Origin of the sequence: Metallosphaera sedula DSM 5348 (assembly GCF_000016605.1) — an archaeon.
In the GTDB taxonomy this organism is placed as follows: Archaea; Thermoproteota; Thermoprotei_A; order Sulfolobales; family Sulfolobaceae; genus Metallosphaera; species Metallosphaera sedula.
Window position 1 is genome coordinate 509207 of sequence record NC_009440.1, and the last position, 56585, is coordinate 565791.

A 56585-nucleotide genomic window follows, 5' to 3' on the forward strand; every position below is an offset into this window, starting at 1 on the left:
GCAGGAGATCCTGGTGAGCCAGGTAATCAAGGATAACAACGGAGAGAGAATATATCCAGATGACGGTGGAACAAAGCTCTGGAATGCTAGGAAGGGAGCATTCCCAGCAATGGGGGTAGTTGCCCCGGCATACCTAACCCTAGACTGTAACGTTCCCAGGGAGGCCTTACCTGATGTCCTCGCAGGTGTAGCGGAAATAGGGAGGAAAAAAGGTGTTCTAGTTGCAAACGTCTTTCATGCTGGAGACGGAAATCTTCATCCCCTCATTCCCTACTACCCGGATAAGGCTGAAAGCCTGAAGTTAGCCCTAGAAACTAGCGCAGAGATTATGAAACTTGCTCTGAGAATGGGAGGGGTGCCTTCGGGGGAACATGGAATAGGGATTGAGAAATTGAAGTACATGGACATGTATTACACCGAGGAGGAACTCCAGGTTCAAAGGAGAATCAAGAGGACATTTGACCAGGATAACCTCCTGAATCCCTGTAAGCTCCTCGGAGGGTGCAAGCCCAGGAACGAGGTTACGAGGTGGATGTGGGAATGGGACTAGAGGATGCATGCGTGCATTGTGGTTTCTGCCTTGAAGCTTGTCCCACCTACGTGGTTACAAGGTCAGAGATTCACTCACCACGTGGAAGGATAACCTCAGTGAGGTTGGGAATCTCCAGTGAGGGGATAGAGACCTGCATGTTCTGCAGGAGATGCGAACTGGCCTGCCCCAGTGGTGTAGAGTATGGAAAGTTGATACATAACGTGAGGCAGGAGAATGCCGCGAAAAAGGCCCTAAACCTAGTCATGGAGAAACCCTACCTTGCTTATAGACTCTTCAAGTCAAGTAAGGGATTGAATTCTCGCCTAGTCAGGAGGATTCACGAGCTCATACCCAACATGGATGAACCTCTAGAGTACAGAGAGGAGAGTCCAGAGGTTATACTTTTCCCTGGATGTCTCATGTCAGTAGCGTTTAGGAAAACAGTTGATAACGCGCTTCACTTCATTAAGTCTCGAGGATACAGGGTTGAGATCGTGAACGGGTGCTGTGGTCTGTCACATTACAGTGAGGGAGATAAGGCAAGAAGCAATGCCCTGATCCAACAGCTCAATGAGAAGTTCAAGGGAAAGAGAGTGGTTTCCCTATCCTCAAACTGCAGTGCCCATATGCGCGAAATGGGCCTCGAGATTGAGGACTTCTCTGAGTTTGCCCTATCGGAGCTAAGGGATGAGAGGAGGGAACTCATCGTCACAGTTCACGATCCCTGCCACGCCAATCTCCTTGGAATAACCAAGGTTACAAGAAAGGTCGTGGAAAAACTAGGAATAAGGGTGGTGGAGATGGACGAACCATCGTTCGAATGTGGAGCGGGAGGAGGATACTTCATTCATCACCCCGAAATAGCTGACAAGGTCATGGAGGTTAAGGCTGAAAAGGTGAAAAAATCAGGGCAGAAGCTCGTTCTGTCCACAAATCCAGCCTGCTCCCTTGCACTAGCGTTTAAGGGATTTAAGCCCGTGCATCTAGCTGATGTGTTGGAGGGAGTTGAGAACCTCAATCCTAGCTAGGTTGCTCTCCTCCATTAGATCTAAGCCACTTTCCTGAATTGTCTGAATCACTTCGTCGCCCAAGTTTGGTTTCACATATATTCGTGGACAATCCCTGACCTCTGCTAAATCCTCTAGATCCTTACCATTCTCCGAAATCCTTACCGAGATTCCCCAGTCGCAGTTAACGCATATCTGTCTCCTTGTGGGTCTCGGTATCACGTAAAGCTGAACCTCTGGCCTAGCTATGGAACCAGAGGGATGGAACCACTTGATGGCCTCAAGCCCTAGCCTAAGAAAACCTGCCCCTATGTTCTTACCTGCCACAGGGTAAGGAAACCTTTCTGCCAAATACATTCCCGCTATTTCATCGGCATCCAGTCCTCTTCCCATCACGAGCCTGGAAAACCATTGGGCCTCGAAATAGGCCTTCACGAATTCCCGATCCAGTTGAAGCATGTTTATACACTTTAAACAAGGGATATATATACATTATGGTAGTTTAACTTATTTTAATTATTTTAACTATTTAATTGGCCGTATTACTGCCCTTGGTCCCTTTTATAGAGTATTCAGGGAATAGTCTAGACATGATTGTGACAGTAATCAATCAAAAGGGAGGAGTAGGGAAGACAACAACGGCAGTGAATCTAGCGTATGCCCTGTCCAAGGGAAGAAACGTGGGTCTTCTTGACATTGATCCTGAGGGGGGTACTTCTTTCTCCTTTGGCATAAGGAGGGATAAAAAGGAGTTTCCCCTGGGAGGAAAAAGCGTGAATATCTTTAATATCGAGATCTTCCCTGCCCACCTAGGGCTATTGAAACTGGAACTGGGTGGAGAAGTTGAGGAAGTAGTTAAATCGATAAAATCGATTGCAGAAGGTTTTGACGTTTTAGTGATAGATACCCCGCCCAACTTAGGAACACTGGCAGTTGCTTCCATGATAGCTGCGGACAGGGTTATTTCACCCGTGACGCCACAACCCTTGGCCATAGAGGCGGTGAGAAATCTAGACTCCAGGCTCCAGAGTCTAGAGAAAAGGGCCATAGCCTTCGCCAGCATGTCAAAGAAGCCGATGGATATAGAACTTAGGGCTGTGAAGTTTGTCCAGATCTACGTTCCACCGTCAAAGCTCTTCTCTGAATCCTCTAGACTCGGTGTTCCCGCCTCTAGATATGAGGAAGTAAAGCTGAAGAAACCCAAGATAGCCAAGATCTACGAGGAATTGGGAAAGGTGGCTCTGAGTGAGTGAGCTAGATTTTTTGCTGAAGAGAAAGAAGAAGACCGAAGGAGTTCAGGGAGGAGAGAGTGGAGGGCAGAGAGTAGAGAGTAGAGTTCAGGGAGGAGAGAGTGGAGGGCAGAGAGTAGAGAGTAGAGTTCAGGGAGGAGAGAGTGGAGGGCAGAGAGTAGAGAGTAGAGTTCAGGGAGGAGAGAGTGGAGGGCAGAGAGTAGAGAGTAGAGTTCAGGGAGGAGAGAGTGGAGGGCAGAGAGTAGAGAGTAGAGTTCAGGGAGGAGAGAGTGGAGGGCAGAGAGTAGAGAGTAGAGTTCAGGGAGGAGAGAGTGGAGGGCAGAGAGTAGAGAGTAGAGTTCAGGGAGGAGAGAGTGGAGGGCAGAGAGTAGAGAGTAGAGTTCAGGGAGGAGAGAGTGGAGGGCAGAGAGTAGAGAGTAGAGTTCAGGGAGGAGAGAGTGGAGGGCAGAGAGTAGAGAGTAGAGTTCAGGGAGGAGAGAGTGGAGGGCAGAGAGTAGAGTCCATACAGATCTCTCCAGAGACTGATAGTCATCAGAACGGAAATACGGAGCAAACCACACAGACAGTTACCCAAACTTCAGTAGATCAGACCAGTCTTGAACAACTAATGGAATCACTCCTGGATAAGGATCCTAAAATAGGAGTTTGGAGCTATCCGGGCTACGCGGTACTACAGTACCTGTATCATACAAAGCCTGGGTTTAGAATGAGTAAGGTAGCCAAAGACGCACTAGAATTAGGATTAAAACAGCTTTATCCAGATCTCTACTCTAAAGCCGAGTCCTTAGCTAGACAGAAGGGACTAATCAAATGAGATATTTTGAAACGATAAACCAAAGCGGATAATTTCCGCTGAATAGGTTTACTTCCCTGTTTCTCTTCAGTCTAGAACCTAGACTGGAGATACGTATTACATCCCTTGCCATTTCACCTATAGAATAAAACCCGTGGTCAATTACTTTCTAAACTGGAGATCGCCTAATCACGGAAATGTCCCCTTCAATGAAGTCCAATACAGGTGGGTGAATGCTTTCTTCATTTCGTAAAATAATGAAGACGCTCCATAAATTGAACTTTTCTCAAAGTTCATCCTGACCAGATATCCTTTCTTTGAACTTGCGTAGACAGCACAGATTGCGCTTCCATCATATACCTTTCTGCTACCTGCCTGTGTCATGGAAATGATGTTATCCGACACAACTTTAGCCTCATAATGCGCCTTGGAGCCTGTCTTGGGCGGTGTCATTATATTATTGGCGTCACCTATCACGAACACGTTATCGTAATTCTTGTACCTTAGGCTGGTTCTATCCACTGGAATGAAACCGCTTTGATCCGTCATCTCCTTGAACTCGTTACCCACAGTGACTGGAGGATCAATCAATGCCAGGTCGTACTGGACTTTCTCTCCGCTTTCAGATTCTATCACTTTCTGCTTCTCATCTACCTTGGCTATCCTGAAGCCTCTCTTGATCTCGATCCCTAGTTCCTTGGCCCTCCTTCCAAAAGCCTCTGACATGGGCCTCTGGATCTCTGGCGGATTGGAGACAGGGTTAAGCAGAGTCACCTTGGCCTTAGGGAACTTCTCCTTGAGAAGGAAGGCAAACTCAAAGGGGGCAGCAGGACACTTAATAACACCCGAATACCCCACAACTATGGAGTTCCCCGTGAACGCGTTCACCAATTCCCTGAGCTTCTTTCCCTCCTCTAGGGTATGCCAACCCATGGTTCCCTCAATCTTCTTGCTCACTGCACCGGGAGACAGTACTAGGTAATCGTAGTCCAATCTCTTGTCCCCAACCATGACGTAATGATCCTCAACCACTACCTTAGTAGCTCTTCCCTTCACCCACTTAACCGGTAACAGAGAGTCTAGACTCTTCACTATGGACTCTTCCCTTTCATGTCCCAGGACATAATCCACAATACCTGGTTGATAGAGGTGGGTATCAGAAGGCTCAACGACAGTCACGTCCAGTCCCTTCCCGTGAAGCCTATTGGCCACCACGAGCCCGCCATTGCCTCCTCCTACAATGACTACTTTACTCATAGTTAACATCGTTTATCTTGCAGAAAGAATATTTAAGATAATCCCTAATTATTCAATTGATTCAAGTGAGGCTTGAGAGCGCAGTGATTATGGCTGGGGGTAAGGGAACCAGGCTCTCCCCGCTGAAGCCCGTGATGGAAGTATGCGGGAAGCCCATGATCCAGTGGGTAGCGGAACTGGCCATGAGATATGCGTCACAGGTTTACATTGCAACGGTGAAGGGACATCCAGCAGAGGAGAAACTAAGGAAGATACATAGGGTACTATATACCTCGGGCCTTGGTTACGAGAATGACGTTGTAGAGGCCGTTTCCTCGGTGAAGCTACCGGCACTTGTTCTTCCGAGCGATGTACCCTTCCTGGATGGGGATACCATTGAAATCTTGATCAGGGAGTGCAACTCCTCCATATGTACCCTCCTAAGTCAAGGGAAATTCGTCGGTGTTAGCCTTTGGAGGGCTCTCGATTTGGAGGACTATCAGTCGATTGACTACCCCAGAAAGATCGTTAATGTGAATACATGGAATGACCTTACGGAAATAAATAAATTATGTTAAGGAATAAATTCCTTGATATACTTGCAACGAATTCTCATAGTATCCCCAGTTAGGGGAGTAATATTCCCCATATACCTCATCCTTAGCCTTCTTCTCCTCGTCATATCAATTAGTTACTTCAAGGACCTTCTAGTCTACGCTGGGTTTCCCCCTGGTTTAGGCTACGCGCTGGCTGTGGAGATCTCATTTCTCAGCCTAGCCCTCAGTCCAGTCAACGTGGTGGTAAAGGAATTTAAGACTCCTGCTATCGTGCCGGAATACGATGTTGTTTACATTTTTGGTTTTCCCGTGTATCTACCAAAGCTGGAGAGGACTTACCTTACGACCTTGCTGGCATTTAACTTGGGAGGAGCTGTAATTCCCCTGCTCCTTTCTCTCACGCTCCTTTACCTTTCCCCTGGCAAATTACTCATTCTCCTGGACGTCGTTGTCATTATCGTTGTATCGAAGCTGTTCTCAAGAGTTGTAAATGGAGTTGGAGTGGTGATGAATCCGCTTATAGCGCCAATCTTCTCTGTCCTGGTAAGCTACATCTTGTTCTTTCACCAGCCGATCCTTATCCCTCTCTCCGCATACGTGAGCAGTGTTATTGGAACTCTCGTGGGGGCAGATCTTCTGAACATAAGGAAGATTCTAGAGGCTAGACCACAGGTCATCAGTGTAGGCGGTATGGGCACGTTTGATGGTATATTCATTTCTGGATTACTATCGATCTTTCTAGGCCAGTTATTAATATCGCTATGAGCACATTAACACCGGTGTGATAAGGCGTCGTTTCTTAGGAGTTTGCTTATCAATACGACTTATATGTTAATAATTAAAAAAGGAATTTTTATGTAAAATTTACGAAAAGTTTTTATGTAGAAAACGCCATGATAATATATAGATTTAAAATGAACAAATCGATTACTATTAATACATCACATGATCGGCAGTCTCTACTCATTATTCTATCTGACCCAAAATTCGTACTTCCTAAACTATTTCCGCCCATCAAGGAGGTTGAGGTTGAGAATGATTCATTCAATGCTCACGGTAGGTTTATGGCTATGTCATTTAATATGCATGGGAACGTTCTTCGTGGAGCCGATTTAGTATATGCATTTTATCTCTCTGCTGGAGGAGGAATGGGACAAGGAAAACTGACTATGAGAATTAAGGAGAGAGAAATTAATTTAGAATTCGAATATGATGGTTGGATGGAGAGAATGTCTGGTATATTTTTCATGGATAGGTGGTTCTCCGGTTTTGCCCGAAGACTTGATGAGGATGTAAGAATGGAAAGAATAAAAAGAAAGATCTAATATATTTATCATGTATCGAGTAAAATGATTAATTGAGATGAGATTTACCCAACTAGGGATATGCAGATTCATGTGGAATACTTCAACCTCAAGATGTGATCCATTACATCGATACAAAGGTAAGTAAATTTTTTAAGAAGACATCTTCAATCGATTTTGAAATGGAAAGATCTATCACAATAACTACAACTTATGATAAAAGATCATTAATTTCTATACTCTCCGACCCTACCTTTGTTCTTCCAAGGCTCTTCCCACCTATAAAGAGTGTAAGTAGAGGAGAGAACTCCTTTGATGGAGAAGGAAGGTTTATGACCACAAAATTCCACATGCACGGAACAGTAATCGTGAGGGACGATATTGTATACGGCTTCTATCTTTCAGCAGGAGGGAGCCAAGGGAACGGTAGGCTCATATTCACGTTTAACAATAACGAGATCAACCTTAAGCTAGAGTATCAGGGAAAAATGGAGAAATTATCGGGACTATTCTTCATAGACAGGTGGTTCTCTGATTTCGCATCGAAATTGAACGAGGAAATAAAAGCTGAGGTAATTAAACGAAGGCTTTAGCGTAAAGGAGGCCTTGATTACTTTCCTCTCCTTGCTCTTATTTTATTTCCCTTAACGAGAGCCAGCCCAATTTTCCCATCGTGTTTTATCACGACTCTTCCCCTTTCGAAACGGCCGTACAAAAACGTGTACTTGCCCTCATGAATTTTGTCATAATAGTTTAATCTACCTAGGTTAAACTTCTCTGCAACTTGCTCTAACATGGTTATGTCTCTCCTCTCATCCTCTCCTGAAGGCAAAGAAAAGACATGAAGCGCCTTCATTAATCATTATTTATGATCTCAGAAGTTATATAATTAATCATGGACGAGGAAAGAAAGTCAATCTTGGATGAATTAGACAGAGCAGTTAAGGAATTTGTTTCCCATGAGCTGACATACCTCTTGATACCGGAGGTGAGGACCAACGTGGGTTACGCGATTAGAAACGCCAAGGATGCAAGTGACGTGGCGGCCATCCCAGGGAGAATAACCACAGCTTTCCAAAGGGCAATCTACTGCCTTCCGCCAGCCTTCGGTGCGTCTGATCACATAGCGAGAGTTATCCTCACCGCGATGAAATATAATCCTGAAACGAGAAGCGCCATTAATCTCGCGTATTACCCACAATTCCTAAAGTTAAACCCCTACATTTTTGACCGTTCTCAGGAACCGCCAGGACAGAAACCAGTGGAGAGAAAGACCATGAACTTCATGATAGAGAAGGCTGTACAAGACACGGGAAGAGTACCTGAATTCATTGTGGATAAGGGAGATTTTGGCAAGGAACCTGGACTGTTCATTCTAGGAGGAACTCCCACTGAGGTGATCAGCAAAGCGATTCATCTACTCTCGTTACTTTGAGACTCCAAGATCCTCTCAATCTTAGCACGACACTCTAAAAGGGCTGAGCTTACCTGGTTGTATACCTTTTCATCAAACATTTTGTCCCTGTAACTGTAAAGAACCAGACTGATATCAAAGAGCATGCTTACCAGCTTCTTGTAATCCACAGGGGTTGAAAGTATGGAATTTATGTTAGCTTTAGCCTCAGTCCATTTCTTGAGACCTTCGTCAGTTAGACTGTATACTTTCTTACCGTCACGTTCTTCCACCTTAACTAGCCCCTCCCTGATCAAGTTTTTGAGTACAGGATAAAGGGAACCAGGACTTGGCTTATAGACTCCATTGAACTTACCCTCTATGGTCTTCATGATCTCATATGCGTGCATAGGTTTGTGATGAAGTGCGTCCATTATGAGAAACTTTAACGCCCCCCGCCTCAGCCTCTCTAAATTCATCTTCATGAGAACAGTGTATTTGATTGGAGTAAAATAATTCTATGTGTAGTTGAGCTAGTCCAGGCGTGAGCCCAGAGGTAAATTTGAGATTAAGATCATGTTATTTCTCTCTCCTTTTATTTTGTTTTTGAAATATTAATTAGCTAGAGAGTTGGAAAGTTGACACGGTATTGAATCCTCCTGGATCCTGGATACAGAGTCCTACGCATGACGTGCCCTAACTTAAGGTCTAGCAACTCATAACCTTAAAATTACGCACCCTATACATCAACCATGGATGTTATCCTTGAAAAGAGAAAGGGATATCTACTCCTCACATTTAACACAGGTGGCAGATACAACGTTTTCACAACTAGGTTCATGATAGAAATGATAGATACTCTGTCTGAGGTAGAGAAGATTAGAGATCCTCACTATTTGGTTATTAAAGGAGAGAATGGAAATTTCGGGGCTGGCGCTGACGTCAAGGAGCTTCTGAAGGCCAACGGCGATAAGGAATATGCAAAAGTCTATTTCGGACACATGAAGGACCTGTTTGTGAAAATGTTATCCCTCAACAAGGTCACAATAGGACTTATTGAGGGGGTTGCGTATGGCGCGTCCATGGAACTACTCCTTGCTCTTGATATAGTAATTGCGAAGAGAGGGACAAAGTTTGCCGCCCCAGGAGGAAAGTTAGGGGTTTTCCCACCAGTTCTAGTCTCCATAGGGCCCTATCTTCTAGGACATAGGACATCAAGGAAGTTGGCTATGTTGGGAGAGGAGCTGGATACTCAAGGAGCCATAAACGCAGGTCTCATAGACTACGAGGTAGACGACCTAGAAAAGGGTCTTCTGGAACTACTGAACAGGCTGAAGGTCATGTCGCCATCAGCTCAGGTGAGAATGAGAAAACTGATACTTCAAAGCCTTATACCACATCTCGAGAAGGCGTTCGATGAACTGGCTACACAGGTCACCTCTGACGAGGCTAGGGAGGGGATAAGTTCCTTCTTCTCGAAAACCTCTCCCTCATGGTCCTCAGTCGGTTTCTCGTAATCTCATTAGCCTTCCTCCCACATATACTAAACCCACTGTGAGAACTGCAATGTAACCTATGTCAAACAGGGGAGGTAGAACGTTATATACGACAAGATCCCTAATGACGTCATTTATTATGGAAAGGGGTTGATAGGCTACTATGGGCTTGAGGAGAGGTGGAAATGCACTGAGGCTGAAGAAGGCATTACTTAGAAACATTAGGGGAAAAACTAGGACGTTAGCCGCGGTCTGAGCCACAAACAGCTTGTCCTTTGGGCTTAGGCCAAATATAACTGCACCCAGACCGGCAAACATTAGCGTAGAGATGGCTAGGAATGCCACGAACGATACACTGATAAGGGGTAGAAATCCAAAGGCGAGGCCCAGGAGAAGGATGGGAACGGTGGAAATTAAGGTTATTACGATCTCGTAAATTATGAGACCCATAACCCACTCGTAGCTCTTGAGAGGAGACGCAGCTATCCTATCAACCAGTTTATCCCTATAATATCCTGCGGCTACTCCCGTGACCCCAAATACCCCATTTGAAAGGGAAATAACTCCTATCATGCCGGAGATCACGTAATCGTAATAGGTAAATCCCTGTTGTGATAAGATATTGAAGGAGACCGTATTCGTACCGGAGAGGTAGTCCTGGATTATGGCCTCAAGGGAGGGCACCAGGTAGTTATCCTCTTGTGGGTAAAATATGCTTACCTTACTTCCGTTCACTTCTACGTAAATGTAATTGTGGATAAGGGCTTCTCTCTCGTTTGACCCAACAACGCCCGTAAACAGTTCGGTATGATTTAGGTAGCCCGCGAGGGAATTGTTTCCATTGACCACAACCACCACATGGGGTTCAGCCGCAGCACCAAATCCTAGCGCGAAAATGAGGGTCAGGAAAAGCGGGAAGAAGATTACGAAGAACAGGGTAGTTTTACTGCTCAGGTTATCCTTTATAATGGCCCAGGCAGTAATCAGTGCATTCCTCATTACACATCACCTAGAGATTCCATGAGTGCCAGATACGCCTCCTCGAGGGACTGTTTTCTGAACTCTTCCATCAGTTCCCCAGGAGTGGATAGTCTAACGATCTTCCCGTTAAAGATAATTCCAATTCTGTCAGATAACTTCTGTGCCTCATCTAGGTAATGGGTTGTGAGAAGTACAGATATACCCCTCCTTTTGACCTCGGTTATCAGGTTCCAGACGTCCCTCCTAGACCTCGGATCCAGTCCGACCGTTGGCTCATCCATGAAAAGCAACTTTGGATCTCCTGCCAAGGAACATGCAATTGCAACTCTCCTCTTGTAACCTCCAGAAAGGTTTCTGAACCTTGTCTTCCTATATTCTAGAAGATCGAGAGTCTTCATGAGCTCCTCAACCTGAGATTCCTCTCCACGGTAGAGCTTCACGAAATATTTGATGTTCTCCTCTACGGTGAGATCAGAGAAACCTTGAAATTCCTGTGGCACAACCCCAACTCTTTCCCTTACCTTACTACACTGATCGGGAACGCTGTATCCCATGACCTCAACCTTCCCGCTAGTTGGCTTGGATATACAGGAGAGTATCTTCACAGTAGTGGTCTTACCTGCCCCGTTAGGTCCTAGCAGGGCAAAGATCTCACCACTTTCAACGTGAAAGCTTATCCCCCTCAAGGCCTCCTTGCGCCTGTTGTAAACCTTCCATAAGTTCTCGACGTCGACTATTCTCATGAGTCGATATATCTGAAAAAGGGAAAGTAATTAATTTATCGTAAATCCGTAATTAAAGAAAGGCCATATCACAGTAATGGGGTTGTTGGATTTAGCGCGTCAAGAACAACTAACTCACGCATGAGTTAATGATCTCTTGGAAAAAGTTTTTTAAGAAAGTGGATTAATTTTATTTTGGGATTATAATGGACTACTTGCCGATTTTTCTCGCTGTTGCCTCCCTGATGACTGCGTTCTCCATTTACCTGATTTACTTAGTGAAGAAGGGTATAAATGGAATTGGCTTCCTCCTGGTACTCTACCTCAGCGGTAGTATGGTGGTGATGTTTGCGTCCCTCTCTGTGTTTTTCTCGTCGCCCAATCAGACCACCGAGGCATTGGCACTAGCTTCCAACTCCGCCTACATGATATTTGGGCTCATCCCAATCCTCTTCAGTATAAACAAGAAACCTAACGCGAGAAGATGGTATACAGTCCTACTTTTTGCCGTGAGCATGGCCGTCTCAGAGGCGTTGATGGGTGAGACCTTTGACTCGATTCTAACTAAGCAACTGGGTAACCCACTTCTGGGAGTTCAGAGCTATTGGTACTATGGCGTTATGATCTCTGAGATGGTCTTCACCCTTGTCTACTCGCTCAAGGGCATGGATAGAACCCTCAGGAATTACCTGATTGTGGCCCTTCCCATAATGGGGATCTCTCCCATGATTTTTCCCAGTAACCCTACGTTCGTGACTGACGCCACGTGGCTAAATGCCAGCCTGATGATAGTTGCAACCATCCTGATCTATGAAACCTTGTACAGGGATAGGCTAAAGAGAACGCAAGAGACCATGACATCCCTTGAGATGATGCTAGTGTTTACTTTAATGATGGCTGGTTTGTTCACCTATTACTTGACGGGGAGCTGGTACGTCTTCGACTTCTCTATGCTAGCTGGAATGTCGTGGTTCATTTACAGGGCAATTGAGGGGCCAAGTCACTTGAAGGGAAACTACTTGAGGGATGCTACCTGGACTTTCTCCTTCATCCTTGTGACGTTCATCATGGAATGGTTCATGGGTGGAGTTCTAGATTTCGTTACTGGAACGTTCTCCACAGGGATATCAGGGTTTATTTCCTCCCTACCCCTAGGATTTGTGAGCCCGACGAGGGACTTTGGACTTGGGGCCCTGTTTAACTTCCTTTCCATCTTCGGGGCCGTAACAGGTTCCATCTGGTTTCTAATCATGATGGGTACGGAGATGGGAATGCTTGCTGTGTTCAGGATAGGCCAGGTAAAGCTGAGGGAGAACAAAATCAGGCTAGCGCTCATGGTATCTGCGTACGCGATTTACACGATTTACCTGCCCTCATTCTCTCCCCTGGCCTCCAAGATTCCTTACATACCCTACATGTGGAGCATGGGACTGGGCACGCTAGGTCCAGTTTCGAGCCATTACTTGATTCCAGGAATAGTGGGGACTTACGTAGTAAGTGCAATTCTCTCCTTCCTCTTCGGGTCGAGACAGATCTGCTCCGTGACCTGCACTGCACCTACAATGTATCAGGGCACTTTCTACGACTCGTTAAAGAGCTTTAACAGAACGTCAAAGCTAGGAAGGAAAACTCTCGGTAGTAGATTGAGGCCTTGGTACAAGGTTATTGCCCTAACTGTCTGGGCCTCTCTCCTAGCCTTTGCAGTGGTATCCTTCCTGGACCAGAAAGGCCTACTCAACTTCACGATTTTTGGGAATGACCCCACGGTATTTCTCTACTCCTTCTACTTTAACTTCCTTTGGTACGTCGTGTTCATTTCCATCCCGTTCATGGGCACTTACGCATGTGCAACCCAGGGGTGGTGTTCATGGGGAACCTTTAACCAGTTCTTTGGAGGACTTGGATTATTCAAACTCAAGGTCAAGGATCCAGACCTCTGCGTGAAATGCGAGACCAAGGCTTGTGCGGAGGCTTGTCCAGTTGGTAACACCGACCTTCCTGGAAACTTCATAAGGAGTGGGCAGTTCAAGTCCATGAGATGTATTGGCGTGGGTGACTGCGCTGAGGCTTGTCCCTACAACAACATCTCGTTTTATGATATAAGATCATGGCTTAAGGAGAAATTAAAGTAACCTGGTTTATTTAGTTTTTTATTTTATTAAATTTCTATCAATTATTTCTTGTCAGAGTAAATGGACTAATTTTAACTTTTATAAGACAAACGTATATATTGGTTATCCCCGATAATCATGGTATGGAAACTCCTATAAGTGGACTGGTAAACTTCGTTAAACAAGTATTCCAGCTGGACAAGGATTGGCTATCTAGGATAACCATGGCAATGATTGTGATGAGCCTCATTTGGGGGATGTTAGGGATAATTGATGCCCTCATGGCCAGGATACAAGAGGCGGTCTGGGCAACCTCCTCAAACTTCATACTCACGTCACAGGAATATTATGGATCCATCACCCTTCATGGTGCCAGGGATCTATTCGGGTTCGCGGTTCAGCTGGAGATAGCGGTGTTCGCGTTCTTGTCTCTTAGAATTTTGAAGTTAGAGCCTAGGGCTAAGTGGTTCATGAACCTTTCCTTCATCATCTTCAATATCTCCTTCATGCTACTTGAGGGGCCCATAGTTCTTTACCCGACCTTCAATGACAACTACTTCTCTGCGGGCTCTTGGTATTACTTAGCTCCCCTAGGTTTGCCCAACTACTCACAGTACGTCCTTAGCCCCCTCTGGTATGTGGGGATGGAGCTCCTGGACATTGGTACCTACATGTTTGTGATCTGGCTGATTTACCACTTCTACTTGGCCTCTAAGACCACGAAGGAGAAGTTACCCATCTTCACAGTTTACGCCCTAATGACTGCGCTAATGATAGCGATTGGGTGGAGCGGTGAGGCAGCAGCCAACACGTGGGACCTCCTCGCAATTGCCGGAATCACTGGAATGAACGTAATCGCCAACCAGATTGCCTTCTGGATTCTGGGTCACTCCATAGTGTACATAGTCTGGATGCCCGCCATAGCGTCGATGTACTATCTTATCCCACTTCTGGCTAACAAGCCACTTTACAGCGATAAAATGGCAAGGATAGCTGCACTCATGTACTTGATCTTTTCCAACAATGTTCCGATTCACCACCTCTACATGGTAAACTTCCCAGTCTCGGTTAAGGTGATGCAGGAAGTGCTTACCTATGCCGTGGTTGTGCCCTCCATGCTAACGTTCTTCAATTTATGGGCCACCGTGAAGGGGGCATCAGTTAAGATCAACTTGATCTCCATGTGGATAAGTATAAGTTTCGCTGGGGCTATTGCGGCAGGCGTAACGGGAATCTCTAACGCCAACATAGCCTTTGACTCAATCATTCATAATACCATGTGGATTCCGGGACACTTCCATGCAATGATATTCTACTCCATCGTTCCTGCCGGTTTTGCCACTCTCTATTACATGGTACCCATGCTGACGGGGAGGATGTGGTTCTCCTCTAAGATTGGATGGCTACACATGGTAGGATACATGATAGGAACCACAATGGTTGTGTACGGATTTGATGCTCTTGGCTTAGCAGGGCTCACCAGAAGGGCTGAGGTGTTCCCGAGAACTCCCGTGTACGTCACCCCCGAGATAATATCTGCCCTGGGTGCACTCATTGCTGATGCTGCAACATTGGCCTGGCTAGGGAATCTGGTGTTGACACTCCTTAAGGGAAGGACTGCCAACCTGGAAGGTCTTTCCATGGGTGAGGCAATAAATACTGTAGCGTTGCAACTGGAAGCTCCAGAGCTCTCTGGTTTCAGTGCTCCGAGCGTTATAGGACTAATAAGAGCTGAAGAGAACAAGATAAAGAGCTTCTTCACCAAGGCAAAAGTGATCAAATAAGTTAGGCCACTTGTTTTTTGTTGGCAATTTCTTTTAGAACTTCCTCAACTTCTGGAAACCTTTTCAGTTGGTATCTTGAGAGCTTAAGTTCCCCATCCACGTAGACGTCAAAGATACCGTTCTTTCCCTGTTCTAGCTCCACCTTGACATCATCAAAATATGACAGAACTTCCCTTGAAACTTCCAGGGCCCTATCCAGATAACCGCAGGGCCTACAGTAAACTATCTTAACTGAGTGCATGAGATGATCAAGTTTGCATCAGTTAAATAGTTAACTATCTAAATAGATTAATAATTCAAATTTATTAGGAGTTTCTAGATGAAGAACATTGACGTTAAAGCGAGTGATCCTCAAGGTACGCTAACTCTAGCGTCTATACTACAATTTTTAAGCGAAATGTTTTCACCATGACTGTGCTTTGGTTAATCTTTACTTCAGGTAAGTGCAACTTAACCTGCGATTACTGTGGAGGTTCCTTTGAGAAAGATGTAGTGCCCTGGAAGGTTAAGTACGACGTCAATAAATTGAGGGAGCTTATTTCCAGGGACCCTGACCCCACGGTTATCTTCTACGGTGGGGAACCCCTATCCAATCCGAGATTCATTGCCCAGTTCATGGACACCGTGAGGGCCTCTAGGTTCGGTATACAGACCAATGGAACTATGGTGAAGCTCCTTCCAGAGAGTTACTGGAGGAGAATGAATCTAGCCCTTTTGTCCATAGACGGGAGAAAGAAGATCACGGACAAGCATAGAGGCAGGGGAATCCATGACAGGGTGATCGCCAACGCTAGATACCTCAAGTCCTTGGGCGTGGAGACCATAGCTAGGATGACAGTTACTCAAGATAGTGAAATTTTTGAAGAAGTCACATACTTGCTTAATGCAGGAGTTTTCGACAAGATTCACTGGCAACTTAACGTGGTCTGGACTGATAGATGGAACGTGGAGGAATGGGCAAAGAATAGCTACCTCCCAGGAATAAGGTCCCTCGTGAAGTTATTTGAGGACTCGCTTAAGGAGGGGAAGATCCTGAAAATCATCCCCATCCTTGGAGTTATAAGTGCGTACTATTTTGGAGGCTACAGGGGATCACCCTGCGGGGCAGGTTATAACTCAGTCTCGGTTACCACTGACGGTAGGATCATATCATGTCCCATTGCCGTCAGGGAGAAATGGGCTGAGTTGGGTAACGTCAACACGGGCTTCAGATTACTTGAGGAACCTCTGCCCAAGGAATGCCAAACTTGTGAGTTCAACAGGGTTTGTGGTGGGAGATGCCTTTATGCCTCTCAGGAGAAGTACTGGGGAGAAGAAGGTTTTAAGGTAGTTGACGACATTAACAAGGAATATCTCAGAACCGTGCTCTCCCTCATTCCAACGGTAAACTCCCTAGTTCAGAAAGGAAAAATCTCGCTTCGCGATTTATATTACGATCCAACAAAGGACTCTACAGAAGTAATACCTTAATCTCTTTGTGAAGAACACCACAAAGTAATAAAGGACCTGCCCATGTATTATCACTATGGATTCAGCATTCTTCAACGAGGTCGCAAAAAAATGGCAAGAAAAGTGGGAGAACAACAAGGTATTTGAGGCAAATCCCTCTAACTCCGAGAAGTACTTTATTACTGTTGCATTTCCCTACACCAACAGTCCCCTTCACATAGGTCACGGAAGGACATACATCACTGCGGACATTGTGGCAAGGTATCAAAGGATGATAGGGAAGAATGTGCTATTCCCCTTTGCTTTCCAGTTCACTGGAACTCCGATTCTCTCGATCTCAGAGTCGATTAAGAGAGGAGACAGTGACATAATTTCCGATTTCATTAACCTCTACAAGATTAGCCCAGAGAAGGTGAGGGAGTTTGAGGATCCCCTAAAGCTGGCCGAGTACTTCAAGGAGGACATGAAGAGGATGGCTAAGGCCCTGGGTCTTAGCGTCGACTGGAGGAGGGAATTCACGACCATTGACCCGAGGTTTGGACAGTTCATCAAATGGCAGTTCAGGAAACTCAAGGAGAAGGGTTTCATCACGACCGCCACGGATGCCGTGGGGTATTGTCCAAACGATAATTTCCCGGTGGGGATGCACGACACTAAGGGGGATGTGGAACCCGAAGTCCAGGAGATGGACGTGATAGAGTTTGAGGGTAACGACGTGGTATTTCCCACTGCCACATCTAGACCAGAGACCGTGTTTGGTGCAAACGCGGTCCTAATAAATCCTGAGGCCACCTACGTTTTAATAAGGGGTTCCAACTGGGTCCTTTCCAAGGAAGCCTTCAGAAAACTCAGTTATCAGAGGGAGCTAGTACCGGAGAGGGAGGTTCAAGGGAAGGACCTAATCGGACTTACAGTGAAGAACCCGATCTCAGGAAAGGACGTGAAAGTCTACGGGAGTAAGTTTGTTGATGCGAAAATGGGCACTGGTTCCGTTATGGCTGTCCCTGCCCATGAACCTCTGCATTATCTTGGCCTATCTGAAGTCCTGAGTGAAGTTGAGGTTATCCCAGTCATCAGCACAGAGGGCTATGGCGATTTCCCAGGACCCGAGGTGCTCGCGCTAGCCGGGACCAAGAACCCGGCAGAGCTCAAGGACTACATAGATACCCTGTACCGAGAAGAGTACTATAAGGGCGTCATGAGGGAGGACATAGTTGACCTAGTTCCAGATTACATGAGATCCATTGTCAAGGATAGGATAGCAGGGAAGAGGGTACCAGAGGCTAGAAGGGAGACCGTGGAGCTCCTGAGAAGCCTAGGGAAGCACGACTTGATATACGAGATATCCAACGGACCAATCTACTGTAGATGTGGGGCAGAGATAGTTGTGAAAGTTATCAGGGACCAATGGTACATAACTTACGATAACCCATTATGGAAATCGTGGACCATGAAGGCCTTGGACAGAATCAGTATAGTCCCAGAGGAAGCAAGAAGGGATATGGCCAAGGCCATATTCTCCATGAAGAGGCGGGCGTGCTCCAGGAGCAGGGGACTTGGGGTTAAGTTGCCCTGGGATGAGTCCCAAATAATAGATAGCCTGAGCGATTCCACGATTTACACGGGGTTCTACACTGTGGCGCATAAACTGAGTCATGACCCCTCTAAGCTAAATGACCAATTCTGGGACTTCGTCTTACTTGGAAACGGAGATGCCTCAGAGGTCAGCAAGGTCACGGGGATTAGTGTTGAGGAGCTCAAGGATCTCAGAAACGAGTTCTCATACTGGTATCCCCTGGACTCGAGGCACAGCGGGAGGGACCTTGTTCAGAACCATCTCCCCTTCCTGATTTACAATCATCTAGCCATATTCGGGGAAAGCCTCCTCCCAAGGCAGATTGTGATTAACGGGTTCGTAAGGGTTGGCGGAAAGAAAATGAGTAAGAGTTTCAGAAACATTTACCCGCTCTACAAGGCAGTGGAAGAGTATGGAGTGGACCCCGTAAGGCTAGCCCTGACCATATCCTCTGAACTTCTGGAGGACACAGATTTCGACGTGAACACAGTAAAGGCTGTGACAGATCAATTGCGCAGGATGTACGACTTGGCCGTGAACTTATCTAAGTTAAGGGAAAACGAGAGTACGGGTCTCCCAGAAAAGTGGTTGTTATCAATAATCCACTACAAGGTGAAGGAGGTCTCTGACCTGATGAACTCGCTGGACTTGAGAAAGGCGTTCAACATTATCTTGTATGAGTACTATGAGATCCTCAGGGACTACCTCAGCATGGTTAGTAACCCAAACACAAGCGTACTGAGAAAGGCGATCGAAATTTGGGCTAGGTTAATATCGCCAGGTGCTCCGCATATTGCCGAGGAGATATGGCACATATTCAATGAAGGTTTCGTCTCTTTGACCAGATATCCTGTGCCCGAGGAGCTAGAGGTGGACGGACAGGCCGTAATACAACTGGAATATATTAGGCATCTGATAAACCAGGTGAAAGAGATATCCTCTATGGCGAATAAGCAACCCGAGAAACTAATCATTTACGTTTCGAACTCTGACGAACTCGGAATTCTAAGGGCAGTGTTGCGAGGTTTAAAGGAGAGGAAGAACCTAAGGGAATTGAGCTCTATTACAGGCCAACGGGAGGAATACCTTAGGAGCCTTGTGGAAAGGGTTCAATCCTTGCCCCCAATCTTACGAGAGCTTATTGTAACGTATCCACTAGATGAGTTCAAGACAATCACGGATAACCTCAATTTCCTAGTTAGGAGGCTCGACGTAGATGAGATCCAGGTATATAGGTCTGACGAAGCTAACGCCCCGGACATAAAGGGAAAGAAGAGTAATGCCCTGCCCCTACTTCCTGGCATCGTGATAATCTAGGTGAGATTGTGGAGTTGATTGAGACTCAGGAAGTATTTGATAGAGTTAGTCAACTAATAAATTCCGCGACGGAGAGGCTGATTGTCCTAACAGATAGGATAAGGGACTCTATTGCCCAAGATCTTCTGCGGAAGGCTGGAAGCGGAGTAGATGTTAAGCTAATCACATCAGACCTTAACTGGGCGAGATGGCTGGAGAACAGGGCTAAGGGTTATATGAAGGATGAAGAGGAAAAGATCTCCCAGGAGGTTCAGGAGCTGTCAAATAAGATCGAGTTTTTCAATAGGGTACCCTGGATAGCTCTAGTTGTTGTGGGAGCAGTCTGGATTGTCCTCCTTGTGAGGGGGCTAAGAGGTTTAGAAATGATACCAGCATTACTTGTGGGATTAGGAGTTATTTACTACATCATGTATTATTCCTACAAGAGAAGAAGGAGTTACAGGGAAGAAATTGCTGTGAAGGCTGAGAACAGGGAGAGGATAGCTGAGGAATATAAGGGAGTTAGGGAGAGCCTCTCGAAACACCTCCACGTTATCGAGATTGATTTTGAACTGAGTTTTAGTGTAATAATATCAGACACTAGTGCCATCATAACTTCTACTCCACTGGAGACGGAGAAAGAAAGAGGTTATCACGTGTTTACTGAACTGGAAGTCGAAGAAGCAATGAAAATAGTTGATTCGATCACGTCTATACAATCCTTGAAACGGCCTTGAGAATCTCTATTCCCTGTCTTATCCCTTTTTCCGCACCCTTTATTGGATTGGCCTCGAAGAATCTCTCCACTTCCTCTACCCTGCCTATCCCGAGGAGAGGTATTACATCTGCCATAACTCTGCCGAATATTCCGGTCCCCTGGTAGATCTCCGCAACCTTCTTGGAGTGTATCTTTATCCATTCCCATACGGCATCTCTAACGTTGGGATAGAATAATGAGTACTGGAGAGACCTGATGATGTCCTGTTTTTTCATCTCCCCGGTGAAGACCATACTAAGGACGTTAACTACCGAGTGTGGGGAATTCATGGAAAGCAACGCATTGAGGAGCCTGGTCTTATCCTCATCAAACTTTGACTGTCTATACATGGTCAAGAGTTGATCAAGCGCTTGCGATCCTGCGGACACGGCATAGGCTATTGCAACCGCGCTCTTCAGGTCCCCGTCAAGTTGGTCATACTGGCTGAATTGGGCTGAAAGGGATGTAGCAAACTTGGGATCCATCTTTGAGAGGTTCATGGCCAGCGTGGAGTAAGTCCTTCTACCCACTGGATCCTGCCTAGTACTCCACTCCTTTACCTGCTTGGAATGGAACTCCCTCGCTATCTCCCCGTACTTCTGGCTATTTACGGCATACAAAAAGGAGAGCTGGTCAGCAAGCTCTAGAACGGGGAGGTGATGCTTAGCGCTCATTAAACTCCTCACTACCTTGAAGTACTCATCCCGGGACACCTTACCTGCAAGGAGGAAAGCGAAATAATCGTTGGCTAAGCCCCATTGCTCCTCAGGTGTTAGCTCGGATGCCAGGACAGGTCCCAGATCAAAGTACATGACCCTGTAGAATCCGGCCTTATCCAAGTTAACCTTGAGCTCGTTTACGTGGCCCACCTCGATTCTGACGCTCTTCCCTTCCATAACTAGGTCTTTCTTCTCTCCGTTGACCATGAGAGTTATGGGTATGGGATAGGTCTTTTCTGGAACAGGGTGAAGTCCAAACCTCTCCTGTGTAAGTTCAAGCTGGTTGCCGACTATCTGAACCTTAACCATGGGGTATCCATCCTCCAATACCCAGTGGGGCATTATCTTGGAGACTGGCTTACCAGAAGCCTCCTCCAAGCTGTTCCATAGGTCTTTTCCCTCGGCGTTTCCGTAACTGAACTTCTGCAAGTACTTGGAAATCCCCCTTCTGAATTCATCCTTGCCAATGTAGGACTCTATCATTCTCAGGATTGACGCACCCTTCCCATAGCTTATATCGTCAAAGATTTGTTCAACCTCCTCCGGAGAATTCACCTTGGTCTCAATGGGATGGGTAGTGGGAATGGAATCCTTCAGGAGTGCACCAGCAGTCTCGTCCAGTAGGAACTCCCCCCACATGTACCATTCTGGATGTAACATGTCTATTATCTTGTAGCTCATGAACGTGGCAAAGCTCTCATTGAGCCATAGATCGTTCCACCATTTCATGGTAACTAAATTCCCAAACCATTGATGGGCCAGCTCATGTGCTACTACCTCGGCTACGCGTCTAATGTTGGAGAAGCCAGATTTTTCGTCTGCGAGAAGGGCAGTTTCCCTAAAGGTGATCGCGCCCCAGTTCTCCATTGCGCCAAAGGCGAACTCTGGAACCGCAATGAGATGAACCTTAGGTAGTTGGTACTTTATGCCATAATACTCTTCATATTTCCTGATGAAATCCCTCGCAAACTCAGCCGGTAACTTCGCCTTGCTAATCTTTCCTGGAACTGTGGCAACGATTATCTCGGGAACGTTTTGCAATCTAAATTCCTCGAATTTACCCACTCCCACGTATAGAAGGTAAGTAGACATGGGAGGAGTTTCGTGAAAAACGTAGGTAACCTGATCCCCTTCCTCCCTGGTCTCCTTAACGGGCATGTTAGAGATTACCTGTAGTCCCCTATCTACCGTTACTGATAGCCTGAACTTGGCCTTGTATGCTGGATGGTCCACGCACGGTATGAATTCCCTTGCATGACTTGATTCAAATTGGGTTGAGAACATGTAACTTCCGTTGTAGGGGGCCCTGTATATCCCGACGAGGGTATCCCTTACCTTGCCTGAAAAGGTTACCCTCAGGTCCCCAGAGAACTTACCCGTTTTTACCTTCACCTTGTTGTCTTCCAGTTTGAAGTCAGCTGATCTTCCGTCAATCTCCACCGAGTGGATCTCTAGTCCTACCGCATCTAACTCTACCCCGTCCTCAGTATCCAGGTTAATGATCTCGGTTCCCTTGTAGGTAGATTCCTTGAAATTGAAGATCACATGAATATCGTACGAGTTTATCTTCATGGAACAATGTGAATAACGTTCAACTAAAAAACTTATGGAACTTGACAATTCATGTTTATGTCTCTCCTTAAACCTGAACTCTATGAAAAACTGAAAGTGCATAACCAGAAGATTTTGAGATTAATGGTTCCAAATACCTAGCTAACTACCTTAGGAGATTACATGAGACTCTGATCTATCTCAACTCCCATAATCAATTTTTATAGTTAGTCCACAAGTCCCCACTGTTGGACAGTGATGAGAAACGACATTCCGAGAGTCCCCGAAGTCTCCCGTTGGAGCTAACAGGAAATGCCTTGAGGTCATAGTGAGGGCCCTGAAATATCTAAATTCGTCTTCCCTCGAATCCAGTTTCAAGAGGGGCATTAAGGAAGTTGGCGAAAGCGTCCCTGGATGCTTCGAAACCTATCGGAATGTGGTTTGGGCCTTACCGCACGTGAAGCGCATCTACCCTTTAGTGGATCCGAGCTCGCTAGAGGCAGTGGAGATAGCCCTTACCCTAGGCCCTGATCCCTTCTCCCTTCCAAAATGGATTCTCGATAGGGTAAGGCCTTTACTCGGGGACGAGGGCCTGCGAAATCTCTTGAGGAGGAAAACGTGGGTCAGAATAAACACCCTAAAGAAAGGTTTACAGGAAATTCTAGATGAGCTGAAGGGGAAGGGGTACTCCTTCGTACCCGACCGAGACTTCAATTACCTTGTGGAATGGATCTTCCCCCAGATCTCCTCCATTCCCGAGTTCAGGCAGGGACTCCTGATACCTCAGGACAAGGCTAGCGTCATGGTGGTTAATGTTCTAGATCCCAAACCTGAGGAAACTATCCTGGAGATAGGCGGGGCGCCTGGTACAAAGACCTCTCTTATACAACAGCTCACACACAACAAATCCTACGTTATCTCGGTGGACATATCCGCGAGGAGGGTAGAGGCTCAGAGAAGGCTTCTTGCTAAGTGGGGTGTAAGTAACGTTGAGCTTGTGATCGCTGATGCAACGGAGCTGAAGGTTACTCACGCAGATAAGGTCCTCGTAGATGCTCCTTGTAGCAACTCCGGAACTATGAACGTCGATCCATCCATACCTCTACGTCTAACCAAGGCGGAACTCCTTAAACTGGTCAGGATTCAGAAAATGATATTGAAAAGAGCCGTCTCGCTTGGCGTTCCTGTGGTGTACTCCACATGCTCATTATTCCCAGAGGAGGGGGAAAAACAGGTGGAGGAATTCTCGAGATACCTAGTTAAGATAACTGACGATCCCCTACACATGGGTTATAGAAAGTCAAAGGTATGGATGAGGGTCATGAGGACCTATCCTCACTTGGACTATTCTGAAGGTTTCTTCATCTCTAAGATAGAGCCTAGCCCATCCTAGTTTCATAGTAACGACAGGCCCAATCCTATCGCTGCCAGTATAACCAGGATAATCATCGTGATCACGAAGGCAACTATCGCTATGCCCAGCGAGCTTAACCAACCTACGTCGAAAATGGTCTTGAATACCCACAGTACAGCTATGAAACCCACAATCAAGGCAATAAGATGACTGAATGGGCTGATCAGTCTATCTAAGATCAAGAATGCCAATATTCCAACAAAGGTAGCGACCATGGCCTTTCCTAGGCTAGCCTTTGAAGAGAATAGCTTAGCTGATAGCCACACAGGTACAGACGCTATAACCCAAGCAATTATCAAGGATAAAATAAAAATCAAAATTCCAATTAATGGATGAGCCATCTAAACCCTTGTTATATCCTTAAGCATGTTTTAAAAAGGTTATTCGGGATAGGCCTCTGCATACATTTCTTCGTCTAGGTCTTCCCTAATTCCTTTCTTTACCTCTTCTAGATGCTCGAGAATTTCATCCAGGGTGTTATAAGTTGTTGGAATATACTTTATTCTTCCGTAGCTCATCATGTAAGAGCCTGGGCAAAGGAACTGATTCTTGACTATTATCGCCTCAGGTTCCAACTCCAGAATTGCAGCCATTGTGGCTTCCTTGCTCATGGCGTAGGCAGGATTCTCGTATTGCTCCACTTCCCTCTTTTCTTCATCAATAATAGCAATTATTTCCGATTCCTCCAACGGTTTTAGATTTCTCTCCTTATCATATGTGAGAGCTATTCTCATTTGGATCAAAATAGGTTCAACTCATGGCTTATAAAATAGTGTATAAATCCAATGATCTAATGCTTGAGATAATAAAGATACAAAGAAGCGCAATGTAACAAACCAAAGCAGAAAAGAAAAAGAAATATTTCATCAAAAGGGTCTTTACTTCTTGCCTATCATGTTCAGTAGTTCCTTAGGGGCGTCCTTCTCGCTAACGGCTCCCCTTCCGGTCTTGCCGTTGTCGTCGTAGGTGAAGGACACCATCTTGCCTACTTTCCAGACCTTCTTTACTTTGCTTATGTCTACCTCTAGATCTTGACCCTTATACTTGAACTTTATTTTGGTTGCCATTGAATGTTAATACGCTATCAACGTTTATAAACCTTACGATACTAAGGTAAGTAGTACTCATGATAATACCTTAATTAAAAATCCCTTTTAAAGGGACCAAATTTTATCGAGAGAGATTGGATAACAACTCGTAATGAATAAAAAAAGGTTTTTATTTATAGTCAAAATGTAGCTACTTTCCATTGGTAATACTAATAAATGAGAGACGATTAAAGAAAAGAAGTGTTAAGAAAAGATCGCTTTAAAGCCTGTCCACAATGTACTCAAACGCCTGGAAGTTTTGACTTGGCTGAGCCTGAACAAGTATTACGTACTCTCCCTTAAGTCCAACATAGTAGAAAGTTTGCCCAAAGGTCCCGTTCACGGAAAGATTGAAGTACTTGATCCCATTTAGGGATCCGTTCACCGCAAGCGACGATCCCTTGATTGAGCCATTTGAGGGTATTAGAGTTGTGGAATAAAGGTAGTTATATAGCGCCGTGGAGTTTGGACCATGTAATATGTCAACCCCCAAGGATTCCCCACTTGTCGATGTAGTACCCAGATAATACGCTGAATATTGGGTGAAGTTCCCCTGTTGAGAAGTTAGGTTGCTGACTGCGAACTCAACTAGGGGTAAAGATGAAGTGCTAGGATACATGAAGCTTGGAACTGATAGCTTAGTTCCATTTCCACCTGTGAGATCAGCTTTAGCTAAGGCTAGAAAGCTCTCTTGGATAGTTGGAGAAACGTTGCCTGTAGCATTTACCTCAACCAAGTAATGCCCTACTACAGCATGTGGAAGACTAGTTGTGCTGTTAGGCTGACCTGAATAGGCAACGATGGAAATGGATATTACCGTTGAATTGGAACCTGCAAGCTCTACATATTCCTGGTAAAGTGAAAGGGCATTGGGGTACATCCCGGAAAGTAACTGCGATGAGTTGATCTCACCCATGGAAATTATCTTCCAATTTCCAGCAATGCCCTGACTTATCTGGCTCTGAGTTGGCAGGGTTGGCTCGCTCGAGGCAGAGGCAAGATTTGATGGGGCACGGTGAAGTTCCTGGAAGGCTAGAAGTCCAGCAAGTGCTATTACAACTACCGCTATTATACCTATGACGATGTTTCTATTCATTAGCTATTGCTCTGGCTTAGCATAAAAAACTCTTTCATTACCCTCACAAATCAAGGGCTTTAATCACGTTGCAGGGACTATCCACAAGAGCGGCTCCCTGACTCGCTATCCAAGACAGATCCAAGCCCAACTCTCCCTTCAGAATGAAGATCCTACCAAGACCTGCTCCCTTAAACGCGTGAAAATCGTGAAGTGTATCACCTACTCCCACGCTAACCTCAGGCAATGCTCTAAGCCTTTGGAGTGCCAAAACAACTGGGAAGGGATCGGGCTTGCCCTTTTCCACGTCGTCCCCAGCTATTAGTAAATCTGGGGTCACGCCTATAGCCCCTAAACTCTTAGAGGCTGACCTTCTCAGTGACGAGGTAACCACAGCTATGGAATATCCCTTTGATCTTGCCCTTTCAACCATCTCCCTAGCACAGGGCAAAGGCATCGCCTTCCTTGCTACCAGCTCATCAAATATGTCATTTTTAACCTCGAAAAGCTCCTGGTACCTTTCACCAGCTAGAGTTTTCGCTATGTCCAGAGTCCTCTTTCCCATGAGCAGATCAAGATTTACGTTTGCGTTAATTCCCAACCTTTTCATGGCCAGTTCCCAAGCTTCCTTGTGAAGAAGGGCTGTTGTGGCGAGAGTTCCGTCAAGGTCAAGTATCATTGCCTTCACTTTGTGATCACCGCGTCTGCAATGTTTATCCACTTTATCTTATATCCTAGCTTATCCAAGACCTCGGTTATGAAATCTCCTCTCTCCTTCACGACTTCCTGAAGTTTTCTACCTGAAAAATTCTCCCTGGAGAGTTGTTCCATAAGCTTCTGGCTTACGTAGTAGTTTTTGAGAAGAACGTAACCTGGAAATTCCCTCAGATTTTTTCGGAGGAGATTCTCAGAGATACCATACTTCATCGCCAGCTCCTTTATGGATATTACGTCACTCCCATCTAGCTCATATTCAACCTTCTTAGTTGGGAGCGACTGCTCAATTTCCCTTAAAACACGGTAAACTTTGGTTGGATCAATCTTTCTCTTAAAAGTAATAACTGGTAAATCGCCTATCTTCCCGGATCCAAGTTCCTCACTCACAATGGGTATAACGAGAGCTTGAGTTCCCTGAAGCTTCTTAACCTTCTCCCTCAGGTATTCCTCTGTCCAAAAGCCCACAACCTCAAGGTAGACCCTTATCTCGTCCTTGATAGCTAGGAAATCGGGGAGGAATATCCTGCCGTTGACCACGAGCGGTCCAGGTTCCCTTTCCAGTTTCCAATCCTTGATTGTTCCCCTGAAGTTCCAGTAGAAGTCCTCCTCCACTGAACTATCAAAGAGCTTTCCCTGTTCTGGCCTTCCTCCAATCCATTCGTTGTTGCTTACCTTCATCTGGTAAACCCTTCTCTTCCTCTTTCCTAGAATGATTTCAGCCTCAATGCTCCATCCTCCAGTCCCAATCACGTAAGGAACCAGGATAGCCAGATTCCTTCCGTATTTCTCTGAGGGCTTCAGAAGGGTATAGGGACCCATCACCTCTATCCTCACGGGGTTAGAGTACGCAGTATACATCAACCCAAGTCTCTTTACAGTTCTCAGAAGTTCCTTCCAGTTCCCCTCAGTGGTCAAGGTTACCTTGTACGACCTGAAAAGTATTGTCTGCAGTAGGGAAAGGTTATACTCCTTAACTATGTCCTCCGGAGGCGGTATCTCAACCCTGGAGATTACCTTGCTCTCATCCATATCCCCAAACATGAACCTCTCAGCGTCTACCCCTAGCCTTTCGCTTACCTCCCTTAGTCTCCTTTCCCTTTCCTCTGGAGTCAGGGCAGGTCCCTTAGCAAAGAGCTCCTCCCTTATCTTCCTGGGATCCACGGGAGATTCACCAGATAGGGTAAGGTACCTCGAGATGACCCTATGAAGACCTCTCACCAGCTTAGCTCCCTGAGTCGTCTTACCGTACATCCTTTCCATGAGTTTTACGTTCTCCTCAACCTCACCGTACGTGATCCCAACCTTATAGAAGGGAATCATCTCCTTGACTAGTTCAACTTCCCTTTCCCCAGCGAATGAGGGATAGATAACGTCTCCGTAAATCCTGAACCTGGCAAGTTCACTTGGTAGCACTGGATCTCCTCCTGCTCAAGTTATGATCAGTGGTACCCTTGGTCACAATCTCTATGAGAGTGGCAACCTTTCCCTCTTTTTTCCTCAAGATCCTCCCTAACCTTTGCATCATCTGCCTAGATGTTCCGTAACCGCCTAAAACTATACCCACACTTGCGTCGGGAACGTCTACACCTTCATCAAAGACATTGGATGCAACTATCACCTTGTAATCACCGTTCTTGAACTTGGAAAGGATGTCCTGCCTTTCGTCCTTCGACGTGAGGTAGGTAACCGCGGGAACCAAGAACTCCCTAGAGACCCTGTAGGCCATGTCCACATCCCTTGTGAAGATGATGATCTTCTCATTGGCGCGTTCCTTCAGGATCTCCCTTAACTTGATCAGTTTACTTTCCGAGTTCACAGCAAGCCTCAATGACTCGTTCCAGGCCAGTAGAGCCTCCCTAGCTTCCTTATCCCTTCCAGCCATGAAGATGAATCTCTGAAAGTCCCTAGGGCCGGCCATCCTTATTTTTCTCTTTCTTAGAAAGGAGGTAAACCTGTTCCTTAGCTTCTCGTAAATTTCCCTCTCCTCCGGGGTTAGCTCCACATAAATCTTCTCGACCTTGAACTCTGCCAGGTACTTCCCTGCTAGCTGTGATGGAGAGAGCCTGATTAGGATGGGACCCACTACCTCCCTCAGGAGGACATGCCTACCATCTTCCCTCTCCGGAGTAGCAGTTAGTCCCATCCTGTAAGGCGAGGCCATCAACTCCCCTATGTTAATGTAACCTGTTGAGGGGAGATGATGCACCTCATCAAATATTACGAGAGGAAACCTGTTACCCAGCTTCTCCACCTTTGTGTAGGCAGAATCGTAGGTAATCACGGTAATTCCCTGAATGTTCTCCTCTCCTCCTCCCACAATTCCCGGTTCAACGCCCAGGGACTCCCTAATCCTATCACCCCACTGATGAAGTAACTCTATCGTGGGAACCACTACGAGCGTTGCCACCCTAAGATTGGCAATAGCCTTTATGCCCAAGGCCGTTTTACCTGCACCCGTGGGTAATACCAAGACTCCCCTCTTCTTGGCCATCCAAGCCTTCATGGCCCTTTCCTGATAATCCCTAAGTTTCAGGGAGTCCTTCACGAGAGGAAAGGGGATGGGGTCCATTACCTCATCCTTTACCTCTATCCCTCCCTGTCGGAAGTACTCAAGCACCTGATAATACCTGTAGGCTGGGGCAATGTAAGCCTTAAACTCCTCGTTCCAACTCAGTGATGGCGCGTAGTGATCGGAGATGAGCAGACCCCTAAAATATTTCAGATGTACCAACCTTGATTCTGATTTAATACTTGACCTAAAGTTAAAAATTATTTGATGTTATCACTACACTATGAAAATAGAGCCAATAGCATTTGAGAGTCTAGGGGTTAGGTCACAGGCAACACTTGTGGAGACTAAGGACGTGAGAATTCTCATAGACCCCGCAGTGTCTCTAGCTCCTAGGAGATATGGGCTACCTCCCCATAGGATCGAGGTTGATACCCTTGTGGAACTTGCCAAGAAAATTACGGAGAAGGCCAGGGAGGCAGACGTATTGATAGTAACGCACTACCATTACGATCATCACGATCCAGGCTACGTCGTTCCAAAGGAGATATACAGGGATAAGGTGGTCCTGGTCAAGAACCCTGAGTCCTACATTAACCCAAGTCAGGGCAAGGTCAGGGCACCTAAGTTCCTGAGGGCGATAAAGGGCCTGCCCAAGGAGATATCTTACGCAGACGGCAAGGAATACAGGTTCGGTAATACTAGAATCCTGGTCTCGCATCCAGTTCCGCATGGAGCTGACGTGAGGCTGGGTTACGTTATCCAAGTTTTCATTAAGGATGGTGACTCCTCTGTCCTCTTCACTTCTGACGTCGAGGGAGTCCCTAGTGAGGAGCATGTAAAGTTCACCCTTGACACCAAGCCCAACTTCCTTGTTATAGATGGACCCCTCAGTTACCTGGTTGGCAGAGCCCTTACCGAGGATCAGTTACAGGTCTCGGTGAAGAACATGGAGAGGTTAGCGAAATCAGGGCTGGAAACCATGGTAGTGGATCATCACGTTCTCAGGGACCTAAAATATAGGGAGGTACTCTCAGGGTTGTATGACGTAGCGAAATCCTCTGGAGTAAAGGTGACCACGGCCGCTGAAATACTGGGGAGGGAGACCCTTCAGTTGGAGGCCAAAAGAAGGGAGCTCTTCGCCCAGGATAACTCACCTGCTAAAATACCCAGAAACCTTGCCTCGCTTCTCAGAATAGACCAGGAGGGATAGTAAATACCAGGGAAAGCGCGTATCCCGCCAAGTAACTTCCTATCAAGGCTAGGAGCCCTGTGGCTATCTGTTCCATCGCCCCTCTCCACTTGGGTAAACCAGTGTACTTAGTCGATGCGGAACCAAACACGCTGAGCGTTATCAGAATGAGAGCCACCGACAAAACCACAGCCACATCGAAACCTATCTTGAACATCAAGTCTATTCCAAAGGGAACTAGGGGTATTACACCGCCTATCACAAGGTAGATAGCCATGATTAACCCAAGCTTAGCCGGTCTCTCAAATTCCTCTGGAAAGATCTTCAATTCATGAATCATCATTTCGTTAAGTACCACATCCTTGTTCCTCATGAGTATATCAGCTATTTTCTCGGCCTCTTCCCTAGAGAATCCCTTTTCCTCGTAGAAGGTGATCAGTTCGCCTTTTTCCTTCTCTGGAAAATTTTGGATCTCGTAATCTTCCTTCTTTATCTCGTTGTTGAACACCTGCATTCTCACCCTGGTGGAGATGAACTCACCCACGCCCATAGAAAAGGCCTGCGCTATTGTAGCTATGAGGCCAGTAACCAGGACAAGAAGCGAATCGTGGGAGAAACCAGCTGCGCCAAGGGCAATGCTTCCTACCCCTATTAATCCATCTTGAACGCCGAAGACCTTGGTTCTGAATACGTCAGCCTCTTCTGTCCTATGCTGTACCTCCTTAGGTTCCATAACCCTCATTTATTCTAATTCATTTAAAAGAGTTGCTTGAATTACGATTTATCGTAGTTCACCTTATATGTATCTTCATCTACCCTGGAGATCAATCCCGAGTACACACCCCATTCAAGCAGAATCAATTGAAGTTCATACTTTCCTTCAGGCTTATTGTACGCCTGAACTCCCTTCTTTTCCAGGGCCTCCATGAGGGTGTCTAGCGTGAACTCTCCGAGTTCAACTGCGGTCATGAAGGGCTCGGTCTTAACCAAGCTCTCCTTGAGAATCTCCTTCCTTCTTCTGATGTTGGACTTAAGAAACTCTGCACCCTTGTCCGTTATGATGATGTCACCCTCACCCACGGTGGCAAAGCCCATGGAGTTCGCTGCATAAACAATGGGCATTAGGTCGTCTACGTCTACCTCCATCTCCTTCTCTATTTGATATAGGTCTGCCTTTCCACCAAATATATTCTGGAGAATCGAAAGTAATCCAAGGAGATCCGCTATTCTAGCATCGGAGCTAATTACGTTCATAACTACAACCTTATGTAAAGCTGAATATTTCAATCTTTCTTAGCTTGTTCAAGCATCCCTCGAGATCTCCTAAATACTCTATCCTTAACCCAGAGCGAAATATAGGCAATGGGGAAAACATAGAAGCCCATCACCATGAGTATATCTAGGAGTGTTATACTAGGAGAAGAACCTAGTTGTGAAAGGGCCTGTAGATGGGCCTGGGACAAGGATGAGGAGAGTATGGCCATGATACCCAAGATTACCCCTAGATTTAGGGCCCATGTAATCCCCCTCTCAATAAGATACGAGAGGATCAAGAGAACTAATACGACCACGTAGGTGGACACGGATAGCAGGGAGGGTACAGTTCCTAGCAGGAGATATCCTCCGATAGCTAGGCAAACGGCAGAACCTAGGAGGAGAAGGGAGTAAATCTTCAACTCAACTTTACTTGTACCACCAAGAAAATAATGTTTTCTTGAGATAGTTATCAGTACGATTTATATTGGAGAGCCTGATCTAGATCATATGGCTAGCCTATCCAAAAGGCTCAAAATAAGGGAATCCTCGCTACCTGCCTACCTAGTTTTCAGTCAGTCCTTGGCATCCATTGCTCCTCTAAGCTCGACGGCGGCTTACCTAACAGCTACTCTTCTCCTGGCTGGAACCTCTAGTGGTATTGCCTCAATACTGGGCGTGTTGATGTACTCCCTTTGGGTCTATGTGGGATATCAGCTCTCGAGGTTTTTCCCATCTGAGGGAGGGACCTACACCTTTTCTAGACATATGTACCCTGAAAGGGTTGCAACTATTCTGGGATGGATGTACTGGGGGAGTTACATGTTTTACCTGATATCTACCTCAACTTACGCTACCGGAGTGCTTCTCCCTCTTCTAGGAGCACCGATTTCCATAGACCGGTTAATGGAGGTTGTGCTTCCATCAGCTATAGTACTGCTCATGATTACCGGGATCAGGCCACCGCTTTACTATAGTCTAGTAACTTCACTGGTGGAGATTGCCGTAATCGTGGTTCTGGGCATAACGGTGATTGCACATAGGGGGCTTTCCCTAGTCCCGTTAACGCCCTCCGCGGGACTGTCTCAGGTGTTAAGCGGGGCCATGGCCACCTCTTTCTCGATAGCTGGTGGTGGTGCTGCCTTCTTCCTAGGGAAGGAGGCCAGAGGAAAGGGAAAGACTGTAAGCAAGTCTTACCTGTTGGCATTTCTCCTTGCCTCCGGAGCCATAGTGTTCTCCTCGATTTACCTCGTAACAGCTGGAGGTTCAACTCAGGGAGTTGAAAACCTAGCCAATACTGGCTTTCCCGGTCTTACTGTCGCGAATCAGTACATGGGAGAATCCTTTGCCTCAGCTATGCTACTACTTACTGTGAATAGTTTAATTGGTTCTCTAATTGCAGCCTACGTGGCCTTATCTAGACTGACCTTTTCCCTGCTTAGAACTGACTTACCAAAGTCTACCCTTATTGTGGGTTCCCTCTTCCTGGGAATCAACGGGGTAATAGCTGGGCTGGGGAATCTAGTACAGTGGTATCAATACTTTTTCCTGGGCTCGTTAACCGCACTCTTCATCACACATGCCTCGCTTTCCCTAGGCCTTCCCAAGATCAGGAATAAGCTAGCCTTAAGCCTTCTCAAGTCCTTTCCGGGGATTCTCTCAGCCCTTCTCATGATGGTAGGCCTTTACTCCATTTACCTTGAGGTTGGAGAGGAACTGGTTGTGGGGATCTTAGCGTGTATAGTTCTCGTCATGGTAGGAGTGATTCAGGGCCTAATATCCCGAAGAGGGGAGGGAAAGAGTAATATTTCATGATCCCTCTTATAAGATCCTGCCATTCAACTATATTTATGTGAAACTACCCGAAGCGATAATTGAAATTGGGAAGGAGGCTCGAAACGAAGCCAATGATGCGCTTGAGGGAAAACTGGACGTCCAGGAAATCGTGAAGATACGACTAGATACCGCTGAATTTTACGTCGAGCAGGCCAGAGAAACACTAAAGGCCTCTCATGTTTTAGCTAGCGAAATGTTGTTCAAGGCAATAGTTGAGGGCATTAAGGCCTTGGCAGACTACTTCGGGATAAGAAAGGAACTAAGGGAACTTCCGATGTACTTAGAGGACATCCTTGGCGAATGGATAGGAAATGCATGGGAGATTGGAAAAAGGCTACACTATGACGGGTATATATTCGAGTTCCTTCAGCAGGATGATGTTCAAGAATATCTAAAATATGTGAAGGAGTTCGTAAATAACTGCAAGATAGCTGTTCTTTATTAATCGTCATGCTCTCCTTGGTATACAATGGACAAGTTAATACTTTGTTCCAGTTGCGTTTTTGTCACATTGCCGTTAGCTATTCCCGTAACGTAAAATTGAACTTCGTATATTCCCTTATGAAGCTCCACCAAATCTGACGGTGACGATAAAGTTAGTACGACGGTCCTATGATCTCCCTTTGACAGGTCTAGTATCGCAATAACATAAAGGGACTTTATTGTACTGTTAGTGCTCAATTTCAGTAGATATCTTCCAGAATGGTCCACAACAAACGTTTCGGTGAAATTGAGATTGAAGGGGTGGCCTTGAGGTGTTGAAGTCGGGGTCGTCGTGGAAATCAATTTCACCGAGGAGAACACTGTAAAACCTAGGGAAATGGCCAAGAGAACAATCACAATGAGGGTTCTCATTTTGCACCACCTTTTATCACGTACTTAACCTTTCCCCTCTCCCTGATCTCCTCCACGAGTCCTAGTGTTACTAGTTTCTTCACCCTCCTATACACCGTGGTTCTCGGGAGGAGTGACAACTCTGATATCTTATTTAGGTTATCAGCACCTGCCCTTATGGCATCGAGTATCTTCATGTCCCTATCATCTAGCTCGTTGGGAGGGGTAATTTGAGGGGATGGTCTTCGTCTCCAAAGCAAATAGGCCAAGTAAGCTGTTACTCCACTGCTCACTCCCGTGGTATAAATGTAAGGGTTTAGGAATGGATTCTGATCCATGACGTAGTACAGGACGGTAACATTACCACCACTGAACGTGATATTTACGTATTGTCCCTCCTCATTGAGGGATATTGGAGTAGGGGACATATAGGTGATCTTGGAGTTCAAGGGAAGAAGTACCGAGACTGAGGATATATTGGGTTGAGAGATCTGTATAACTCCCTTGGTCTTAACGTGAAACTCGATCTCCGAGGTATTAATAGGGTAGACGTATTGCCCCTTTTCCACTACTCCCTGTGATGTGGCGAGGGTCCAATTGCTTGGGATGAGAATCCATTCGGGCTTGTTAAAATATAGTATGACTGTACCGTTATAGTAGAATGTTGCACTGACTTGTGAAATTGCAACTGGTAATAATGCCAAGACCATCACCAGCAGGAAGATTACCCTCTGAGACATGACAGTAACACCGCTATCCCAGTCAGGGCGATGATGGCAAAGTAGAATAGAAATGCAAGTACCACGGATAGGCTAGGATACGCTGGAGCTATAAATGCCATAAGCTTTAGCAAGTACTCAGCTGCCATGAATAAAAATAGAAATTATAAGATAAAAAATGTTGTCACTTCTTCCTTCTGAGCAAAATTAGAACAACTACAATGATTATAATCACTACAACAATGGCAATGTAAAATGCAGGGTTCTGGACGATCACTGATGTCAACGGAGGCGTTACAGTGACGAAGAAGTGATCATTTTGAACGAATGGGACAAGGGATCCTGTCTGGTTCCAAACTAGTGTCAGCGTCAATGGATATGAACCAACAGATGCTCCTCCGCTTACGTCGACCACGTAAGTAACGTTAATCTCTTGTCCAGGACCTATATCACCTAAACTCGACTCAGACGCGGTCAAGCCCTGTAAGGGATTGGATGAACTCACGTGAGGATATATTACGTCAGAAGTTCCAAGTATCGCCTTAACATTCTTGGCAGTTGCGTTACCCACATTCTTAACAATCAAGGTAATGGGGACTTTAGTATCACCTGCCTGTAAGGATGGATATATTACTTTAACTATTGTTAGATTGGCCTTAGGATATACTGTCAAGGAGTAAGATTTGGTGTAACTCCCACCATCGTAGAATACTGTGAAATTAAGGTGGTACTGCCCTGGGCTGACCGAGTCTGGTACGTTAATGAGGAAGGACACATTTATGGGCACACCGGGAGGGATAGCCCCAATAGTCAAGTTATTTTGAGAAATCACTGGGAAGGGCGACTGTAGTAGGACATACGAGTTCTGTGCCGCGGCAGTTCCGTAATTGGTGATTACACCTTCAACCCTCACATCATAAAATCCTGGAAATACCTGAGGTGGCACGGTGAAAAGTGAGAGAGCTATCTTAGGTGGGTAAACGGTAACCGGAACGTACTCAGTTACATTAACTTGACTATAATGCATAATCACTGGTATGTAATACGTCCCAGGCGTCGCGTTGGGATATACGTTCACGGTTATTGTACCCTCGTTAATCTGACCTGCTGGAACTATCCCTATCATAAGAGAATTCTGGGTGAATTGAATGGGGAACTCCGAACTACTGACGTATAGCGAAACGTTGAGCGCATTTACATCCCCTAGGTTTCTCACAATGAAGGTTAAGGGAAGATTAGTTTGACCTGGTGCAGCGGTCAAGGGTGAAGAGGTGGATCCCCAGACGCTGGATACGGAGAAAGTCTCGTAACCAACTATGGGAACAGTGATGAAGGTACTGATCACCTCCTTCCCTGAGAAATACTGGATTTGGGCGGGGACCTGGTATACTCCCGTGGTCGCGTTGGGGTAAACCGAGGCATAGGTTGTGACCTCAATGGGTTGTCCTGGCGGTAAGTAGCCTATGTTGAGGTAGTTCTGCATGAACTTGATGGGGTAGGTTGAGGTTAGGAGAAGAGAGGCGTTGGACATCTCCACGTTGCCCTGGTTGTCTATGATGAGTGTTATGGGAACGTTGTTGTCACCAGGTGCGACCAGTTGAGGTGAGGAGGGAGAACCCCAAACTGCCTGAACTGATGCCCTGGTGTAGCCTAGGATGGCGACTGGTACGTAAATGGTTTGCTTCTCGTCAAAGTAGTTTATAGTTCCCTTGACATAGTACACGCCAGGAGAGGCGTTAGAGTACACCGAGACAGTCAGCGTAGTTTCTGAGTAAAGTCCTGCAGGTATTATGCCAAGGTAACCGCTAGTTTGCAGGAAATGTAATGGGAACTCGTTCTGAGGGAAGGTAATTGAAACGTTGTCCACATTGACGTCGCCCAGGTTGTTGAGTATTATGGTGAGCGGAAGCCTAGCACTCCCAGCTCCGGCCACTAGGGGATTAGATGTGCTTCCCCAGATTGTAGTGGCGGAGAAATTAGCGTAACCAGTAATTGGAATAGATATCGTAGTAGTTATCCTGGAATGTGAGAAATACTGGATTTGGGCGGGGACCTGGTATACTCCCGTGGTCGCGTTGGGGTAAACCGAGGCATAGGTTGTGACCTCAATGGGTTGTCCTGGCGGTAAGTAGCCTATGTTGAGGTAGTTCTGCATGAACTTGATGGGGTAGGTTGAGGTTAGGAGAAGAGAGGCGTTGGACATCTCCACGTTGCCCTGGTTGTCTATGATGAGTGTTATGGGAACGTTGTTGTCACCAGGTGCGACCAGTTGAGGTGAGGAGGGAGAACCCCAAACTGCCTGAACTGATGCCCTGGTGTAGCCTAGGATAGCAACAGAGGCATTAACAGTCTCATGGAATTTGTGAAATATCGAAATTGGTCCTGCGACCTTCAGGCTTATATTATAGACTCCGTTAGAGGCGGAGGTATTAATATTGTAGTAGTAAATTACGTTGATTACCTGCCCTGGATTCCATTGAAGTATTGATGTATTTTGTGTATTATTGTAATAATTTATAAGGGTGAAGGGATATACGCTAAATGCTGAGATATTAACATCATACAGTGCAAAATTGTTGGCATTAATCAAAGTGAAGTTGATTGGGACATCCGTCATTCCAGGAGCCAATGGTTCCTCTAGGGGTCTGGCGTACATTATAAAGTGCAACTGAGGAGAGGAAATTCCTATTCCAAAACCAACTGAAACAGTCGCGAAAAATGTTCCAAGAAGCAATAGTCCGGTTATTAACGTAATGTACAAAGACCTTGATGTCATGGTTGCTAAAGATATATCTTTAGTATTTAAAGTCATGTAATGGTAAATGTTTCAGACGATTAGAGGAAGAGACAGGAAATACTTTGGTCTATTTACCCTTGAGTTCCCAGTAAGCTCTTTCGAAGGCTTTGTTTACAACGTCAAGGTAACGGGTAAGGTTCTTCATTTCATCAAGCCTTATCATAACTAGGAAAACATTAGTTGAACCGTTCTTGTTATAGAATGATATCTCCGGTGGCTGGGCCTTCATACTCTTGAACTCGTCCTCGATGAGGTTGCGTGCTTTCTCCAACAGAAGGTTACCTGGCACGTCAGCATTAACCGTGAGTTCGTAGGGATAGGAAAATGACCCATCCTCCTTTAACTTGGTGAACACGGTGTTTCCAAGGAATGCCGAGTTCGGAACCTTAACCAAATTTCCCGAGATAGTCCTAACTTCTGTAAAGAGAAGGGTGACCCTTTCGGCCTCTCCGACTATGGGTGGAGACCAAATCCACGACTGTAGTATAACCGCGTCTCCAGGTCTCAAGGTTCTGCTTGATGTGACCATAACCCCAGATAGAATGTTGGAGACAACAGTTTGAGCAGCTAAACCTATGGCCACACCGCCCACCGCACCGCCTATGGCTGCACCCGTTAGATTCACCCCTAGGGCTGAGAGGATTGCCAACACCAAGAGAGTGTATAGCACGAGATCTACGACAAGAGATACGGTCCTCATGGTCACCTTATCGGCTCTTGAGGCCAAGTAGTTCTCCAAAGCGTATTTGATGATTCTAATGACAATGTAGCCTCCTATTCCTACGAGAGCAGCATCCAATCCGAGCTGCACATCATTAACATATGGCACCAATTTGGAATTAGAAGCGATGAATGCTGATAAAATAACATGAAGAATGTAAACTAAGGCTCCAATTATTATTAGCAGAACAAGGATTCTTATTAGTGGTCTAGTAGAACTCATGGGTAATACACTAAGCTAGCATTTCATTTATTTTTTACTACCTTTTAGGCATGCCTCGATCAGTACATGGTTATAGTGACACCGAAACATTTCTACGGAATAACTCGATAATTTAAGAGTTGAAAGGATCTGCTACATGACCAGAACAAGTAATTTTTTCTACTTTCGGTTGGTTGGCATCGAGTGAAATTTATTAAAATGCCAAAACGGGAAAGGGACATTCACGTAGCCCTTGAAATTTCATCAGAGATCTTCTCGTCAGCCCTGGGAAAGTCCCTTGGCCTTCCAATTAACGAGGTTGAGCTAGTTAAATTAGACGATGGTAGATACGGCCTCTCCATGGATCGTCTAGAGGAATTTGAGGGAAATAACGTTACCAATCTTTTCGAGCTAGGGATGGCCTTACCCTTTGAAGAGTTTCTTCTGAATGTGGATCTCAAGAGGGAACATGTGATGGCTAAGGATGGAAAAGGTCTAATCATAGACCACGGTCATACCTTAGACGCCTGGAAACCACTTTACTATGTGGAACAGATACTCTATAACCCCGTAACAAGGTTTGATCTTTGGGCAACAAGGGACTCACTACAGGAAGGGGTGGAAATAGTTAAGGGTATTAACGTCGATGAGGTCTCTAAGACGCTTAGAGAAGCAATGACGCGGGTAATGGATACTGGTATATGTAGCCTTTTCACCAGGCAGGTAATGGAGGAACATTTGCAGATATCCACAAAGATCCTGAGGCACAGGAAGGCCATAGTCCCAAGGTTTTACATCTAAACATCTGTCTTGTTTATTTAGATCCTATTGTTACTTTAATGCTTTATAACGAATGTTACCAATATTCTACCTATGGAGTGCGATGCGGCAGTAGTCTTGATTTTCAGGGATGATGGGAGATTCCTCTTAATTAAGAGGGCTGATCAGAAGGGAGATCCTTGGAGCGGACACATGGCGCTTCCAGGCGGGCACAGGGAGGTAAACGAAAGCTGTGAGACTACCGCTGTGAGGGAGGCGCAGGAGGAGGTAGGAATTACGCCCACAAACTTGAGCTATCTTGGAATGTACTCTCCACACAACAGGGAAATGCGCGTTGCTGTGTTCGTTGGACATACAACCTCTCCCCAGGTAAAGATAGATGGGGAGGTGGACAAGTGGTTTTGGGTTCATCCCAGCGAATTAAAGGAGGAAAAGGATCATTTTGTTTACCAGAGCTATATCATTTGGGGAATGACCTACAGAATACTAAAGGACTTCCTTTCAGCCCGGCAACGATCAAGTCATCAAGTCCAAGCCGTCGACCAGTCATCACTTAAGGAATAGGTTCTCATACTCCTTTACATATTTAACGCTTCTCTTCAAGTCACTGAATAACCTAGATGCCTCCTTGACGTCTTCTGCCTTGACTATACCCCTCCCGGCCTTCCTTGCTATCACCTGTGATGGCTCGAGTAGCTGGATAGAGTATCTGAGGCTTTCCTCAGCAGCCATGCTTGTGAGCTCATCTAGCGCAGCAGGTTCCAGCTCGATGTCTAATTCCTCTGCACGTATGGAAATGATTTCCCTGCTCTCTTCCTTACTGTACGGCCTAGTTGTTATAATGAGAAGCCTGTCAAGCAGATCCAGGGGCATGCCGTGAGGTGCCTCAACGTCCGTACCCCTTATCTTAGTTGTCCCCCTATTCGTGGCTAAAACTAGGATGGGAGCCAACTCCGCTTCCAGAGCCTTAGTGAGGAACGAGAAAGTCTCTATATCCAGCATGTGCGCGTCGTCTATGAACAACACCCCAGGTATGAGCTCGGCTGTACCCTTGTTAATCATGTCCTTCACGTAGGCATCTACCTGTTTCCTGATGTCCTGGCTCACCTCCCTCTCGCTCCAAAGGGAAAACAACGCTGTAATGGAGATGCTCTGGGCTGCGAGGGTTAGATCCAGGTCATAAAGGGTGAACGTATTAGTGAGTTCCTTCTCCTTCTTGACCGGTCCACTGGGGATCTCTACTGTCCTTGCGGTATCTATGTCAAAGGTCTTAGCTCCCTCAACGTCCTTAGCCTTTCCCACCTTGACTACGTTTCCTGTCTCCGCATCTATCCATATTACGTCGCCTTTCCTTATTCCCATCTTGCTAATCTGTTCAGCAATCGTTTCCCCAGCAGTGAGAGTCCTCTCCTCGTCCTTTGTGGCAAGCTTCAATTCCACCTCCCTAGGAATCTGAACGTAGGGATTTATCCTGCTCCTGGCAATCCTCATCTTAACGTCCTTTACTACTCCCTCGTAAACCATCCTTCTTTGTCTCACTCTCACGCCTATGGACTTCCTTAACGCTTGAGTGAGAACCTCGGTCTTCTTCAGGTCTACAGAGTAAATTTCCGAAGCGTTGAGGGTGTTGAAGGGCGTATCCTCACCCAATTCCTTGGCGATGCCCACGGCGAGAGCCGTCTTACCAGTTCCCGGTGGCCCCACGAGGAGGATGCCCTTACCTGCCATTTTACCCTGCTTTATTAACTGCACAACTACCCAGGCAGCTTCCCTAGCCTCGAGCTGTCCCACTAGGCCATCTGCCTTGAACTTAGCCTTTCCATTCTCGTCCACACCTAGACCTGTAATATGACTATGTATACTTGCTCTTCCAGTCTCAACTTTCCTAACTTCCTTTATCTCGGCCATGGGACATCTACTAGTTCTTTACGTCGATATTTTTGAATTTAACTTTTGAAGTTGCGTAAATGGTCTGGCGAGAATTTCTAGGAAGTGGGTGAAGGGTGAGGGAAACCTTATAGTCTAGCCAACAACCTTTTTCCCTGTGATGATAACCTTTGGGGCAGAAATGTGAAGAGGTGGCGGCTAACTGACTACACCAGTTCACCTTTCAGTAGGAAGGCTTAACGTTGACGTGATAGTGAAGGCGGATAGAATACCTGAACCGGATCACCCATTCTACACTGACACCATGGGTATCTTTCCTGGGGGAGCTGCAACTAACTACGCCCTGAGTGCACACAGGTTGGGTCACGGTTCTAAGATACTGGCCAAGATAGGGAGATCCCCCATCGTGAAATCATTGATGACGCAATTGGCAGAGGAGGGAGTTGGACTGGACTACGTGGAAGAGGTGGACGTTGAACCAAATCTGACCATCATCTTTTTGAGAGAGGATGGGAGGATATCCATGATCCGAAAGAAAAGCCACTCACTAATACCAACGGCCGAGGACGTAAGCAAGATGAGGGGAATGTTTGACGTTGTTCATTTCGCATCTGTTCCCCCAACGTCAGTTGTGTATGACGAGGGCTCTAAACTGGTCAGCTATGACCCTGGGCCTTACGCTGCAGAGTACGGTGGGGAGAAGGTTGATATAATTTACACTAACGAGGCTGAGTACAAGAGACTAGGATCTAGGGTTAATGCTAAACTGGTGGTGATAAAGCGAGGAAGTAAAGGAGCCACAGTATTGGGGGACGGAGTTGAATGCGAAGCCAATGGCCTTAGGGTTAGCGTTGTTGACACAACGGGAGCGGGCGACGTGTTTGACGCAGCATTTAACGTAAAGTACTCCCAGGACGAGCCTGTGGAAGACGCGTTAAGATTTGCAATCACGGCTTCAGCCCTTAAGGTAGAAAGGCTTGGTGGAACTGGCTCACCAACACTCGAGCAAGTTGAAGAAAGACTAAAAAAGAGTGAAGTAAAAGTAATTTGTAGATGATTGTATTATTTGTTGACTTTGACTATTTCTTTGCTCAGGTTGAGGAGATCCTCAATCCCTCGTTGAAAGGTAAGCCCGTGGTTGTTTGCGTCTACTCAGGGAGGACGAAGGACAGCGGAGCAGTGGCAACGTCCAACTACGAGGCGAGGAAATTGGGAATTAAGGCTGGAATGCCTATAATCAAGGCCAAGGAGATCGGGAAAGATGCCGTGTTCCTTCCCATGAGAAAGGAAGTATACCAGCAGGTATCACGAAGGGTTATGAACATAATTTCGGGGTACGGGGATAAACTGGAGATAGCCAGCATAGACGAGGCCTACCTGGATATAACCAGGCGGGTGAAGGACTTTGACGAGGCGAAGGAGCTGGCGAGGAAGTTAAAGGCTGAAGTACTGGAGAAGGAAAGGCTCAGGGTAACCGTGGGAATAGGCCCCAACAAGGTTGTTGCAAAGATAATTGCAGATATGAATAAACCAGATGGGTTGGGAATTATCTACCCTGAGGAGGTTAAGGATTTCCTCTATAACCTTGACATATCCAAGGTACCTGGAGTAGGAAAAATAACTGAAGAGATCCTGAGAAAGGTCGGAATCAATAGACTAGGCGACGTCATCAATAAATCGGGGGAACTCGTCAATCTTGTGGGGAAGAGTAAAGCCAATTACCTGTTGAGCCTGGCAAATAACACGTATCATGATCCAGTTGAATCTAGGGAGATAACCCATAGGGGGAGATACGTCACCTTACCTGAAAATACCAGAGACCTAAATAGGATACTTCCATCGTTGAAGAGGTCCATAGAGGAGGCCTACTCCAAGGTGGATGGTATTCCCATGGAGATTTACGTTGTGGCGATCATGGAGGACTTGGATATAGTGAGCAAGGGGAAGAGTTTCAAGTTCGGGGTTTCCCAGGATAGGGCACTCTCTGTGGCTCAGGAGTTGTTAAACAAGATTCTCGAGTCCGATAAAAGGAAACTGAGAAGGGTAGGGGTAAGGCTGGGGAAGATAACTAAGTCCTCAACCCTAGAGGACTTCCTCCACTGAAAGAGTTATCAAACCCTCAAGCTTCCTTGGATCAGGCTTCCCAAATCTGTTCACGTAGTTGAGATAACCCCTCACTCCCCTGTCATCTCCCTCTATCCTTGCGTCGATCCTAGGGTTAAGTATTAGAGGAACGTTTTCTGTGACCCTCGACCTCTCTATCCTCATGGCCTTGGACAGTTTATCCATGTCCTCCCTTACACCCTCTGCCCTTACCATGACCTTATCTCCCTCCACCAACTTGATGCCATTCGCCTCGCCGTATTTGTCCTCTACTAGGACAAACCTAGCGAGTCTGCCACCCTCCACATCCTCATAGAAATTCAGTCCAAGGAGATACTTTCCACTCACTGCAAGGGGAATGACCACGAGCCTTTCGTGACCAGCGAGGTTGGCTATAGGCTTTATTTTGACCTTCATGAATCTACTTTCGTGCTCGAGATAGATGGGTCTTTCGGTGAGGGCGGTGGACAGATCCTGAGATCCTCGTTAGCCCTGTCATCCCTCACGGGGAAGGGGTTTAGGATAAGAGGGATAAGGGCGAAGAGGAAGAATCCAGGCCTTCAACCTCAACATCTGACTAGCGTGAGGGTAATGAAGATGCTCACCAACGCCAGGGTCAGCGGAGATTACCTTGGATCCACGGAGCTTGAGTTTGAGCCTGGTGAGGTTGTGGAGGGGAGTTTCACCGTGGACGTGGGGACTGCGGGGAGTGTATCCCTAATAGCCATGACCGCTATTCCACTGATGATTAACAGGAGGATCTCCCTTAGAATTAGGGGTGGGACTGACGTGCCCCTCTCTCCCCCAGTGGATTACATGCGACTCGTTTTCATCCCCCTCTTGGAAAAGATGGGTATCACTGGGAAAATTGAGGTAAAGAGGAGGGGCCACTACCCCGAGGGAGGGGGAGAGGTCGAGGTTTACGGTTTCAGGGGAGAGCCCAGGGACCTGGTGCTAGATAGCTTTGGCGAATTGAGGGAAATTACAGGGGTCTCGCACGTTACCTCCCTCCCCGCGCACATAGCGAAGAGGCAAATTCAAGGTGTAATGGAAGTCCTAAGGGAGTTTAACGTGCCTGTAAAAGTAGAGGAGGAGGTAAGTAATGAAGGAAGTAGAGGCACAGGAATAGTGCTGTCAGCGCACGGTCTTTCAATCATGGGGGCCAGTAGCCTAGGGGAGAAAGGAATTACCGCAGAGAACGTAGGTAGAAAGGCAGGCACAGAGCTACTTAAGGAGTTGAAGACTGGAGCTGCCGTGGACTCCCACATGGGAGATATGCTGGTGACCTTCTCGGCCTTCGCGAATCTGGAGTACACGGGATCCTTGTTGACACAACACACTGAGACTAACATAGAGGTGATCAGGAAGTTCCTAGAAATTGACGTGAAAATTGAGGGCAGGTCTCCCTTCAAGCTTAGGTTGAAGAGGAAGTAGGATAAATCACGGCCCTTCCCACGATTCTCCCCTCCATTAAATCCATAATGGCCTGGTTTACCTCGTCTAGAGGGTAAGGTACCGTTAAGGTCTTCAGCTTACCATCCTCAAACAACTTTACCACATCCACTAGATTCTTCATAGTACCGTAAAGTATTCCCCTCACCCTGAGTCCCCTGAGAACTAGGAGCTGATCTGGGATAGATAGTTCCCCGCCAAACTCGCCAACTACCCTCAGCTCTCCCATCCTCCTCAACAGCCAAGGCAAATCCCTCAACGTGAAGTCGCTTCCCACGTAGTCCAGGATAAAGTCGAACTTCCTCAACCCCACCGAACCGGAGAGATCCGTTGAATATTCCCCCTTAGTGAAAACTATCTCGTCGGCCCCCAATTCCCTAGCCTTCTTCAGCTTCAGTGGGTTCCTACCCACAACCCACACCTCGGAATTGAGGTTCTTGAGAAGTTGAATTGAAAGTAAAGCCACTGCTCCCGTACCAATTACCGCGACCCTGCTTCCCTCAGTTATTCCCTCCACAGAGCTCATCGCCGTCACACCGGCGTCAGCCAGGGGGGCAACCTCAAGGGGTGAACCCCTAACAGGGACAAGGGGAAAACCAGTGACGTCAACTCTCTCCGCAAATCCGCCATTTCTTTGAATGCCTAAAACCTCAACCCTCTCACAGAACTGTGGAAAACCGGATCTGCATTCCCTGCAGGTACCGCAACCCTTGGCGTTGTAAACGAGAAATGTATTTCCAGTCTCATCCACCACTGATATCTCGTGCCCAAGGACTAGGGGTAACCTAGTTTGAACATCCCAACTCCATTGACCTGTGAGGACGTGTAAATCCCCGTGACATAGACCTGTAGCCCCCACCCTCATGGAAACGCTTGGAGGAGGAACGTCCACCAGGACTAGGGGTCTACCGAACTCTTTAAGAACTGCAGCTCGCATTACCATCCTGCCTTTAGGTAGGCGTCCCTCTCCCACTGCGTTACAAATGATTCATACTCGTCTATTTCTCTTGTTTTGAGATCAAGGAAGGCCCTTATTAGCTCTTCACCTAGGGAATACTTAAGGGAGGTGTCGCTTTCTAGGTTGCTCAAAGCCTCCCTCAAGTCTCTGGGAATGCTCTTTACGACGTTATTGACCTCGGCGTCTAAATTCTTCTCAATGCCCTCAATCCCAGCCATGATGATAGCTGACAACAGCAAGTAAGAGTTGGTTAAGGGATCCGCAAGGCGAAACTCTATTGCCTTTTGCTCCTTTATATTACTGGGTATCCTAAGGAGGAAGTGCCTCTCTGAACCCATACCACCTAGGTTCGGAGTTACTAACTCCTTGAACCTCTTGTAGGAATTTATCGTGGGAGAGGCTATAGCCAAAATTGATCCCAGGTGCTCCAGAATTCCACCAAAGAACGCATAGGCTGTTCTACTCAGCCCCACTCCCTTGGGGTCGTTGGGGTCCAGCATGGCATCGGAACCGTCTGACTTAACCAACTTAAGGTAAATGTCCATGCTACTTCCAGGTGTATTGGCGAAGGGCTTCGGCATGAATGTTGCCATCTTCCCGTGAAGTTTAGCAACGTCCCTGATTACTTCTCTCGCCGTTATCAGGTAATCCGATGCACTCATCACATCTGCAGAGGAGAAGGTTATCTCGTATTGCCCAGGACCATAATGCTTGTTTATCATCTCAACTTGTACGCCCACCATTTCAAGGTGTTTGATTACATCCTTCAGGAAATCTTGCTGATCCATTAACCCCTCCGGAGAAAATGCCTTTCCCATGTCGGCAGTCTCCCAGTTACCCTGATTATTCTTAAGCAGGTAGAAGGTGGGTTCAAATGAGGTTTCCAACCTGAGACCGTGCTCCTCTAGTTTATTTACTGCCCTCTGCAGAAGGCTTCTTGTACAGAAGGGTAATGGGGAACCGTCTGGTGAGAAGAGAAAGGAGAGCACTCTTGCTGTCCTCTCAAGGTAGGGAATTATCACAAAGGACTGCGGGTCAGGAACGGCTATCATGTCCTCGTATCTTGACTTTAATGGTCTGTCTTGAAAATCTAGCATGACTAGTGACTCGGCGTAGGGAACTCCAAGGTCTTGGGCCATGACTCTCTCAAACTCTGCCCTTCGAAGAGACCTTCCTCTAACATGGCCTAGGATGTCTATGAACTCCACTCTAACATAATCGACCCTGCCAGACTTAAGGGTCTCAATGAGATCTGTCCTTGACAACTTAATCTGCAGTTTACTGATCCGGCTCAAATAAAAGCATTAGGTGAGACAATAGTTAATACCTTCTGATTCAATATAACTCATGGACCTCGAGGAACTGGAAATAATGAATCTCGGGGTCATTGCTTGCCAAAGAAGGGTGATTAGAATAGGAAATTACGAGATTAACTTCTCCAGGCAGGTTTCCGATGACGCCGTATACCTAGTTGAAGTCAAGTTCAGAGGGCATTTGAAGTCCAGAGGTGTCTTCACGGATTTCAGAAACGCTACCCTGTTCGCAGGTTCGTGGATTAAGAGCCTAATATGATCAGGTGTTCTTCCTTATGTCCAGGATCACGTGATACTTTCCGGGGTTAACGCTCCTCACCACCCTACCTTCCACCGCCCCTGGAAAGGAGGCCATAGCCTTACTCACAGGGTCCTCATCCCGGTTTGCCTCCACTTCGGCGAAGAGATGGAGATGGCCTCCAGGTTTTAGCCTTGACATGGAGAGTTCATATGCCTCTCTGTCCCTCTCGGGTAGCGGGGAGATTATCCTGTCCAGGGGTTCAAGTTGGTTCAGCCTGACAAAGGCGTCGCCGTACATGGGTATTACCCCGTAAGCGCTATTGAGCTCTACATTAACCATCATGAAGTAGTAGGCATATGGATTAATGTCAATGGAGTAAACAACTGCAGGTTTCCTCAGCTTATAGGCTAGAATAGAGATTGGACCAAATCCTGAGAAGAGGTTAGCGACCCTCTCGCCTGGTCTAACCTTTTCAGCTATCCTCTTGTGCTCATAGGATAACTTCTCCGAGAAGAAGACCTTCCTCAAGTCTAGGTAATAGGAACATCCATGTTCCCTGTAGATAGTATCACTCCTGTTCTCTCCAGCAAGGTGGACGTATGTGGGAAGTCTGTATATCCCAGACACATCCCTCTTCCTACCCCACACGGACTTGACCTTAGTCTTTCCCATTACCTCGTCAGCGTAAGCCCTAAGCTCGTTCATTTCGAAATCAAAGGGTATGGGAATTACCGCTATATCTCCCACTATCTCAATTCTTTTCCAGATGCGACCTCTCTCCAAACTCATTGATAATCTCCTGGACCTCCTCTATGTCCTTGCTACCTACGTTAAGGGGAACAGTTCCGTCAAGAACTGGCTCGCCACCCACAATTACAGTCTCTGGTACTCCGGTAGAGAAAAGTAGGGTCTCGTACGGCGATGTCAAATCAAGAGGGTAGAATGGTGGTTCATTCACCTGGTAAACCACTAAGTCTGAGGTCGACCCTATCTCTAGCGGATAATTCATGAGGAGTTGATTGTAACCCCAAATTGTTGCTGACTTGAAGGCCTCATCCGGGGTAAGAAGTAGCCTAGAAACAGCAAATCCTAGTTCTGCCCTTGGATCATATCTCAAACTAAGATCTAGGGCAATAGAAGGAGAATAGGACCCTAACGTGAATTTACATACCTCCACTGACGGGAGAAATGACAGGCCAAAACCGCGTTGCCTTATTACAGACAGGTCCCCCCTAGATCCGCCTCCTAGGGCTATGACTTTGTTTGGCGTGTTCCCCGAAAGGCTGACAGACCTATCCATAAGAACAGGAACCTTGAACTCGTTGGATAAGGCAACTACCTCGTCCAAATCATCGTCACTACATACCTTGAGAACAACCCTAGTTTCTCCGCCACTCCACTTCTCTCGAAGGACCTTAAACTCCCTCTTCCAGTCAGATGGACCCCAGCTACAACCCACGTTCACGGCAATTATGGGTCTAATCCCTACCTTAATCATGGCTCTTGCCACGCTTTCAGGATAGGGATCTGCCGTTACCGCGCTGGTAACACCAACCCTCAAAAGATGATAGGCACCTAGAATTGCGAAATGGTAAGCGTCACTTTGAGTCATAGAGGACACTATCTCATTGGCGTTCCTTTTGCCAGAGACAATTGAATACCTAAAGGGGTAAAGCGAAAGGATGGTATGAGTTGAGATAAGTCCAGGCGAGACAATTCTATCCCTTCCCCCTAAAACTAGTTCAGCATCTTCAAAGTCTTCTGGCTCTTCCTTCGTCATTGCTACCAGCTTGGATCCATCTATTCCTAGGTGGACATCCCTCAACACGCCAGTCTTACCATACGCAATTCCCGCCTTAATCGAGATTTTCAAGACTCTTCCTTGAGTTGAGTAAAGCTCGCTTGACTTATAAACATAAGGAAAGAGACGAACACCAAGGAGGAGGCTAGGCACTTTCTCAGCAAGACAAAACCACTTTTAACTCAGAAACCCTATTTCAATACGCCTTGTTTATTGAGGCTCTTGAGGAGGAGGCCAAAAGGATTCGTGACGTGAGGCCAAATGTATCTATCAGCCTTGAGGACGGAGTAATAACTGGAGCTGGAGATTCCTACGCCTCATGCCTAGCACTAGAAGGTGTATCCAGGGGGAGGTTCAGGTGCGTCGATCCCTATGACCTACTGGAGTGGGACCCTCCTCACATTCTTGTGATAGTGTCCGTGTCTGGCAGGCCAATCGTTTACCAATGGTTGCTGGAGAAATTTAGCGGAAGAAGCAAGATTTACGTGGTCACAGCCAACACGGAGTCGCGTATTGCCAACCAGGCCAATGAAGTGGTGGAGATACCTTACACCTCAAAGATACAGCTCCCCGGAACTCTTTCCTTTGTCTCAACCCTCAAAACCCTGTATGCCCTAGCTGGTATTGACGAAAGGGATGAAAAAGGTGCACCGCTTTCCCTAGGTCATGAACCATTCTTCGTGGGAAGGGCAGGAAATTACGGAATCGCCTACTTCGCGTCCCTGAAAATGTTTGAAATCTTCGGGGAAGTTAGTAACGCAGAGAGGTTTGAACAATTCCTTCACTCGCCTATATTCTCCACTGAGAATAGGATGGTAATACTACTCAGTTCAGGAAATGATAGGGAGAAAAGGCTCACAAGTGAAATGAAGAACGTATCCTTAACTGAGTGTACTACACTACTGTGCAACACTGAATCTGTAATCCTGTCCTTGATCCAGGAGATGAGGGTCAGGAAGTGGGACAGAATCTACTACCTCGAGAACAAAAATATCTTAAGGACCAGTTCCAACATGATATATTAGGTGCGGAAAATGACCGATGAGGTAGATCTAACAAAACAATCTGGGGGCTGTGGGGCTAACTCGCCGGCTGTCACCTTGATGAAGTTCTGGCTAGAGACTGGGGGTAATCGGGATATCAAAGTGTTTGCAACACCGGGAGTTCAGGCTGATCAGGTTGACATGTGGGCCATGGCGATGAGTGACCAAGGGGTTAAGATACTAAAGAAGGACAATGAAGACGGTAAAGTTGTTTACATAATACACTTGCCGTGATGGTCAATGAATTTCCTTAAGCTTGGTGAAGTTGTAGGCATTGCCCTACTTTTCTTCTCTGCCGTGATATACATTTTAGGCGATCCACTTCTCAGACTGATCTCCTATCAGGGACCTATTCTTTCAGGCGGGTTACTTGGATGGTACGTTCTCCATAGTTCAACTCCCAACGAGAAGTATGTGGAGGACCAAGATGGGGAGAGGGTCCCTATAACCTCTCTTCTGATTAGGGGGAGGGCTTGGCTTCTAATCTTGGTGGGCATAATGCTCATGGTACCGTGGTTTACACCTCAAATTTATTCGGTAGCTCTTCATGAGCAGATGATCTTTGTGATGTCCTTTATCTTTCAGTTTATAGGAGGATTCATAGTTGGCTACGTCCTACCTTCACTGAAATTTATGGAAAAATTCATTCTATACTCTCTTGGATTTGGTGCTGACCTATTTTTCGTCCTCCTTCTCTACGTTTACTCGAACCTTTTTGACATATCTCAGACTGTACTTCTTAACAACGTCTTGGTTTTGGTGTATGGCGTTAAGCTATTGGAAGGTATTATGTTTGGGGTTTATATTGTGAGGAGGATTAACGCGATCTAATTACCTATTCAACCTGGACACAACGTCACGTTTTATACTACTGTCAGAATACTAGTGAGAGATGAAGGGAAGAGTCGCGCTAGTTGGTGCTGGACCTGGAGATCCTGGCCTCATTACAGTCAAAGGCCTTCAACTTCTGGGATCCTGCGACGTTGTAGTATACGACAGACTGGTATCCGAGGAGCTTCTTAAGTTCGCGAGAAAGGACGCCGAGCTCATATATGCTGGGAAGAACCTAGGCGAGTCCCTTAATCAATCCCTCATTAACGAAATACTGCTTCAGAAGGCACTCGAGGGAAAATTTGTGGTTAGGCTGAAGGGCGGAGATCCCTACGTTTTCGGTCGCGGGGAGGAGGAATGTTCTTTCCTCCTAGAAAGAGGTGTAGATTGTGAGGTCGTCCCTGGAGTAACGAGCGCTGTCGCAGTCCCAGCTTACGCAGGGATCCCTGTCACATCACGGTGGTTTTCCTCTGGTTTCTGCGTGGTTACTGGATCCAAGGCTGACGGTTCAAGCATTGACCCTGATTACATCCCCAAGAAGGGAACACTCGTTATCATGATGGGGGTATCACGGGTGGAAGACGTAAAGAGAGCCATTCTAAAGGTAAGAGATCCAGGAGAGCCTGTTGCGGTCATAGAGAGGGGAACTACTCCTTCCCAGAGGGTTGTGGAGTGTACACTAGAAAAACTAGATTTATGCGTTAGGGAGAATGGTATCTCTTCTCCAGCGATAATTGTGGTGGGTGAAGTGGTCAAGTTAAGAAATAAATTGTGGAATTACCATGATACATTGGGCTGAAAGATTTGAAGGATCCCGTTTGTGGGGAAGAAGTTTCAACATCTACTTATACATATATGTACAAGGGTAAAACGTACTATTTCTGTAGCCCAATGTGCATGGCCGAGTTTAAAAAGAGACCAGAAAAGTACGTAAAATAGGGTACATGAAAAACATTTATACGTTGTAGATCATTGGGTTATATGTACCCACCAAAGTTCGGTTATGTAATACCCGATTCAGTGGACGAGGCAAACGAGTTTCTAGAGAAACATGAAGATGCCAAGGCTCTTGCGGGAGGTCATAGTCTAATTCCCATGTTGAAACTAAGGATACTTAGACCGTCATATCTCGTGGAGCTAAAGGGTTTAAATGACCTTCACTTCATCAAGAAAGAAGAGGGTAAAATAAGAATAGGTGCGCTCACCACGCATTATGAGATTGTAAAGGCAAATTTACCCCTGTTAAGTGAGGCCGGTGCCACCGTAGCCGATCCCCAGGTCAGGAACATGGGCACAATTGGGGGAGTAATATCTCACCTAGATCCTGCAGCTGATTATCCTGCCTCCCTTATTGCAATGGACGCCGTAGTGAGAATAAAAGGTACCAGGGGAGAAAGGGAGGAACCTTTCAAGGACTTTGCGAAGGACATGTTTTCGCCAGACCTGAATCCAGGCGAGCTCGTGAAAGAGGTCATAATACCTGGCTTCAAGGGTTATTCCTTCTCCTACAAGAAACTGGAGAGGAGGGCCGGAGATTACGCCATTGTGGGAGTGGCTGTCCTACTGAAGAAGGAAGCTGGAGTTGTGAAGGACGTAAGGATTGGTCTCACGGCGGTGAACAACAAGGCTGTTAGGGCGTCCGAAGCGGAGAAGGTACTTCTGGATAGATCGCCAGATGAGAAGCTCATAGAGGAGGCTGCGGAGAAGGCTATGAGCTACGCTAACCCCACCTCAGATATAAGAGGAAGTGCTGAGTATAAGAAAAAGATGACAAGGGTTATGACCAAGAGAGCTTTACAGGATGCGTTGACGAGGTGAGAGGAATGAAGGTCTACGAGAAAGATCAAAAGGTTAAAATAAACCTGAAAGTTAACGGTAAGGAAATTGAGACTGAGGTAGAACCCCGTAGACTACTTGTTCACGTTCTTAGGGACCTAGGATTCACCGGAGTTCACATAGGTTGCGATACATCAAACTGTGGAGCATGCACAGTTCTACTCAATGGAAAGAGCGTTAAATCATGCACCCTTCTCGCAGTTGAGGCCAATAACTCGGAGATAACCACAATTGAGGGTTTAGCTAAGGATGGAAAGCTTCACCCAGTCCAAGAGGCCTTCTGGGATAAACATGCCTTACAATGTGGGTATTGCACCCCTGGTATGATAATGCAAAGCGTCTGGCTCCTCAAGGAGAATCCTAATCCCACGGAGGAGGAAATTAGGGAAGGCATCTCAGGGAACCTTTGCAGGTGTACAGGATATCAGAACATTGTTGAGGCGATTAAGACAGCCGCCGAGAAACTTCGATTAGATCAGCCTCTGTATCAACGTCAATAAGCACTTCTTCCCCGCACTCTACGAAACATAGGTCAGAACTTTTTTTGAGAATGACTTTGGCCCCTACGTCTCCAGTGAGTTTTTCCACTTGATCAAACAACTTCCTCGAGAGGAGGACTGGATTGCCCCATTCCCCCTTATGAACAGGAATTACTGCGTTACATGAGGGATAAAAGGAGCTCAAGATCTTGTTCACAGTGTCCCTAGTGATGAGGGGCATATCTCCCAACGCAACAAGTACACCATCAGTGTCCTTGAAGAACCTGATTCCTAGCTTTAGGGAAGCGGAGATTCCCTCTTTCCAGTGAGGGTTGTATAGTATCACCTCTTCGGGAAAGTGGTTGATGATCTCGGGAGCATATCTTCCGGCGACTATTACCCTCTCAGAAGGTAGCGCGTTTAACACCCAACCTAGTACAGGGGTGTCTCCTATTTTAGCCAATAGCTTATTTCCCTTGAATCTTGACCCTTCCCCTCCCGCAAGAACAAGTACACCTATCACGTTCACATATACGCTATGTTCTTTATTATATCTTGGATCACTGTCGGTGTTACGATCTTCTTAAGAACATCATCGAGTATGGCTGACCTAAACTCAGGCTTATTAATCAAGTTTCTAGACTCATATTCAAGTTTCCCTGAGTCAGCTACTCTCTTTATCAGCTCGTCAGCTAACACATCGAAGTTCATTCCATTAACTATTTCACTCCACCTACTGGACTTTTCACTCAATAAGATCTGATTGTTCACTAGTTTACTGAAATAGTTTTTCAGGTCAGTATTACGTCCAAGCCTCTGAACCAATATATTCGTGAACCTTTTCCTTATGACTGGAATAGATAGAAGAACGAAATAGGACTTACCTCCCACGCTCCACGAATTTGCCCTATCTGCTACGTCATCAGCAGACATTAGGATTGCATTCTTTAGCGCGTCTCTCAATACGTCTATAATCTCTTCCTCATTAACTTCCATGCTGGTCTCCTCCGCAGATTTCCTTGTCGAATCAGGCTTAGCGAAAGATCCATACACGGATACTGTGTTGAATTTCCAGGTCGAGAACGGGCAAATTGTGAGAACTTTCTTGTTCTTTATTTGTACGAGCTTACCATGATATGTAGTAAAATAGGATCCGGCACACTCCTTATCTTCTCCCGAATATCCCAATTTTCGCGCCCAGCAACCCGCGTGAATAGTACCATTAACTTTATCCTTGAGTAAGTCATACGCTAGGACTCCCTGCTCGCCGCTAAGTTTATTGTAAACGTATAGGGCCTCTGGACACAGGAAATAAACTCCCCTTAGTCCCTGCTTCTCCTTTAACTCCTTGATCTTCATGACGTCCGCTTTAGCTCCCTCCACGTCGCCAGCAATCAGTTTATCAAAACCACAACAGGAACCATCCACTATCTTAACCCTAGGAGAATACGTGTTAAGTTCTTCGCCGTAATCCAGTAAGAATTGAAGAAAACCCTCAATTCCCTGCATATCGTATTTCGCAGCGCATCCCGCAAAGAGCATAACGGGGGGCTTGTTTCTATATTTACCCTCCACTATCCTCTCCATTTCCCTTATTCTAAACGAGACTTGAGGAGTATCTATGGGAGTAACATTCTTTTTCTCCCTGAGTTTAGGTAGAACTTCGGTAACACTAGATATATTTACGCCCACTGGACAAGCTTCCTGGCACTCCATACAACCGAAACAGGCCTCAAAATTAGTCTCACCCGTGAATAATCTACTAAATTTCCCTGGAGGTGACCTTAAGTAATCCTGCGTAGTTCTATAGGCCAAACAGGAGTCTAGGCATTGGCCACAATTCACGCATTTTAGAGCTTCTAGATATTCGGCCTTTATGGGGTTTGCATGCTTGGGGATTTTCACGTCTTTATCGAATTTATTCAGTATCACCTTTTGTATCTCTGAGTAACTCTGAAGGTTTGGGAACGGGAGAACAGTGGGATTCTTCTTTAGAAAAGAGAAGAACTCGTCCATGTCGTCCCTAGATATGGAGCCACATCTCACTACTTGCCTAAACGGCGAATTATAATTGATGATGTAACCCGGTCCCCATTCCACTTGTGGTATTTCCACGAGCTTGTCTGACCTCACGCAAATAGGGATTTTGTTATTACCGAGTAGTTTTTCCATAGATGAAGAGATCTCTTTTACCAAACTCGATGTGTCAATCGATCCGTTCTTCTTCTCAAGGAGCCCAGAATAGATGGAAGGAACGTAGTAAACTTCCTTTCCATCCCTAAAAATCCCAGTCCACGAAAACTTTGATTCCTCTGACGTTTCCACTAGTTCTCCATAATTTACAGTTAGAAGGGAGACCGTGAATTTATCCTTGAATTCGTGAACAATTTTCTTATAATTTACAAAACCAAATTTATAACTGCCAAACCCGGAGCCGTTGGTGGCAACGAAACCACCAACTGTTCCTGTCAAGTACATGGGAAAGAGGGCTGGATAGAGATTATCCCTAGAAAGTCTATCGAGAAGCTCCTTGAAGGTAATACCAGATGGAACGTCTAGTTTTGAAAAGGTTCCTTTGTTCTCCACGACCCTGTAGACGCTTCCATCTTCAAACCTAGAGGGGGCAATGGTAACCTTGGGGTTTAGATATTGGAGTATGGAGCCTGACATCGAGGTTCCTCTCCCTATAATTACTTCCTTCTCTTCGGTCACCATCTGCTTCTTTATGGATTCTATACCCATAATTGCTATGGCCCTACTGAAGATGGAAGCGTCTAGTATCATTTGATTGGATTAAGAGTAAGAACATTTAAATATATTTACCTTAACTTCCCTAATGGTCGACGTTGTAATACCTATCAGTGTTTCCGGCATCTGGCGTCCTTTTATTTCGGACAACCCTACGCGATCTGGCTCCATAGGGATAACGGTTATCCTGGAACCTTATTCCTTTGCTAGAGTTACAGAGGGAGAAGGTGTGTATCTCAACG

64 protein-coding genes (2 of these 64 running past the window's edge) are annotated in these 56585 nt (G+C 46.2%); 33 read left to right on the forward strand and 31 right to left on the reverse strand.

Translation table 11 applies throughout. From position 1 onward, the window contains the following. Positions 1–550, forward strand: partial view of an FAD-binding oxidoreductase gene (locus MSED_RS02815; RefSeq protein WP_012020516.1) — the end only. It extends 833 nt beyond the left edge of the window; only the last 550 of its 1383 coding nucleotides appear in the window; its start codon lies off the left edge, out of view; the stop codon is at positions 548–550. Continuing rightward, on the forward strand, positions 502–1560 hold the full coding sequence (locus MSED_RS02820; protein WP_225938884.1) for a (Fe-S)-binding protein: 1059 nt from the start codon (positions 502–504) through the stop codon (positions 1558–1560). The genes MSED_RS02815 and MSED_RS02820 overlap by 49 nt, the downstream gene beginning before the upstream one ends. On the opposite strand, the gene MSED_RS02825 is transcribed toward MSED_RS02820, so the two are convergent. Then, a complete protein-coding gene (locus MSED_RS02825; RefSeq protein ID WP_012020518.1) occupies positions 1516–1998 on the reverse strand; it encodes a SegC family DNA-binding protein in 483 nt (160 codons plus the stop codon). The genes MSED_RS02820 and MSED_RS02825 overlap by 45 nt on opposite strands. Before the next feature lie 131 nt (positions 1999–2129). Here MSED_RS02825 and MSED_RS02830 point away from each other — a divergent pair, with 131 nt between their 5' ends. Both MSED_RS02830 and MSED_RS11790 read left to right on the forward strand, forming a co-directional pair. Then, positions 2130–2792 carry a ParA family protein gene (locus MSED_RS02830; RefSeq protein WP_012020519.1) on the forward strand — a complete coding sequence of 221 codons (663 nt, stop codon included), beginning with the start codon at positions 2130–2132 and terminating at the stop codon, positions 2790–2792. After that, positions 2785–3603, forward strand: a complete 819-nt coding sequence (locus tag MSED_RS11790) for a hypothetical protein (protein WP_012020520.1) — start codon at positions 2785–2787, stop codon at positions 3601–3603. Before MSED_RS02830 ends, MSED_RS11790 begins: the two co-directional genes overlap by 8 nt. 168 nt (positions 3604–3771) lie before the next feature. On the opposite strand, the gene MSED_RS02845 is transcribed toward MSED_RS11790, so the two are convergent. Next, on the reverse strand, positions 3772–4839 hold the full coding sequence (locus MSED_RS02845) for an NAD(P)/FAD-dependent oxidoreductase (RefSeq protein ID WP_048060249.1): 1068 nt from the start codon (positions 4837–4839) through the stop codon (positions 3772–3774). 65 nt (positions 4840–4904) lie between these two features. Between MSED_RS02845 and MSED_RS02850 the strand changes: the two genes are divergently transcribed. From MSED_RS02850 to MSED_RS02865, 4 genes are all read left to right on the forward strand, one after another. Further along, positions 4905–5396 carry an NTP transferase domain-containing protein gene (locus MSED_RS02850; RefSeq protein ID WP_225938909.1) on the forward strand — a complete coding sequence of 164 codons (492 nt, stop codon included), beginning with the start codon at positions 4905–4907 and terminating at the stop codon, positions 5394–5396. A 21-nt stretch (positions 5397–5417) separates the two neighbouring features. Then, the gene (locus tag MSED_RS02855) at positions 5418–6140 is read left to right on the forward strand and encodes a DUF1614 domain-containing protein (protein WP_048059982.1); all 723 of its coding nucleotides are present in this window, start codon (positions 5418–5420) and stop codon (positions 6138–6140) included. 128 nt (positions 6141–6268) lie between these two features. Continuing rightward, entirely contained in the window at positions 6269–6700 is a 432-nt protein-coding gene (locus MSED_RS02860) for a DUF3211 domain-containing protein (protein WP_225938883.1), read from the forward strand. A gap of 161 nt (positions 6701–6861) precedes the next feature. After that, complete coding sequence (locus MSED_RS02865) at positions 6862–7272, forward strand: DUF3211 domain-containing protein (RefSeq protein WP_012020525.1); 411 nt, start codon at positions 6862–6864, stop codon at positions 7270–7272. Between the two features lie 17 nt (positions 7273–7289). On the opposite strand, the gene MSED_RS02870 is transcribed toward MSED_RS02865, so the two are convergent. Continuing rightward, positions 7290–7535: a hypothetical protein gene (locus MSED_RS02870; protein ID WP_048806910.1), complete on the reverse strand. Its 246-nt coding sequence runs from the start codon at positions 7533–7535 to the stop codon at positions 7290–7292. Between the two features lie 39 nt (positions 7536–7574). Here MSED_RS02870 and MSED_RS02875 point away from each other — a divergent pair, with 39 nt between their 5' ends. After that, entirely contained in the window at positions 7575–8114 is a 540-nt protein-coding gene (locus MSED_RS02875; protein WP_012020527.1) for a thiamine-phosphate synthase family protein, read from the forward strand. Here MSED_RS02875 and MSED_RS02880 read toward each other — a convergent pair. After that, positions 8093–8557: a PadR family transcriptional regulator gene (locus MSED_RS02880; protein WP_012020528.1), complete on the reverse strand. Its 465-nt coding sequence runs from the start codon at positions 8555–8557 to the stop codon at positions 8093–8095. The two genes, MSED_RS02875 and MSED_RS02880, sit on opposite strands and share 22 nt — an antisense overlap. 267 nt (positions 8558–8824) lie before the next feature. On the opposite strand from MSED_RS02880, the gene MSED_RS02885 reads away from it, so the two are divergent. Continuing rightward, positions 8825–9589, forward strand: coding sequence for an enoyl-CoA hydratase/isomerase family protein (locus tag MSED_RS02885; protein WP_012020529.1), 765 nt, complete (start codon positions 8825–8827; stop codon positions 9587–9589). On the opposite strand, the gene MSED_RS02890 is transcribed toward MSED_RS02885, so the two are convergent. Both MSED_RS02890 and MSED_RS02895 read right to left on the reverse strand, forming a co-directional pair. Beyond that, complete coding sequence (locus MSED_RS02890; RefSeq protein ID WP_012020530.1) at positions 9572–10567, reverse strand: ABC transporter permease; 996 nt, start codon at positions 10565–10567, stop codon at positions 9572–9574. The genes MSED_RS02885 and MSED_RS02890 overlap by 18 nt on opposite strands. Next, positions 10567–11292: an ABC transporter ATP-binding protein gene (locus MSED_RS02895; RefSeq protein WP_012020531.1), complete on the reverse strand. Its 726-nt coding sequence runs from the start codon at positions 11290–11292 to the stop codon at positions 10567–10569. The genes MSED_RS02890 and MSED_RS02895 overlap by 1 nt, the downstream gene beginning before the upstream one ends. Positions 11293–11477: 185 nt before the next feature. Between MSED_RS02895 and MSED_RS02900 the strand changes: the two genes are divergently transcribed. After that, positions 11478–13403, forward strand: a complete 1926-nt coding sequence (locus MSED_RS02900; RefSeq protein ID WP_012020532.1) for a 4Fe-4S binding protein — start codon at positions 11478–11480, stop codon at positions 13401–13403. A gap of 122 nt (positions 13404–13525) precedes the next feature. Continuing rightward, positions 13526–15166, forward strand: a complete 1641-nt coding sequence (locus MSED_RS02905; protein ID WP_012020533.1) for a cbb3-type cytochrome c oxidase subunit I — start codon at positions 13526–13528, stop codon at positions 15164–15166. Position 15167: 1 nt separating this feature from the next. On the opposite strand, the gene MSED_RS02910 is transcribed toward MSED_RS02905, so the two are convergent. After that, the gene (locus MSED_RS02910) at positions 15168–15407 is read right to left on the reverse strand and encodes a SelT/SelW/SelH family protein (RefSeq protein WP_012020534.1); all 240 of its coding nucleotides are present in this window, start codon (positions 15405–15407) and stop codon (positions 15168–15170) included. A gap of 173 nt (positions 15408–15580) precedes the next feature. On the opposite strand from MSED_RS02910, the gene MSED_RS02915 reads away from it, so the two are divergent. Genes MSED_RS02915 through MSED_RS02925 form a run of 3 tightly spaced genes read left to right on the forward strand, consistent with a single transcriptional unit; the run spans position 15581 to position 20224 of the window. Continuing rightward, positions 15581–16636, forward strand: coding sequence for a radical SAM/SPASM domain-containing protein (locus MSED_RS02915; protein ID WP_048059984.1), 1056 nt, complete (start codon positions 15581–15583; stop codon positions 16634–16636). A gap of 55 nt (positions 16637–16691) precedes the next feature. Next, positions 16692–19508 carry a leucine--tRNA ligase gene (leuS, locus tag MSED_RS02920; protein ID WP_012020536.1) on the forward strand — a complete coding sequence of 939 codons (2817 nt, stop codon included), beginning with the start codon at positions 16692–16694 and terminating at the stop codon, positions 19506–19508. 8 nt (positions 19509–19516) lie between these two features. Beyond that, positions 19517–20224 carry a phospholipase D-like domain-containing protein gene (locus MSED_RS02925; RefSeq protein ID WP_012020537.1) on the forward strand — a complete coding sequence of 236 codons (708 nt, stop codon included), beginning with the start codon at positions 19517–19519 and terminating at the stop codon, positions 20222–20224. Here the strand turns inward: MSED_RS02925 and MSED_RS02930 are convergent. Further along, positions 20199–22535: a M1 family metallopeptidase gene (locus MSED_RS02930; RefSeq protein ID WP_012020538.1), complete on the reverse strand. Its 2337-nt coding sequence runs from the start codon at positions 22533–22535 to the stop codon at positions 20199–20201. The two genes, MSED_RS02925 and MSED_RS02930, sit on opposite strands and share 26 nt — an antisense overlap. Before the next feature lie 307 nt (positions 22536–22842). Between MSED_RS02930 and MSED_RS02935 the strand changes: the two genes are divergently transcribed. Then, on the forward strand, positions 22843–23907 hold the full coding sequence (locus MSED_RS02935) for an RsmB/NOP family class I SAM-dependent RNA methyltransferase (protein WP_012020539.1): 1065 nt from the start codon (positions 22843–22845) through the stop codon (positions 23905–23907). A gap of 2 nt (positions 23908–23909) precedes the next feature. Here the strand turns inward: MSED_RS02935 and MSED_RS02940 are convergent, their stop codons facing one another. The 7 genes from MSED_RS02940 to MSED_RS02970 all read right to left on the reverse strand — a co-directional run bounded on the left by MSED_RS02940 (position 23910) and on the right by MSED_RS02970 (position 29539). Continuing rightward, positions 23910–24227 (reverse strand): hypothetical protein, encoded by a 318-nt coding sequence (locus MSED_RS02940; protein ID WP_225938881.1) that lies wholly within the window; start codon positions 24225–24227, stop codon positions 23910–23912. Positions 24228–24308: 81 nt separating this feature from the next. Continuing rightward, the gene (locus MSED_RS02945; RefSeq protein ID WP_012020541.1) at positions 24309–24662 is read right to left on the reverse strand and encodes a hypothetical protein; all 354 of its coding nucleotides are present in this window, start codon (positions 24660–24662) and stop codon (positions 24309–24311) included. Between the two features lie 144 nt (positions 24663–24806). Then, on the reverse strand, positions 24807–24995 hold the full coding sequence (gene mcu7 / locus MSED_RS02950; protein WP_009071314.1) for a DNA-binding protein Mcu7: 189 nt from the start codon (positions 24993–24995) through the stop codon (positions 24807–24809). 241 nt (positions 24996–25236) lie between these two features. After that, positions 25237–26112: a hypothetical protein gene (locus MSED_RS02955; RefSeq protein ID WP_012020542.1), complete on the reverse strand. Its 876-nt coding sequence runs from the start codon at positions 26110–26112 to the stop codon at positions 25237–25239. Between the two features lie 43 nt (positions 26113–26155). Continuing rightward, positions 26156–26770 (reverse strand): HAD family hydrolase, encoded by a 615-nt coding sequence (locus MSED_RS02960; protein WP_048060251.1) that lies wholly within the window; start codon positions 26768–26770, stop codon positions 26156–26158. Between the two features lie 5 nt (positions 26771–26775). Then, entirely contained in the window at positions 26776–28221 is a 1446-nt protein-coding gene (locus MSED_RS02965) for a DUF790 family protein (RefSeq protein WP_012020544.1), read from the reverse strand. Further along, entirely contained in the window at positions 28208–29539 is a 1332-nt protein-coding gene (locus tag MSED_RS02970) for a DEAD/DEAH box helicase family protein (RefSeq protein WP_012020545.1), read from the reverse strand. Before MSED_RS02970 ends, MSED_RS02965 begins: the two co-directional genes overlap by 14 nt. 61 nt (positions 29540–29600) lie before the next feature. Here MSED_RS02970 and MSED_RS02975 point away from each other — a divergent pair, with 61 nt between their 5' ends. Continuing rightward, positions 29601–30530 (forward strand): MBL fold metallo-hydrolase, encoded by a 930-nt coding sequence (locus MSED_RS02975; protein WP_012020546.1) that lies wholly within the window; start codon positions 29601–29603, stop codon positions 30528–30530. Here the strand turns inward: MSED_RS02975 and MSED_RS02980 are convergent. Genes MSED_RS02980 through MSED_RS02990 form a run of 3 tightly spaced genes read right to left on the reverse strand, consistent with a single transcriptional unit; the run spans position 30508 to position 32185 of the window. Then, positions 30508–31251, reverse strand: a complete 744-nt coding sequence (locus MSED_RS02980; protein WP_012020547.1) for a VIT1/CCC1 transporter family protein — start codon at positions 31249–31251, stop codon at positions 30508–30510. The two genes, MSED_RS02975 and MSED_RS02980, sit on opposite strands and share 23 nt — an antisense overlap. Positions 31252–31283: 32 nt before the next feature. Next, a complete protein-coding gene (locus MSED_RS02985) occupies positions 31284–31763 on the reverse strand; it encodes an AAA-associated domain-containing protein (protein WP_012020548.1) in 480 nt (159 codons plus the stop codon). Between the two features lie 29 nt (positions 31764–31792). Then, positions 31793–32185 (reverse strand): hypothetical protein, encoded by a 393-nt coding sequence (locus MSED_RS02990; protein ID WP_012020549.1) that lies wholly within the window; start codon positions 32183–32185, stop codon positions 31793–31795. 88 nt (positions 32186–32273) lie between these two features. Here MSED_RS02990 and MSED_RS02995 point away from each other — a divergent pair, with 88 nt between their 5' ends. Both MSED_RS02995 and MSED_RS03000 read left to right on the forward strand, forming a co-directional pair. After that, complete coding sequence (locus MSED_RS02995) at positions 32274–33578, forward strand: APC family permease (RefSeq protein WP_012020550.1); 1305 nt, start codon at positions 32274–32276, stop codon at positions 33576–33578. A gap of 37 nt (positions 33579–33615) precedes the next feature. Next, the gene (locus MSED_RS03000; protein ID WP_012020551.1) at positions 33616–34044 is read left to right on the forward strand and encodes a PaREP1 family protein; all 429 of its coding nucleotides are present in this window, start codon (positions 33616–33618) and stop codon (positions 34042–34044) included. Here the strand turns inward: MSED_RS03000 and MSED_RS03005 are convergent. The 5 genes from MSED_RS03005 to MSED_RS03020 form a co-directional block, all read right to left on the reverse strand. Then, the gene (locus MSED_RS03005; protein ID WP_012020552.1) at positions 34041–34454 is read right to left on the reverse strand and encodes a hypothetical protein; all 414 of its coding nucleotides are present in this window, start codon (positions 34452–34454) and stop codon (positions 34041–34043) included. The genes MSED_RS03000 and MSED_RS03005 overlap by 4 nt on opposite strands. After that, positions 34451–35173: a helix-turn-helix transcriptional regulator gene (locus tag MSED_RS03010; RefSeq protein ID WP_012020553.1), complete on the reverse strand. Its 723-nt coding sequence runs from the start codon at positions 35171–35173 to the stop codon at positions 34451–34453. The genes MSED_RS03005 and MSED_RS03010 overlap by 4 nt, the downstream gene beginning before the upstream one ends. Next, positions 35158–35301 (reverse strand): hypothetical protein, encoded by a 144-nt coding sequence (locus MSED_RS12265; protein ID WP_155464922.1) that lies wholly within the window; start codon positions 35299–35301, stop codon positions 35158–35160. Before MSED_RS12265 ends, MSED_RS03010 begins: the two co-directional genes overlap by 16 nt. Positions 35302–35336: 35 nt before the next feature. Continuing rightward, positions 35337–37928 (reverse strand): COG1361 S-layer family protein, encoded by a 2592-nt coding sequence (locus MSED_RS03015; RefSeq protein ID WP_048059986.1) that lies wholly within the window; start codon positions 37926–37928, stop codon positions 35337–35339. Between the two features lie 88 nt (positions 37929–38016). Further along, entirely contained in the window at positions 38017–38760 is a 744-nt protein-coding gene (locus tag MSED_RS03020) for a mechanosensitive ion channel family protein (protein WP_225938880.1), read from the reverse strand. A gap of 330 nt (positions 38761–39090) precedes the next feature. Here MSED_RS03020 and MSED_RS03025 point away from each other — a divergent pair, with 330 nt between their 5' ends. After that, complete coding sequence (locus MSED_RS03025) at positions 39091–39672, forward strand: hypothetical protein (RefSeq protein ID WP_012020556.1); 582 nt, start codon at positions 39091–39093, stop codon at positions 39670–39672. Positions 39673–39744: 72 nt separating this feature from the next. Next, positions 39745–40215: an NUDIX hydrolase gene (locus MSED_RS03030; RefSeq protein WP_012020557.1), complete on the forward strand. Its 471-nt coding sequence runs from the start codon at positions 39745–39747 to the stop codon at positions 40213–40215. On the opposite strand, the gene MSED_RS03035 is transcribed toward MSED_RS03030, so the two are convergent. Next, positions 40201–41559, reverse strand: coding sequence for a RuvB-like helicase (locus MSED_RS03035; RefSeq protein WP_012020558.1), 1359 nt, complete (start codon positions 41557–41559; stop codon positions 40201–40203). The genes MSED_RS03030 and MSED_RS03035 overlap by 15 nt on opposite strands. A 181-nt stretch (positions 41560–41740) precedes the next feature. On the opposite strand from MSED_RS03035, the gene MSED_RS03040 reads away from it, so the two are divergent. Next, positions 41741–42595, forward strand: a complete 855-nt coding sequence (locus tag MSED_RS03040) for a PfkB family carbohydrate kinase (RefSeq protein ID WP_048059987.1) — start codon at positions 41741–41743, stop codon at positions 42593–42595. Beyond that, entirely contained in the window at positions 42592–43641 is a 1050-nt protein-coding gene (locus tag MSED_RS03045; protein ID WP_012020560.1) for a DNA polymerase IV, read from the forward strand. The genes MSED_RS03040 and MSED_RS03045 overlap by 4 nt, the downstream gene beginning before the upstream one ends. Here the strand turns inward: MSED_RS03045 and MSED_RS03050 are convergent. Further along, positions 43621–44058: a hypothetical protein gene (locus MSED_RS03050; RefSeq protein WP_012020561.1), complete on the reverse strand. Its 438-nt coding sequence runs from the start codon at positions 44056–44058 to the stop codon at positions 43621–43623. The two genes, MSED_RS03045 and MSED_RS03050, sit on opposite strands and share 21 nt — an antisense overlap. Before the next feature lie 12 nt (positions 44059–44070). On the opposite strand from MSED_RS03050, the gene rtcA reads away from it, so the two are divergent. Continuing rightward, a complete protein-coding gene (gene rtcA / locus MSED_RS03055) occupies positions 44071–45075 on the forward strand; it encodes an RNA 3'-terminal phosphate cyclase (protein ID WP_012020562.1) in 1005 nt (334 codons plus the stop codon). Here rtcA and MSED_RS03060 read toward each other — a convergent pair. Further along, positions 45056–46030 carry an alcohol dehydrogenase catalytic domain-containing protein gene (locus MSED_RS03060; protein WP_012020563.1) on the reverse strand — a complete coding sequence of 325 codons (975 nt, stop codon included), beginning with the start codon at positions 46028–46030 and terminating at the stop codon, positions 45056–45058. The two genes, rtcA and MSED_RS03060, sit on opposite strands and share 20 nt — an antisense overlap. Then, positions 46030–47316, reverse strand: a complete 1287-nt coding sequence (locus MSED_RS03065; RefSeq protein ID WP_048059988.1) for a glutamine synthetase family protein — start codon at positions 47314–47316, stop codon at positions 46030–46032. Before MSED_RS03065 ends, MSED_RS03060 begins: the two co-directional genes overlap by 1 nt. 82 nt (positions 47317–47398) lie before the next feature. Here MSED_RS03065 and MSED_RS03070 point away from each other — a divergent pair, with 82 nt between their 5' ends. After that, complete coding sequence (locus MSED_RS03070; RefSeq protein WP_048059989.1) at positions 47399–47623, forward strand: hypothetical protein; 225 nt, start codon at positions 47399–47401, stop codon at positions 47621–47623. On the opposite strand, the gene taw21 is transcribed toward MSED_RS03070, so the two are convergent. Both taw21 and MSED_RS03080 read right to left on the reverse strand, forming a co-directional pair. Beyond that, positions 47624–48394: a tRNA 4-demethylwyosine(37)-methyltransferase Taw21 gene (taw21, locus tag MSED_RS03075; RefSeq protein WP_012020565.1), complete on the reverse strand. Its 771-nt coding sequence runs from the start codon at positions 48392–48394 to the stop codon at positions 47624–47626. Then, positions 48357–49478, reverse strand: coding sequence for an amidohydrolase family protein (locus MSED_RS03080; RefSeq protein WP_012020566.1), 1122 nt, complete (start codon positions 49476–49478; stop codon positions 48357–48359). The genes taw21 and MSED_RS03080 overlap by 38 nt, the downstream gene beginning before the upstream one ends. 134 nt (positions 49479–49612) lie before the next feature. On the opposite strand from MSED_RS03080, the gene MSED_RS03085 reads away from it, so the two are divergent. The 7 genes from MSED_RS03085 to cutC all read left to right on the forward strand — a co-directional run bounded on the left by MSED_RS03085 (position 49613) and on the right by cutC (position 53616). Then, positions 49613–50431: a hypothetical protein gene (locus tag MSED_RS03085; protein WP_012020567.1), complete on the forward strand. Its 819-nt coding sequence runs from the start codon at positions 49613–49615 to the stop codon at positions 50429–50431. 9 nt (positions 50432–50440) lie between these two features. Beyond that, complete coding sequence (locus tag MSED_RS03090; RefSeq protein WP_012020568.1) at positions 50441–50683, forward strand: hypothetical protein; 243 nt, start codon at positions 50441–50443, stop codon at positions 50681–50683. A 6-nt stretch (positions 50684–50689) separates the two neighbouring features. Next, entirely contained in the window at positions 50690–51280 is a 591-nt protein-coding gene (locus MSED_RS03095) for a hypothetical protein (protein ID WP_012020569.1), read from the forward strand. A gap of 61 nt (positions 51281–51341) precedes the next feature. Then, the gene (gene cobA / locus MSED_RS03100) at positions 51342–52079 is read left to right on the forward strand and encodes a uroporphyrinogen-III C-methyltransferase (protein ID WP_012020570.1); all 738 of its coding nucleotides are present in this window, start codon (positions 51342–51344) and stop codon (positions 52077–52079) included. Positions 52080–52084: 5 nt separating this feature from the next. Then, on the forward strand, positions 52085–52219 hold the full coding sequence (locus tag MSED_RS11940; RefSeq protein ID WP_080512754.1) for a YHS domain-containing protein: 135 nt from the start codon (positions 52085–52087) through the stop codon (positions 52217–52219). A gap of 42 nt (positions 52220–52261) precedes the next feature. Further along, positions 52262–53098: a glyceraldehyde dehydrogenase subunit beta gene (gene cutB / locus MSED_RS03105; protein WP_012020571.1), complete on the forward strand. Its 837-nt coding sequence runs from the start codon at positions 52262–52264 to the stop codon at positions 53096–53098. Between the two features lie 5 nt (positions 53099–53103). Beyond that, positions 53104–53616 carry a glyceraldehyde dehydrogenase subunit gamma gene (gene cutC / locus MSED_RS03110; RefSeq protein WP_012020572.1) on the forward strand — a complete coding sequence of 171 codons (513 nt, stop codon included), beginning with the start codon at positions 53104–53106 and terminating at the stop codon, positions 53614–53616. Here the strand turns inward: cutC and MSED_RS03115 are convergent. Next, positions 53561–54124 carry a nucleotidyltransferase family protein gene (locus MSED_RS03115; RefSeq protein WP_012020573.1) on the reverse strand — a complete coding sequence of 188 codons (564 nt, stop codon included), beginning with the start codon at positions 54122–54124 and terminating at the stop codon, positions 53561–53563. The genes cutC and MSED_RS03115 overlap by 56 nt on opposite strands. Then, positions 54121–56379 carry a 4Fe-4S dicluster domain-containing protein gene (locus MSED_RS03120; RefSeq protein ID WP_012020574.1) on the reverse strand — a complete coding sequence of 753 codons (2259 nt, stop codon included), beginning with the start codon at positions 56377–56379 and terminating at the stop codon, positions 54121–54123. The genes MSED_RS03115 and MSED_RS03120 overlap by 4 nt, the downstream gene beginning before the upstream one ends. Positions 56380–56431: 52 nt before the next feature. Here MSED_RS03120 and MSED_RS03125 point away from each other — a divergent pair, with 52 nt between their 5' ends. Further along, positions 56432–56585: the start of a GHMP family kinase ATP-binding protein gene (locus tag MSED_RS03125; RefSeq protein WP_012020575.1), read on the forward strand. 590 nt of this gene lie beyond the right edge of the window; the window shows 154 of its 744 coding nt (coding positions 1–154); it begins with the start codon at positions 56432–56434; its stop codon lies beyond the right edge, outside the window.

Excerpts from the sequence above, each read along its gene's own strand:
- MSED_RS02825 (WP_012020518.1), bottom strand. The coding sequence starts at position 1,998 with ATGCTTCAACTGGATCGGGAATTCGTGAAGGCCTATTTCGAGGCCCAA.
- MSED_RS02830 (WP_012020519.1), top strand. The coding sequence starts at position 2,130 with ATGATTGTGACAGTAATCAATCAAAAGGGAGGAGTAGGGAAGACAACA.
- MSED_RS02845 (WP_048060249.1), bottom strand. The coding sequence starts at position 4,839 with ATGAGTAAAGTAGTCATTGTAGGAGGAGGCAATGGCGGGCTCGTGGTG.
- MSED_RS02860 (WP_225938883.1), top strand. The coding sequence starts at position 6,269 with ATGATAATATATAGATTTAAAATGAACAAATCGATTACTATTAATACA.
- MSED_RS02865 (WP_012020525.1), top strand. The coding sequence starts at position 6,862 with ATGGAAAGATCTATCACAATAACTACAACTTATGATAAAAGATCATTA.
- MSED_RS02870 (WP_048806910.1), bottom strand. The coding sequence starts at position 7,535 with ATGAAGGCGCTTCATGTCTTTTCTTTGCCTTCAGGAGAGGATGAGAGG.
- MSED_RS02875 (WP_012020527.1), top strand. The coding sequence starts at position 7,575 with ATGGACGAGGAAAGAAAGTCAATCTTGGATGAATTAGACAGAGCAGTT.
- MSED_RS02880 (WP_012020528.1), bottom strand. The coding sequence starts at position 8,557 with ATGAAGATGAATTTAGAGAGGCTGAGGCGGGGGGCGTTAAAGTTTCTC.
- MSED_RS02885 (WP_012020529.1), top strand. The coding sequence starts at position 8,825 with ATGGATGTTATCCTTGAAAAGAGAAAGGGATATCTACTCCTCACATTT.
- MSED_RS02890 (WP_012020530.1), bottom strand. The coding sequence starts at position 10,567 with ATGAGGAATGCACTGATTACTGCCTGGGCCATTATAAAGGATAACCTG.
- MSED_RS02895 (WP_012020531.1), bottom strand. The coding sequence starts at position 11,292 with ATGAGAATAGTCGACGTCGAGAACTTATGGAAGGTTTACAACAGGCGC.
- MSED_RS02900 (WP_012020532.1), top strand. The coding sequence starts at position 11,478 with ATGGACTACTTGCCGATTTTTCTCGCTGTTGCCTCCCTGATGACTGCG.
- MSED_RS02905 (WP_012020533.1), top strand. The coding sequence starts at position 13,526 with ATGGAAACTCCTATAAGTGGACTGGTAAACTTCGTTAAACAAGTATTC.
- MSED_RS02910 (WP_012020534.1), bottom strand. The coding sequence starts at position 15,407 with ATGCACTCAGTTAAGATAGTTTACTGTAGGCCCTGCGGTTATCTGGAT.
- leuS (WP_012020536.1), top strand. The coding sequence starts at position 16,692 with ATGGATTCAGCATTCTTCAACGAGGTCGCAAAAAAATGGCAAGAAAAG.
- MSED_RS02930 (WP_012020538.1), bottom strand. The coding sequence starts at position 22,535 with ATGAAGATAAACTCGTACGATATTCATGTGATCTTCAATTTCAAGGAA.
- MSED_RS02945 (WP_012020541.1), bottom strand. The coding sequence starts at position 24,662 with ATGAGAATAGCTCTCACATATGATAAGGAGAGAAATCTAAAACCGTTG.
- mcu7 (WP_009071314.1), bottom strand. The coding sequence starts at position 24,995 with ATGGCAACCAAAATAAAGTTCAAGTATAAGGGTCAAGATCTAGAGGTA.
- MSED_RS02955 (WP_012020542.1), bottom strand. The coding sequence starts at position 26,112 with ATGAATAGAAACATCGTCATAGGTATAATAGCGGTAGTTGTAATAGCA.
- MSED_RS02960 (WP_048060251.1), bottom strand. The coding sequence starts at position 26,770 with ATGATACTTGACCTTGACGGAACTCTCGCCACAACAGCCCTTCTTCAC.
- MSED_RS02975 (WP_012020546.1), top strand. The coding sequence starts at position 29,601 with ATGAAAATAGAGCCAATAGCATTTGAGAGTCTAGGGGTTAGGTCACAG.
- MSED_RS02980 (WP_012020547.1), bottom strand. The coding sequence starts at position 31,251 with ATGAGGGTTATGGAACCTAAGGAGGTACAGCATAGGACAGAAGAGGCT.
- MSED_RS02985 (WP_012020548.1), bottom strand. The coding sequence starts at position 31,763 with ATGAACGTAATTAGCTCCGATGCTAGAATAGCGGATCTCCTTGGATTA.
- MSED_RS02995 (WP_012020550.1), top strand. The coding sequence starts at position 32,274 with ATGGCTAGCCTATCCAAAAGGCTCAAAATAAGGGAATCCTCGCTACCT.
- MSED_RS03005 (WP_012020552.1), bottom strand. The coding sequence starts at position 34,454 with ATGAGAACCCTCATTGTGATTGTTCTCTTGGCCATTTCCCTAGGTTTT.
- MSED_RS03010 (WP_012020553.1), bottom strand. The coding sequence starts at position 35,173 with ATGTCTCAGAGGGTAATCTTCCTGCTGGTGATGGTCTTGGCATTATTA.
- MSED_RS12265 (WP_155464922.1), bottom strand. The coding sequence starts at position 35,301 with ATGGCAGCTGAGTACTTGCTAAAGCTTATGGCATTTATAGCTCCAGCG.
- MSED_RS03015 (WP_048059986.1), bottom strand. The coding sequence starts at position 37,928 with ATGACATCAAGGTCTTTGTACATTACGTTAATAACCGGACTATTGCTT.
- MSED_RS03025 (WP_012020556.1), top strand. The coding sequence starts at position 39,091 with ATGCCAAAACGGGAAAGGGACATTCACGTAGCCCTTGAAATTTCATCA.
- MSED_RS03030 (WP_012020557.1), top strand. The coding sequence starts at position 39,745 with ATGGAGTGCGATGCGGCAGTAGTCTTGATTTTCAGGGATGATGGGAGA.
- MSED_RS03035 (WP_012020558.1), bottom strand. The coding sequence starts at position 41,559 with ATGGCCGAGATAAAGGAAGTTAGGAAAGTTGAGACTGGAAGAGCAAGT.
- MSED_RS03045 (WP_012020560.1), top strand. The coding sequence starts at position 42,592 with ATGATTGTATTATTTGTTGACTTTGACTATTTCTTTGCTCAGGTTGAG.
- MSED_RS03050 (WP_012020561.1), bottom strand. The coding sequence starts at position 44,058 with ATGAAGGTCAAAATAAAGCCTATAGCCAACCTCGCTGGTCACGAAAGG.
- MSED_RS03060 (WP_012020563.1), bottom strand. The coding sequence starts at position 46,030 with ATGCGAGCTGCAGTTCTTAAAGAGTTCGGTAGACCCCTAGTCCTGGTG.
- MSED_RS03070 (WP_048059989.1), top strand. The coding sequence starts at position 47,399 with ATGGACCTCGAGGAACTGGAAATAATGAATCTCGGGGTCATTGCTTGC.
- taw21 (WP_012020565.1), bottom strand. The coding sequence starts at position 48,394 with ATGAGTTTGGAGAGAGGTCGCATCTGGAAAAGAATTGAGATAGTGGGA.
- MSED_RS03090 (WP_012020568.1), top strand. The coding sequence starts at position 50,441 with ATGACCGATGAGGTAGATCTAACAAAACAATCTGGGGGCTGTGGGGCT.
- MSED_RS03095 (WP_012020569.1), top strand. The coding sequence starts at position 50,690 with ATGAATTTCCTTAAGCTTGGTGAAGTTGTAGGCATTGCCCTACTTTTC.
- cobA (WP_012020570.1), top strand. The coding sequence starts at position 51,342 with ATGAAGGGAAGAGTCGCGCTAGTTGGTGCTGGACCTGGAGATCCTGGC.
- cutB (WP_012020571.1), top strand. The coding sequence starts at position 52,262 with ATGTACCCACCAAAGTTCGGTTATGTAATACCCGATTCAGTGGACGAG.
- cutC (WP_012020572.1), top strand. The coding sequence starts at position 53,104 with ATGAAGGTCTACGAGAAAGATCAAAAGGTTAAAATAAACCTGAAAGTT.
- MSED_RS03120 (WP_012020574.1), bottom strand. The coding sequence starts at position 56,379 with ATGATACTAGACGCTTCCATCTTCAGTAGGGCCATAGCAATTATGGGT.